This is a genomic window from Pseudomonas sp. LBUM1648, assembly GCF_059716145.1.
Genome location: NZ_CP166808.1, coordinates 5,878,226 through 5,935,896, shown reverse-complemented (window position 1 = coordinate 5,935,896; position 57,671 = coordinate 5,878,226). Strand labels below are relative to the sequence as shown.

General features: G+C 58.9%; 47 protein-coding genes and 1 tRNA gene (1 of these 48 cut by a window edge). 17 read left to right on the top strand and 31 right to left on the bottom strand.

Translation table 11 applies throughout. The features are described 5' to 3' along the window. Positions 1–93: 93 nt before the first annotated feature. Positions 94–2,271 carry a malate synthase G gene (locus ACA043_RS26980; RefSeq protein ID WP_497658218.1) on the bottom strand — a complete coding sequence of 726 codons (2,178 nt, stop codon included), beginning with the start codon at positions 2,269–2,271 and terminating at the stop codon, positions 94–96. A 639-nt stretch (positions 2,272–2,910) separates the two neighbouring features. On the opposite strand from ACA043_RS26980, the gene ACA043_RS26975 reads away from it, so the two are divergent. Further along, the gene (locus tag ACA043_RS26975; protein ID WP_187680780.1) at positions 2,911–3,429 is read left to right on the top strand and encodes a glycine cleavage system transcriptional repressor; all 519 of its coding nucleotides are present in this window, start codon (positions 2,911–2,913) and stop codon (positions 3,427–3,429) included. A gap of 222 nt (positions 3,430–3,651) precedes the next feature. Here ACA043_RS26975 and rarD read toward each other — a convergent pair whose 3' ends face one another. After that, the gene (gene rarD / locus ACA043_RS26970; protein ID WP_187680781.1) at positions 3,652–4,539 is read right to left on the bottom strand and encodes an EamA family transporter RarD; all 888 of its coding nucleotides are present in this window, start codon (positions 4,537–4,539) and stop codon (positions 3,652–3,654) included. A gap of 339 nt (positions 4,540–4,878) precedes the next feature. On the opposite strand from rarD, the gene ACA043_RS26965 reads away from it, so the two are divergent. Next, entirely contained in the window at positions 4,879–5,850 is a 972-nt protein-coding gene (locus tag ACA043_RS26965; RefSeq protein WP_497657778.1) for an IS110 family RNA-guided transposase, read from the top strand. 76 nt (positions 5,851–5,926) lie between these two features. On the opposite strand, the gene ACA043_RS26960 is transcribed toward ACA043_RS26965, so the two are convergent. The 4 genes from ACA043_RS26960 to ACA043_RS26945 all read right to left on the bottom strand — a co-directional run bounded on the left by ACA043_RS26960 (position 5,927) and on the right by ACA043_RS26945 (position 10,734). Further along, on the bottom strand, positions 5,927–6,901 hold the full coding sequence (locus ACA043_RS26960; protein ID WP_187680782.1) for a serine/threonine protein kinase: 975 nt from the start codon (positions 6,899–6,901) through the stop codon (positions 5,927–5,929). 166 nt (positions 6,902–7,067) lie between these two features. Further along, positions 7,068–8,969 (bottom strand): PhoX family protein, encoded by a 1,902-nt coding sequence (locus ACA043_RS26955; RefSeq protein WP_497658217.1) that lies wholly within the window; start codon positions 8,967–8,969, stop codon positions 7,068–7,070. A 69-nt stretch (positions 8,970–9,038) separates the two neighbouring features. Then, a complete protein-coding gene (locus ACA043_RS26950; RefSeq protein ID WP_497658216.1) occupies positions 9,039–9,803 on the bottom strand; it encodes a TOBE domain-containing protein in 765 nt (254 codons plus the stop codon). Positions 9,804–9,993: 190 nt separating this feature from the next. Continuing rightward, a complete protein-coding gene (locus ACA043_RS26945; RefSeq protein WP_401268158.1) occupies positions 9,994–10,734 on the bottom strand; it encodes a ComFC family protein in 741 nt (246 codons plus the stop codon). 91 nt (positions 10,735–10,825) lie between these two features. On the opposite strand from ACA043_RS26945, the gene bioB reads away from it, so the two are divergent. From bioB to ACA043_RS26895, 10 genes are all read left to right on the top strand, one after another. Next, entirely contained in the window at positions 10,826–11,881 is a 1,056-nt protein-coding gene (gene bioB, locus ACA043_RS26940; RefSeq protein WP_064388191.1) for a biotin synthase BioB, read from the top strand. Positions 11,882–12,019: 138 nt separating this feature from the next. Next, on the top strand, positions 12,020–13,198 hold the full coding sequence (gene bioF, locus ACA043_RS26935; RefSeq protein WP_497658215.1) for an 8-amino-7-oxononanoate synthase: 1,179 nt from the start codon (positions 12,020–12,022) through the stop codon (positions 13,196–13,198). Then, positions 13,191–13,922 (top strand): alpha/beta fold hydrolase, encoded by a 732-nt coding sequence (locus ACA043_RS26930; RefSeq protein ID WP_497658214.1) that lies wholly within the window; start codon positions 13,191–13,193, stop codon positions 13,920–13,922. Before bioF ends, ACA043_RS26930 begins: the two co-directional genes overlap by 8 nt. Beyond that, positions 13,915–14,727 carry a malonyl-ACP O-methyltransferase BioC gene (bioC, locus tag ACA043_RS26925; protein ID WP_489879381.1) on the top strand — a complete coding sequence of 271 codons (813 nt, stop codon included), beginning with the start codon at positions 13,915–13,917 and terminating at the stop codon, positions 14,725–14,727. The genes ACA043_RS26930 and bioC overlap by 8 nt, the downstream gene beginning before the upstream one ends. Continuing rightward, a complete protein-coding gene (bioD, locus tag ACA043_RS26920) occupies positions 14,724–15,404 on the top strand; it encodes a dethiobiotin synthase (protein ID WP_187680789.1) in 681 nt (226 codons plus the stop codon). The genes bioC and bioD overlap by 4 nt, the downstream gene beginning before the upstream one ends. Positions 15,405–15,512: 108 nt before the next feature. Continuing rightward, entirely contained in the window at positions 15,513–15,809 is a 297-nt protein-coding gene (locus ACA043_RS26915; RefSeq protein WP_489879382.1) for a pyrroloquinoline quinone biosynthesis protein PqqE, read from the top strand. A 277-nt stretch (positions 15,810–16,086) separates the two neighbouring features. Beyond that, positions 16,087–17,892 carry a phenylacyl-CoA dehydrogenase gene (locus ACA043_RS26910; protein ID WP_187680791.1) on the top strand — a complete coding sequence of 602 codons (1,806 nt, stop codon included), beginning with the start codon at positions 16,087–16,089 and terminating at the stop codon, positions 17,890–17,892. A gap of 222 nt (positions 17,893–18,114) precedes the next feature. Then, positions 18,115–19,404 (top strand): GGDEF domain-containing protein, encoded by a 1,290-nt coding sequence (locus ACA043_RS26905; protein WP_187680792.1) that lies wholly within the window; start codon positions 18,115–18,117, stop codon positions 19,402–19,404. Positions 19,405–19,494: 90 nt separating this feature from the next. Continuing rightward, positions 19,495–21,291, top strand: coding sequence for an acyl-CoA dehydrogenase C-terminal domain-containing protein (locus ACA043_RS26900; RefSeq protein WP_497658213.1), 1,797 nt, complete (start codon positions 19,495–19,497; stop codon positions 21,289–21,291). Positions 21,292–21,501: 210 nt separating this feature from the next. Continuing rightward, the gene (locus ACA043_RS26895) at positions 21,502–23,280 is read left to right on the top strand and encodes an acyl-CoA dehydrogenase C-terminal domain-containing protein (protein WP_497615477.1); all 1,779 of its coding nucleotides are present in this window, start codon (positions 21,502–21,504) and stop codon (positions 23,278–23,280) included. Positions 23,281–23,507: 227 nt separating this feature from the next. Here the strand turns inward: ACA043_RS26895 and ACA043_RS26890 are convergent, their stop codons facing one another. Then, complete coding sequence (locus tag ACA043_RS26890) at positions 23,508–24,437, bottom strand: LysR family transcriptional regulator (RefSeq protein ID WP_187680795.1); 930 nt, start codon at positions 24,435–24,437, stop codon at positions 23,508–23,510. A 169-nt stretch (positions 24,438–24,606) separates the two neighbouring features. Here ACA043_RS26890 and ACA043_RS26885 point away from each other — a divergent pair, with 169 nt between their 5' ends. After that, a complete protein-coding gene (locus ACA043_RS26885; RefSeq protein WP_497658212.1) occupies positions 24,607–25,890 on the top strand; it encodes an aspartate aminotransferase family protein in 1,284 nt (427 codons plus the stop codon). Positions 25,891–26,086: 196 nt separating this feature from the next. Further along, positions 26,087–26,245 (top strand): YqaE/Pmp3 family membrane protein, encoded by a 159-nt coding sequence (locus ACA043_RS26880; RefSeq protein ID WP_003228885.1) that lies wholly within the window; start codon positions 26,087–26,089, stop codon positions 26,243–26,245. A 110-nt stretch (positions 26,246–26,355) separates the two neighbouring features. Here ACA043_RS26880 and ACA043_RS26875 read toward each other — a convergent pair whose 3' ends face one another. From ACA043_RS26875 to rpsU, 17 genes are all read right to left on the bottom strand, one after another. Further along, a complete protein-coding gene (locus ACA043_RS26875; protein ID WP_497658211.1) occupies positions 26,356–28,164 on the bottom strand; it encodes a S9 family peptidase in 1,809 nt (602 codons plus the stop codon). Continuing rightward, the gene (gene pqqE / locus ACA043_RS26870; RefSeq protein WP_497658210.1) at positions 28,130–29,302 is read right to left on the bottom strand and encodes a pyrroloquinoline quinone biosynthesis protein PqqE; all 1,173 of its coding nucleotides are present in this window, start codon (positions 29,300–29,302) and stop codon (positions 28,130–28,132) included. Before pqqE ends, ACA043_RS26875 begins: the two co-directional genes overlap by 35 nt. Then, positions 29,274–29,549 (bottom strand): pyrroloquinoline quinone biosynthesis peptide chaperone PqqD, encoded by a 276-nt coding sequence (gene pqqD, locus ACA043_RS26865; protein ID WP_497615474.1) that lies wholly within the window; start codon positions 29,547–29,549, stop codon positions 29,274–29,276. The genes pqqE and pqqD overlap by 29 nt, the downstream gene beginning before the upstream one ends. Further along, on the bottom strand, positions 29,546–30,298 hold the full coding sequence (gene pqqC / locus ACA043_RS26860; protein WP_497615473.1) for a pyrroloquinoline-quinone synthase PqqC: 753 nt from the start codon (positions 30,296–30,298) through the stop codon (positions 29,546–29,548). Before pqqC ends, pqqD begins: the two co-directional genes overlap by 4 nt. Before the next feature lie 135 nt (positions 30,299–30,433). After that, positions 30,434–31,345 (bottom strand): pyrroloquinoline quinone biosynthesis protein PqqB, encoded by a 912-nt coding sequence (gene pqqB, locus ACA043_RS26855; RefSeq protein ID WP_187680851.1) that lies wholly within the window; start codon positions 31,343–31,345, stop codon positions 30,434–30,436. An 81-nt stretch (positions 31,346–31,426) separates the two neighbouring features. Next, positions 31,427–31,501 (bottom strand): pyrroloquinoline quinone precursor peptide PqqA, encoded by a 75-nt coding sequence (gene pqqA, locus ACA043_RS26850; protein WP_003422658.1) that lies wholly within the window; start codon positions 31,499–31,501, stop codon positions 31,427–31,429. Between the two features lie 156 nt (positions 31,502–31,657). Beyond that, complete coding sequence (pqqF, locus tag ACA043_RS26845; RefSeq protein WP_497658209.1) at positions 31,658–34,072, bottom strand: pyrroloquinoline quinone biosynthesis protein PqqF; 2,415 nt, start codon at positions 34,070–34,072, stop codon at positions 31,658–31,660. Between the two features lie 38 nt (positions 34,073–34,110). Beyond that, positions 34,111–34,905 (bottom strand): carbon-nitrogen hydrolase family protein, encoded by a 795-nt coding sequence (locus ACA043_RS26840; RefSeq protein WP_497658208.1) that lies wholly within the window; start codon positions 34,903–34,905, stop codon positions 34,111–34,113. Positions 34,906–34,917: 12 nt separating this feature from the next. Continuing rightward, on the bottom strand, positions 34,918–36,600 hold the full coding sequence (locus ACA043_RS26835; RefSeq protein WP_187680848.1) for a flavin monoamine oxidase family protein: 1,683 nt from the start codon (positions 36,598–36,600) through the stop codon (positions 34,918–34,920). Positions 36,601–36,806: 206 nt separating this feature from the next. Continuing rightward, a complete protein-coding gene (locus ACA043_RS26830) occupies positions 36,807–37,268 on the bottom strand; it encodes an Lrp/AsnC family transcriptional regulator (protein WP_187680847.1) in 462 nt (153 codons plus the stop codon). A 327-nt stretch (positions 37,269–37,595) separates the two neighbouring features. Next, positions 37,596–38,144 (bottom strand): PBECR2 nuclease fold domain-containing protein, encoded by a 549-nt coding sequence (locus ACA043_RS26825; RefSeq protein WP_497658207.1) that lies wholly within the window; start codon positions 38,142–38,144, stop codon positions 37,596–37,598. A gap of 192 nt (positions 38,145–38,336) precedes the next feature. Further along, positions 38,337–38,633 (bottom strand): DUF3077 domain-containing protein, encoded by a 297-nt coding sequence (locus tag ACA043_RS26820; protein ID WP_497658206.1) that lies wholly within the window; start codon positions 38,631–38,633, stop codon positions 38,337–38,339. A 374-nt stretch (positions 38,634–39,007) separates the two neighbouring features. Continuing rightward, positions 39,008–39,084, bottom strand: a tRNA-Ile gene (locus tag ACA043_RS26815). Positions 39,085–39,099: 15 nt separating this feature from the next. Beyond that, the gene (locus ACA043_RS26810; protein WP_497615469.1) at positions 39,100–42,846 is read right to left on the bottom strand and encodes an EAL domain-containing protein; all 3,747 of its coding nucleotides are present in this window, start codon (positions 42,844–42,846) and stop codon (positions 39,100–39,102) included. Between the two features lie 126 nt (positions 42,847–42,972). Further along, on the bottom strand, positions 42,973–44,820 hold the full coding sequence (rpoD, locus tag ACA043_RS26805) for an RNA polymerase sigma factor RpoD (protein ID WP_489879394.1): 1,848 nt from the start codon (positions 44,818–44,820) through the stop codon (positions 42,973–42,975). Positions 44,821–44,887: 67 nt separating this feature from the next. After that, the gene (dnaG, locus tag ACA043_RS26800) at positions 44,888–46,852 is read right to left on the bottom strand and encodes a DNA primase (protein WP_497658205.1); all 1,965 of its coding nucleotides are present in this window, start codon (positions 46,850–46,852) and stop codon (positions 44,888–44,890) included. A gap of 485 nt (positions 46,853–47,337) precedes the next feature. Further along, positions 47,338–47,553 (bottom strand): 30S ribosomal protein S21, encoded by a 216-nt coding sequence (rpsU, locus tag ACA043_RS26795; RefSeq protein ID WP_002551877.1) that lies wholly within the window; start codon positions 47,551–47,553, stop codon positions 47,338–47,340. A gap of 199 nt (positions 47,554–47,752) precedes the next feature. On the opposite strand from rpsU, the gene tsaD reads away from it, so the two are divergent. Next, the gene (gene tsaD, locus ACA043_RS26790) at positions 47,753–48,778 is read left to right on the top strand and encodes a tRNA (adenosine(37)-N6)-threonylcarbamoyltransferase complex transferase subunit TsaD (RefSeq protein ID WP_187680841.1); all 1,026 of its coding nucleotides are present in this window, start codon (positions 47,753–47,755) and stop codon (positions 48,776–48,778) included. A 23-nt stretch (positions 48,779–48,801) separates the two neighbouring features. On the opposite strand, the gene plsY is transcribed toward tsaD, so the two are convergent. Further along, entirely contained in the window at positions 48,802–49,371 is a 570-nt protein-coding gene (plsY, locus tag ACA043_RS26785) for a glycerol-3-phosphate 1-O-acyltransferase PlsY (protein ID WP_187680840.1), read from the bottom strand. A 74-nt stretch (positions 49,372–49,445) separates the two neighbouring features. On the opposite strand from plsY, the gene folB reads away from it, so the two are divergent. Both folB and folK read left to right on the top strand, forming a co-directional pair. Then, entirely contained in the window at positions 49,446–49,802 is a 357-nt protein-coding gene (gene folB, locus ACA043_RS26780) for a dihydroneopterin aldolase (RefSeq protein ID WP_401270118.1), read from the top strand. After that, complete coding sequence (gene folK, locus ACA043_RS26775; protein WP_187680839.1) at positions 49,793–50,308, top strand: 2-amino-4-hydroxy-6-hydroxymethyldihydropteridine diphosphokinase; 516 nt, start codon at positions 49,793–49,795, stop codon at positions 50,306–50,308. The genes folB and folK overlap by 10 nt, the downstream gene beginning before the upstream one ends. A gap of 91 nt (positions 50,309–50,399) precedes the next feature. Here the strand turns inward: folK and ACA043_RS26770 are convergent, their stop codons facing one another. From ACA043_RS26770 to ACA043_RS26745, 6 genes are all read right to left on the bottom strand, one after another. Then, the gene (locus ACA043_RS26770) at positions 50,400–51,623 is read right to left on the bottom strand and encodes a multifunctional CCA addition/repair protein (protein ID WP_187680838.1); all 1,224 of its coding nucleotides are present in this window, start codon (positions 51,621–51,623) and stop codon (positions 50,400–50,402) included. Positions 51,624–51,686: 63 nt separating this feature from the next. After that, positions 51,687–53,249 carry a SpoVR family protein gene (locus ACA043_RS26765; RefSeq protein ID WP_187680837.1) on the bottom strand — a complete coding sequence of 521 codons (1,563 nt, stop codon included), beginning with the start codon at positions 53,247–53,249 and terminating at the stop codon, positions 51,687–51,689. Continuing rightward, entirely contained in the window at positions 53,246–54,517 is a 1,272-nt protein-coding gene (locus tag ACA043_RS26760; protein ID WP_187680836.1) for a YeaH/YhbH family protein, read from the bottom strand. Before ACA043_RS26760 ends, ACA043_RS26765 begins: the two co-directional genes overlap by 4 nt. 119 nt (positions 54,518–54,636) lie before the next feature. Beyond that, on the bottom strand, positions 54,637–56,559 hold the full coding sequence (locus ACA043_RS26755) for a PrkA family serine protein kinase (protein WP_007910115.1): 1,923 nt from the start codon (positions 56,557–56,559) through the stop codon (positions 54,637–54,639). A gap of 294 nt (positions 56,560–56,853) precedes the next feature. Then, positions 56,854–57,183: a thiosulfate sulfurtransferase GlpE gene (gene glpE, locus ACA043_RS26750; RefSeq protein ID WP_187680835.1), complete on the bottom strand. Its 330-nt coding sequence runs from the start codon at positions 57,181–57,183 to the stop codon at positions 56,854–56,856. A gap of 33 nt (positions 57,184–57,216) precedes the next feature. Further along, positions 57,217–57,671, bottom strand: partial view of a symmetrical bis(5'-nucleosyl)-tetraphosphatase gene (locus ACA043_RS26745; RefSeq protein WP_497658204.1) — the 3' portion only. 427 nt of this gene lie beyond the right edge of the window; 455 of the gene's 882 nt are visible here — the last part of the coding sequence; its start codon lies off the right edge, out of view; the stop codon is at positions 57,217–57,219.

Sequence of the window (57,671 nt, the reverse complement as noted above, 5' to 3'; positions counted from 1 at the left end):
TCTAAAGTCCTCCACAAATCCCCCCACACCGCAAAAACAAAAAAGCCCTGATCTTTCGATCAGGGCTTTTTCATGTCCGGCATCTACGCAAATTTACAGGCCGTTGGCAGCCTTGAACTCGCGACGACGACGGTGCAGCACCGGCTCGGTGTAACCGTTCGGCTGTTTGGTGCCTTCGATCACCAGTTCGACCGCCGCCTTGAAGGCGATGTTGCTGTCGAAGTTCGGTGCCAGCGGGCGGTACAGCGCGTCGTTGGCGTTCTGACGATCCACCACCGGCGCCATGCGCTTGAGGCTTTCCATCACTTGCGCTTCAGTCACGATGCCGTGGCGCAGCCAGTTGGCGATGTGCTGGCTGGAGATACGCAGCGTTGCACGGTCTTCCATCAGGCCGACGTCATTGATGTCCGGCACTTTCGAGCAACCCACGCCCTGGTCGATCCAGCGCACCACGTAACCAAGAATGCCCTGGGCGTTGTTGTCCAGTTCGTTCTTGATCTGCTCCGGCGTCCAGTTCGGATTGACTGCCAGCGGGATGGTCAGGATGTCGTCCACCGAAGCGCGGGCACGTTTGGCCAGTTCGGCCTGACGGGCGAACACGTCAACCTTGTGGTAGTGCAACGCGTGCAGCGCGGCGGCGGTCGGCGATGGAACCCAAGCGGTGTTGGCACCGGCCAGTGGATGGGCGATTTTCTGTTCGAGCATCGCGGCCATCAGGTCGGGCATCGCCCACATGCCTTTACCGATTTGCGCACGACCTTGCAGGCCGGTGCTCAGACCGATATCGACGTTCCAGTTCTCATAGGCGCCGATCCACTTCTCGGCCTTCATGTCGGCTTTGCGCACCATCGGGCCGGCTTCCATGGAGGTGTGGATTTCGTCGCCGGTACGGTCGAGGAAACCGGTGTTGATGAACACCACGCGCTCGCTGGCTGCCTTGATGCAGGCCTTGAGGTTGACCGTGGTGCGGCGCTCCTCGTCCATGATCCCGACTTTCAGTGTGTTGCGTTTCAGGCTCAGCACGTCTTCGATGCGGCCGAACAACTCGTTGGTGAACGCCGCTTCTTCCGGGCCGTGCATCTTCGGTTTAACGATGTAGACGGAACCGGTGCGGGTGTTCTTGCGCGAGGTGTTGCCGTTGAGGTTGTGCATGGCCGCGAGGCAAGTGATCAGACCGTCGAGGATGCCTTCCGGCACTTCGTTGCCTTGGCTGTCGAGGATCGCGTCAATGGTCATCAGGTGACCGACGTTGCGCACGAACAACAGCGAGCGACCATGCAGCGTCACTTCACCGCCATCGACTGTGGTGTAGCTGCGATCCGGGTTCATGGTGCGGGTGAAGGTCTTGCCGCCCTTGGCAACTTCTTCCGACAGATCGCCCTTCATCAGGCCGAGCCAGTTACGGTAGATCACCACCTTGTCGTCGGCATCGACGGCGGCGACGGAGTCTTCGCAGTCCATGATGGTGGTCAGCGCCGCTTCCATCAGGACGTCTTTGACGCCGGCTGCGTCGGTCTGGCCGACCGGGGTGCTGGCGTCGATCTGGATTTCGAAATGCAGACCGTTGTGTTTCAGCAGGACTGCGATTGGCGCGTTGGCGTCGCCCTGGAAACCGATCAACTGAGCGTCGTCGCGCAAGCCGCTGTTGCTGCCGCCCTTGAGGGTGACAATCAGTTTGCCGTCAGCAATTTTGTAGCCGGTGGAGTCGACGTGGGAGCCGGCGGCCAGTGGCGCGGCTTCGTCGAGGAAAGCGCGGGCGAAGGCGATGACTTTATCGCCGCGCACCTTGTTGTAGCCTTTGCCTTTTTCCGCGCCACCTTCTTCGCTGATCGCGTCGGTGCCGTAGAGGGCGTCGTACAACGAACCCCAGCGGGCGTTCGAGGCGTTGAGGGCAAAGCGAGCGTTCATCACCGGTACAACAAGTTGCGGGCCGGCGGTACGGGCGATTTCGTCATCGACGTTTTGCGTCGTTGCCTGGAAATCGGCCGCTTCTGGCAGCAGATAACCGATTTCTTGCAGGAAGGCTTTGTAGGCCACGGCGTCGTGTGACTGACCGGCACGGGACTGGTGCCAGCCGTCGATACGGGCCTGGAAGTCATCGCGTTTGGCGAGTAGGGCTTTGTTCTTCGGTGCCAGGTCGTGAATGACCTTGTCGGCACCTTCCCAGAATTTTTCGGCGGTGAGGCCGGTACCGGGAATGGCTTCGTTGTTCACGAAGTCGAACAGGACTTTGGCGACCTGCAGGCCACCGACTTGAACGTGTTCAGTCATTGCTTGCCTCACTCTGCTCAGCTATTTCGCTTTTCAGCTCTTCAATTTGACAATGAAGCCTCTGGCCATTTAAACCACAAACCTTCCGACCAGTACATGCCATTGCTGGCGGCTGGGCTGGGACCAATCAACGGCTTGGGGCCTTGATGACGGGGCTTTCAGGGTTGCGAACATGCCTTGGGCAGACATCGATTCAGCGTTATGTAGTGCGTGACGAGGCATACTACATGATGAGTTGCGCTTGTGAAAATCAGACTAATTACGTCGTTCTGCGACCACATGACGCATTGCGGTCACAGCGCGGAACGGGATGTTCTCAAAAAACCATTGGATTGTTCCAGCTAAATATAAAAAGTTGTACACATAAATGCTGTGGGGCTGCTAAGGGACAGTCCGGGTGTACCCGCTTTTGTGGTGAGGGGATTCATCGGAATGCCGCACCACCCCGATCGGCTGCGCAGCAGTCGTGAAACCTGCCTGCACGGTGTATCTGCCAGAAAGCGGGGGGCGGCTTCGCCACCCATCGGGGATAAATCCCCTCGCCACAGGTATGCGCTCACTTGGAGCATTGCTGCTCAATTCCGGGGCTTGCCTATACTTGCCCTTCGATAACAAAAGTCATGACAAGAGGGCTGCGCCATGGACCATCTCGTACTCACCGTCTTCGCTCCGGACAAGCCCGGGCAGGTCGAGCGCATCGCCCAATGCATCGCCGAACATGGCGGTAACTGGCTGGAAAGCCGCATGTCGCGGATGGCCGGGCAGTTCGCCGGGATTCTTCGAGTGGGCGTACCGGCGGAGGCTTACGACGAATTAGTCGATTCCCTACAAGCGCTGTCGGCTCACGGCATTCGTGTGTTGATCGCTGAGAGCGGGATCGAGCAATCCTGCACTTGGAAACCGATCGCCATGGAGTTGGTGGGCAATGATCGTCCGGGAATTGTTCGCGACATCACTCGGCTGCTGAGCGAGCAGGGCGTCAACCTCGAACGGCTGATAACCGAAGTGCGCCCGGCGCCGATGAGCAGCGAGCCGTTGTTCCACGCCGAAGCGATTCTCGCGGTGCCGTTGACGCTGTCACTGGATGTGCTGCAATCGCGCTTGGAAACTCTGGCCGATGATTTGATGGTGGAACTGGTGTTACGCACAGACGTTTGAGCGGAGTCAGGTTATCCAGTTTAAAGGTGAGCCTGCCTGTGGATAACCTGTAGAGACTGATCGCCAGCCCACGTCGGCCGTGGCTTTGCTTGAGTTGATCAAAAAACCGCCAACATTCAGTGACTTGCGCACAAACGGCGGGGATCACGCTGTGGATAACCTTGGGAAGGAACGATGCAGGCCACGAGAACCGTGGCCTGTGAGGGTTTGTACGTTTTTTGATCAGGTGCGGCGGCGTAAACTTATCCACGCATCGACGCTGTACACGGCCAGACCGGCCCAGATAAACATGAACGCGATCAGCGTGCTCGACGACAAGTGCTCGCCGAACAGCAGCACCGCTTGCAACAACACCAGCGTCGGTGCGATGTATTGCAGGAAGCCGATGGTGGTATAGGGCAGGTGCCGGGTGGCGGCGTTGAAGCACACCAGCGGTACCAAAGTCACAGGGCCGGCCGCGACCAGCCACCAGGCTTGCGACGTTGTCCAGAATTCCGGTTGAGCGCTTGTCGCGGTCTGATTGAACAGCAACCAGGCGATGGCGATAGGCACCAGCATCCAGGTTTCCACCACCAGCCCTGGCAACGCCTTGACCGGCGCCTGCTTGCGGATCAAGCCATAGAAACCGAAGGTCAACGCCAGCACCAGCGACACCCACGGCAGACTGCCGACCTGCCACACCTGCTGCGCCACACCGACCGCCGCCAGCCCTACCGCGAGCCACTGCATACGCCGCAGACGCTCGCCAAGAATCATCATCCCCAGCAACACGTTCACCAGCGGGTTAATGTAGTAACCGAGGCTCGCTTCAAGCATGCGCCCGTTGTTCACCGACCACACATACGTCAGCCAGTTGGCGGCGATCAGCGTGCCGCTCAACGCCAGAATCGCCAGACGCTTGGGGTTGTCGAGCAATTCGCGCAACCAGCCCGGGTGCTTCCAAACCATCAACAGCAGCGCGCCAAACAGCGCCGACCACAGCACTCGATGGATGATGATCTCGACCGCCGGCACTTCGGCGATGGCTTTGAAGTAAATCGGGAACAGGCCCCAGATGATGTAGGCACTCAGACCCAGAATGTACCCGCGACGCGGGTTGGCGGCTTGCATGCAGAATCCTTGCTTAGGCAGCTAACAAAGCAGGGATTGTAAGGAGGTTGTATAGATGTGTCGTGTCAGAAAGGAAAAAGATCGCAGCCTTCGGCAGCTCCTTGTATCTCGACTATCGCTCCGTCAGGAGCGATAGTTCTCGACTGATCATCGAGGGAGGGACTTGGAAGCCGTGCAGCTCCTTAGGCTTTTTGCCTGTGATGTAGATCGTGCTCCAGCCCTCCACACTCACTCGTATAGTTCGAACGGTATCTTGGGCCCGTCTCTGGCGAGAGCCCGCATTCGCAAGGTTGGACAGAGTGCAGTGATGATCGAAAACGGATTAATGGAGAAACGGTCATGTCCAATTTCGTCGGCGTCGATGTCGCTAAAAATACCTTTGATATCGCCACTCACCTGCCAAACGGCAAGCACAAAACCAAGGCCAAACTGGCTAACGACTCAAAAGGTTTCAAAGAGTTTGACGCCTGGCTGAACAAGCAGGTCGAGCCTACAGCTCTGATCGTGATGGAAGCCACCAGCGTTTATCACCTGGAACTTGCCGAGTTCGTCTACAACAAGGGTTACCGGGTCTGCGTCGTCAATCCGGCTACGACCCACGCTTACGCCGACAGCGAGCTGCGCCGGATCAAAACCGACAAAAGCGACGCCAAATTGATCGCTGACTTTGCTCGGGAAAAGGCTGAAAAGCTTCAGCTTTGGGCTCCAGAGCCGCTGAAATATCGTCAGCTAAAGGCGATGGTACGTCGCTTGGATGACCTTCAGGAAATGGAGCAAATGGAGCTCAATCGCCTGGATGTATCCGACGAAAAGGTCAAAGACTCGATCAACTCTGTGCTGCGTCACATCGAGAAAGAGATCGTTGAAACTCACAAATCAATCAAAAAACACATCGACGATGATCCAGACATGCGCCAAATGCGCGACTTGATCGTGACCATCGACGGTATCGGCCAGAAAACCCTTGAGCGGCTGCTGGCCGAGTTGGGCGACCTGCGTAAATATGACGACCCTCGCAAGCTGGTCGCTGCCGCCGGGTTGAACCCAAAGCTGCAGGACTCGGGAAAATTCAAAGGCAGAACAGTGATTTCGAGGATCGGATCGGCTCGCGTTCGGGCGGGTCTATACATGCCTGGGTTGGTTGCACTGAAGCACAACAAGGCAATCATCGCCATGAAGGACCGCTTGAAGGCCAACGGCAAGGCCCCCAAGCAAATCATCTGTGCAGCGATGCGCAAACTCCTACATTTTGTCTACGCCGTTCTTAAATCGGGCCAGCCATTTGACCCGAAAATTGCCCTTGCCCGATGAGGGGCAAGACGGTATCTACAGGGGAAATGTATTCCAGGGTAGGAGCTGCCGAAGGCTGCGATCTTTTGATCTTTAATCAGAAAAGTTTCAGTGGCTCTTCATTCAGTGCCGAAAGCTGCTCACGCAACGCCAGCACCTGATCGCCCCAGTAGCGCTCAGTCCCGAACCACGGAAAGCTGTGCGGGAACGCCGGGTCATCCCAGCGCCGCGCCAGCCAGGCGCTGTAGTGCATCAGGCGCAACGCGCGTAGCGGCTCGATCAGCGCCAGTTCGCGCGGATCGAAATCGTGGAATTCGTTGTAGCCGTCCATCAGTTCCGACAATTGCCCCATGCATTCCTGCCGGTCACCGGCGAGCATCATCCAGATGTCCTGCACCGCCGGGCCCATGCGGCAGTCGTCGAGGTCGACGATGTGGAACATCTCGTCGCGGCACATCATGTTGCCGGGGTGGCAGTCGCCGTGCATACGGATGTTCTGGTGTGGCGTGGCGGCGTACACATCTTCCACGCGCTTGAGCAAGTCACGGGCGACGGACTCGTAGGCCGGCAGCAGGCTTTTGGGGATGAAGTTGCCTTCGAGCAAAGTGGTCAGCGAGGCATGGCCGAAGTTTTTCACGCCCAGCGCTTCGCGGTGTTCGAAGGGCTTGGTCGCGCCGACCGCATGAATGCGCCCGAGCAACTGGCCGAGGCGATACAACTGATCAAGATTGCCCGGCTCCGGCGCCCGACCGCCACGGCGAGGAAACAGGGTAAAGCGGAAGCCGGCGTGCTCGTGCAGGGTTTCGCCGTTGTGGATCAGCGGCGCGACCACCGGGATCTCGACGTCGGCCAGTTCAAAGGTGAACTTGTGTTCTTCGAGGATGGCTTCGTTGGTCCAGCGCTGCGGACGATAGAACTTGGCGATCAGCGGTTCGGAGTCTTCGATGCCGACCTGATAGACGCGGTTTTCGTAGCTGTTGAGCGCCAGAATGCGCGCATCGCTCAGGAACCCGATGCTTTCGACGGCATCGAGTACAAGGTCTGGTGTGAGGGTTTCAAACGGGTGGGCCATGCTGACTCCTGCGCGCAGCAGGCTGCCGCGTCCGGCCCAGCATGGTAGCGCAGATGGCAGTGGGGAAGTTGGTTGGTGTCTTTGCTGACGCCATCGCTGGCAAGCCAGCTCCCACATTTGGAATGCGATCCCCTGTGGGAGCGAGCCTGCTCGCGAAAGCGGTCTATCAGGCGCCGACGATTCCGCCGTCCTCACGGGTAATCGCCATCACCGAAGACCGCGGCTTGCCATTCGGCAAATGCTCAGGGAAGGTCGACCCGCCGTTCTCTCCCGGATGCTGGATCCCGACAAACAACGTCTTCTGATCCGGCGAGAAGCTGATCCCGGTCACTTCACAACCAATCGGCCCGACCAAGAACCGGCGAATCTCCCCGGTCTTTGGATCGGCGCAGAGCATCTGGTTGTTACCCATCCCGGCGAAATCCCCGGCATTGCTCGAATCGCCGTCAGTGAGAATCCACAACCGCCCAGCCTTGTCGAAGCCCAGACCATCGGGGCTGTTGAACATGTTTTGCGGGGTGATATTCGACGAACCAGCCTTCGGCGTGCCGGCATGCACGCCCGGGTTGCCGGCGACCACGAACAAATCCCATGAGAACGTCTTCGACGCATGATCGTCGCGGTCGGTGCGCCAGCGCAGAATCTGCCCATAGACGTTCTTCTCGCGCGGGTTCGGCCCGCCCACCGGTTGGCCGTCCTCGCCGCGTTTGGCGTTGTTGGTCAGGGTGCAATAAACCTGGCCGTCTTTCGGACTGACCACGATCCATTCCGGGCGGTCCATGCGCGTGGCGCCAACGACACTTCCAGCGAGGCGCGCGTGGATCAGCACTTCGGCCTGATCGGCGAAACCGCTGCTGGCGTCGATGCCGTTCTTGCCGTGGGTCAGTTCGATCCACTGGCCCTGGCCTTTCGGGTGGTCGGGATTGCTGTCGCCGTTATCGAACTTCGCCACGTACAGCGTGCCGTGATCGAGGATGTCGCGGTTGGCTTTGGCGTTGCGGTGGTTGATGCGGTCGCGGCTGACGAACTTGTAGATGAACTCGCCACGCTCATCGTCGCCCATGTACACCACGGCGCGGCCGTCGTCGGTTTCGGCCAGAGCAGCGTTTTCATGTTTGAAGCGGCCCAGCGCGGTGCGTTTGACCGGGGTCGATTGCGGATCGAACGGGTCGATCTCGACCACCCAGCCGTGACGGTTGAGTTCGTTAGGGTTTTTGGCCATGTCGAAGCGCGGATCAAACGGATGCCAGTTGATCTCGCGGCTGGCGGCCGAGACGCCGTAGCGTTTCTGCGCCGGGTCGAACTGCTGCTGGGCGTTGCTGCTGCCGAAGCAGTCGGTGAAGTTCTCTTCGCAGGTCAGATACGTGCCCCACGGGGTTTTACCGTTGGCGCAGTTCTGGAACGTACCGAGGACTTTTTTGCCGTGCTTGTCGGCGCTGGTTTTCATCAAGTCATGGCCAGCGGCCGGGCCACCGATGCGCAGCGGCGAATTGCCGTGGATGCGACGGTTGTAGCGTGAGCCCTGGACGAACTGCCACTGACCGTTTCTGCGCTGCACTTCAATCACCGACACGCCTTCGCAGGCCAGCGCCTTGCGCACGTCTTCGGCCGATTGCGGCATGCCGCCGTGCGGGTAGAGGTAGCGGTAGTTGGTGTATTCGTTGTTGATGGCCATCAACGCGCGGTTTCTGTCGTCGGGGAATTCGAACAGGCTCATACCGTCGTTGTTGTCGCCGAACTGCACTTCCTGTGCGGCAGCGGTGCCATTGCCGCTCGGGTCGAAAGCCGGGCCGTTCTTTTGCAACGGCTGGCCCCAACTGATCAACACCGAGGATTTGTAGCCCTTGGGCAGGCTGATGACGTCGGTGGTCGCCGCCGGAATGCTCTCGAAGCCGAGCAAACGGCTGTTGCCGGCGCTGACACCCGCAGCCAGTGCGCTGCGGGTCAGCAGGTTGCCACCGAGAAACATCGCCGCGCCGCACAGCGCGCCGGCGCTGATGAAACCGCGACGGCTGAGGCCGACCATTTTTTCCAGATCAGTGGATTGGTTTTCTTCTAATAGGCTCACATCAGGCTCCCTGCTAGGTTTTGGCAGCTACCTTAATGAGCGTCGATGACGCTTTCGTTGCAGGGCAGATTAAAGCGGTGTGCCGATCAGCATGTTGGACGGCGAAAACTGCACCTGCACCGGTTGTTCGACGGTCAGCCCGCGAGTGCGCAAATCGATCGGCTCGGCCAGCGCGCAGAGAGTGTGGCCGTTGGGCAGGGAGATACGCACTTCGCTGGGGCCGTCTTCAGCGTCGAGAATCGCTTCGATGGTGCCCTTGAGAAGATTGTGTCCGGACGTTGCCGGTTGATCGCTGGCGAGCAATTCGAGCCAGCCGGCCTTGATCAGCGCCACCACTTCGGTGCCGGTTTGTAGCTCCAGATGCAGGGTGCTGTCGTGGGTGATCTGCGCGTCAAGGCACAGGCCCTCGGCCAGTTGCAGGCGAATCAGGTCATTGCGCCCCTGGCTTTCGATCGCCACGACTTTGCCGTGCAACTGGTTGCGCGCGCTTGTGCGCAGCATCAAACGACCGAGCAGATCGAGGTCGCTGGCATCTTCAGCCGCTTCCAGCACTTGGGCCTGCAAGGCTTGCAGCTTTTGATAGAGGCGCAACACCCGCTCGCCTTCGCTGGAGAGTCTGGCGCCGCCGCCGCCCTTGCCGCCGACCGCACGTTCGACCAGCGGTTTCTGCGCGAGGTTGTTCAGCTCATCGATAGCGTCCCACGCCGCTTTGTAACTCAGGCCTGCGCTTTTCGCAGCACGGGTGATCGAGCCCTGTTCGGCGATATGTTGCAACAGGGCAATACGCTGCGGACGGCGGACGATGTGCTGGGACAACAGGGTGGGCAGGGACATGGCGGGGGGCTTTGAACTCGGGTAGTGGAGAAGGAAGTTGGCTGCTTGGAACGCGAGAGTCAAGTCGTGCGCAAATCGCTGTGGGAGCGAGCTTGCTCGCGAAGGCGGTGTGCCATTCAACATTGATCTTGAATGTGCTGGCCTCTTCGCGAGCAAGCTCGCTCCCACAGGTTTTTGTAGTGTCCTTGGGTCAGGTGGCATCACCCGGTTTTGGAGTGCGCGCCAGGCAATACACGTCGACTCTTGCAGCGCCCGCATCCCTTAGCAATCGAGCGAGAGCGCGGGTGGTCGCTCCAGTGGTCAGCACATCATCAATCAACGCCAGATGCCGGCCTTTGACGTCTGCATCCGGCGCCAGGGCGAAGGCACTACGCAGATTTTGCTTGCGCGCCTTGGCATCGAGTTCCTGCTGGGCGTTGGTGTCCTTGATTCTTCGCAGTACGTTTTCCTCGCACGGCAAATCCAACTGCCGGCTCAACCACCGCGCCAACATCGCCGCTTGATTGAACCCACGCTGACGCAGACGTTTGCTGGCCAGTGGCACCGGCAACAACATATCCGGGCGCGGCAAATCTTCATCGAAGCGATATAGCAGGTATTGTCCGAGAACGTCGGCGAGCAGGTGACCAAACGGCCATTTTGCGTTGTGTTTAAAACGCGTAATCAAACTGTCCACCGGGAAGCTATAAAGCCAGGGCACGGCGACCTGTTCGAACGCCGGCGGCTCTAGCAGGCACTCGCCACAGGTCAGGCCCGCTGCGGGAAGTGGCAGGGCGCAGGTCTGACAGTGGTCGCCGAGCCAGGGCAATTCGGTTTCACAGGGGACGCAGATTGGCGTTTCTGCATCTACCGGTTCATCGCACAGCAAACAGGTCTGTACGTTTTTTAAACAGATGTAAACCTGTCCTTCGTATCGTGGTTGACAGCGCATGACTCTTCCTTAAATATGCCGAACATCCGTGTAGCGCCTGTGGGTATTCCGTTTACCCACACGCCAGCCAAGCATAACCAAGGAATTACCCATGAGCGCGAGCACCACCGCCACCCTGCGTCACGATTGGTCATTGGCCGAAGTCAAAGCACTCTTCGTACAGCCATTCAACGACTTGCTGTTTCAGGCACAGACGGTGCACCGCGCCCATTTCAACGCCAACCGCGTTCAGGTTTCCACACTGCTATCGATCAAGACCGGCGCCTGCCCGGAAGACTGCAAATACTGTCCGCAGTCCGGTCACTACAACACTGGCCTGGAAAAAGAAAAGTTGATGGAAGTGCAGAAAGTCCTCGAAGAGGCTGCCCGCGCCAAAGCCATCGGCTCGACCCGTTTCTGCATGGGCGCGGCGTGGAAACATCCGTCGGCCAAAGACATGCCTTACGTGCTGAAGATGGTTGAAGGCGTGAAAGCCATGGGCCTGGAAACCTGCATGACCCTCGGACGTCTCGATCAGGACCAGACCGAAGCGCTGGCCAAGGCCGGTCTTGATTACTACAACCACAACCTCGACACCTCGCCTGAGTTCTACGGCAGCATCATCACCACCCGCACTTACAGCGAGCGCCTGCAAACCCTGGCCTACGTGCGTGAATCGGGGATGAAGATCTGCTCCGGCGGCATCCTCGGCATGGGCGAGTCGCTCGATGACCGCGCCAATCTGCTGATCCAGTTGGCCAACCTGCCGGAGCATCCGGAATCGGTGCCGATCAACATGCTGGTGAAAGTCGCCGGTACGCCGCTGGAAAATGCCGAAGACATCGACCCGTTCGACTTCATCCGCATGCTCGCCGTGGCGCGCATCCTCATGCCGCAATCCCATGTGCGCCTGTCCGCCGGCCGCGAAGCGATGAACGAACAAATGCAAGCCCTGGCGTTTTTCGCCGGTGCCAACTCGATTTTCTACGGCGACAAGTTGCTGACCACCGCCAACCCGCAGGCGGACAAGGACATGCAACTGTTCGCGCGCCTGGGCATTCAACCGGAAGCCCGCGAAGAACATGCCGATGAAGTGCATCAGGCTGCCATCGAGCAGGCGTTGGTGGAGCAGAAGAGCAGCGAGCAGTTCTACAACGCCGCGGTGTGAATTTTTTGATGCGATACAAACCCCTGTAGGAGCTGCCGCAGGCTGCGATCTTTTGATCTGGTTTTAAAAACCAAAGTCAAAAGATCGCAGCCTGCGGCAGCTCCTACAGGAGGATATTTTTCAAATTGTGAGGCCTGCATGTCTTTCGAACTCGCCGCACGCCTTGCTGCCCGCCGTGCCGAAAATCTCTACCGGCAGCGGCCGCTGCTCGAATCCCCCCAAGGACCTGAAGTAGTGGTCGACGGTCAGCCGTTGCTGGCGTTCTGCAATAACGACTACCTGGGCCTGGCCAATCACCCGCAAGTCATCGAAGCCTGGCGCGCCGGAGCCGAACGCTGGGGTGTGGGTGGTGGTGCGTCGCATCTGGTGATCGGCCACAGCGGCCCGCATCACGCCTTGGAAGAAGCGCTGGCCGATCTCACCGGTCGCCCGCGTGCGCTGCTGTTTACCACCGGTTACATGGCCAACCTCGGCGCGGTCACGGCGCTGGTCGGGCAGGGCGACACGGTGCTGGAAGACCGGCTCAATCACGCTTCGTTGCTCGATGCAGGGTTGTTGTCCGGCGCGCGTTTCAATCGTTACCTGCACAACGATGCCGACAGTCTGGCCAAGCGCCTGGAGAAAGCCACCGGCAATACATTAGTGGTCACCGACGGCGTGTTCAGCATGGACGGCGATATTGCCGATTTGCCGGCGCTGGCCCGTGAGGCCAAGGCCAAAGGCGCGTGGCTGATGGTCGACGATGCCCATGGTTTCGGCCCGCTGGGCGCCAATGGCGGTGGCATCGTCGAGCACTTCGGCTTGAGCCAGGACGATGTGCCGGTGCTGGTCGGCACCCTCGGCAAAGCCTTCGGCACGGCCGGCGCGTTTGTCGCCGGCAGTGAAGAGCTGATCGAAAGCCTGATCCAGTTCGCTCGGCCCTACATCTACACCACCAGCCAGCCGCCGGCACTGGCCTGCGCAACGCTGAAAAGCCTTGAGTTGCTGCGCAGCGAACACTGGCGACGCGAGCATTTGCAGACGTTGATCCGCCAGTTCCGCCACGGCGCCGAACAGATCGGTCTGGAGCTGATGGACAGCTTCACGCCGATCCAGCCGATCATGATCGGCGACGCTGGTCGCGCGGTGCGTCTGTCGCAAATGCTGCGTGAGCGTGGGCTGATGGTCACTGCAATCCGTCCGCCTACCGTACCCGCTGGCAGTGCACGACTGCGGGTGACCCTGACCGCTGCCCACAGCGAGGCGCAGGTACAGCTATTGTTGGAAGGACTGGCCGATTGCTTTGCGCAACTGTCATCGGAGCCAAGCCATGCGTGATCGCCTGATTCTGCTGCCCGGCTGGGGCCTCGGTGTTTCGCCGATGGAACCCTTGGCCGCCGCATTGCAAGGCCTCGACGAACACCTGCATGTCGAGATAGAGCGGTTGCCGGAGCTCGACTCCAGTGACCTGCGAGACTGGCTCGATGAGCTCGACGAGCGCATTGCTCAAGACGCGTGGCTCGGCGGTTGGTCGCTGGGTGGCATGCTCGCCTCCGAATTGGCGGCGCGTCGGGGCGATCGGTGCTGCGGTTTGCTGACGCTGGCGAGTAATCCTTCTTTTGTCGCCCACGAACAATGGCCGAGCGCGATGCCCGGCGAGACATTCGATGCGTTTCTTGCCGGATGTACAGCTGATCCCCGGATGACCCTCAAACGATTTTCTTTGCTGTGTGCCCAAGGCGCGCAAGACCCGCGTGGCTTGTCACGGCTGTTACTTGGCGCTGCTCCCAGTGCTGCGCCGGCAACATTGATGGCGGGGCTGGAGCTGCTCGCGCAACTGGACACGCGCGAAGCCCTGCAGGCGTTTCGCGGCCCGCAGTTGCATCTGTTCGCCGGGCAGGACGGATTGGTGCCCGCAGAGGCTGCAGGCGAATTGTTCGCCCTGTTGCCGGATATCGAAATTGGTCTGATCGAACAGGCCAGCCATGCGTTTCTTCTGGAAGACCCCCATGGAGTGGCGGGTGCAATCCAGGCTTTTTTACATGAGTGCGGTGATGACTGATTTGTCCCTTGTTGCGCTGCCCGGTGGCTTGCCTGACAAGCGCCAGGTCGCGGCCTCTTTCTCCCGCGCGGCGGCCAGCTACGACAGTGTCGCCGAGTTGCAACGTGATGTCGGTACACAGTTGCTGCAGCGCTTGCCGATGGATTTTGTACCGGCGCGTTGGCTGGATATGGGTTGCGGCACCGGTTATTTCACTCGCACATTGGCCGAGCATTTTGCCGATGGACAAGGGCTGGCGCTGGATATCGCCGAGGGCATGCTTGACCACGCCCGTCCGTTGGGCGGCGCTGAGCATTTCATCGCCGGTGATGCGGAACGTCTGCCGTTGCAGGATTCGACCTGCGATTTGATCTTCTCCAGCTTGGCGGTGCAGTGGTGTGCGGATTTTGATGCGGTGCTCAGCGAAGCTTTTCGCGTGCTGAAACCGGGCGGTGTTTTCGCGTTTGCTAGTCTTTGTGTTGGAACGTTGTACGAATTGCGTGACAGCTGGCGTCAGGTCGATGGCCTGGTACACGTCAACCGCTTCCGCGAGTTCGCCCGTTATGAACAGTTGTGTGCGGCCAGTGGTTTGCGCACAGTGAGTCTGGAGAAGCAGGCGCATGTGCTGCATTACCCCGATGTGCGCAGTCTGACCCATGAATTGAAGGCATTGGGTGCGCACAATCTGAACCCCGGGCGCCCGGGTGGATTGACCGGGCGGGCGCGGATTCTGGGACTGGTCGAGGCTTACGAGCAATTCCGTCAGGCACAGGGACTGCCGGCGACTTATCAAGTGGTTTATGCCGTGTTGGAGAAACCCGTATGAGCGCAGCCTATTTCATCACCGGAACGGACACCGACGTCGGCAAAACCACCGTCGCTGCTGGATTACTGCACGCGGCGCGCTCGGCAGGCTTGAGTACAGCGGCGGGCAAACCGGTCGCCTCCGGTTGCGAAGTCACGCCTAAAGGATTGCGCAACGCTGATGCGTTGGCGCTGTTGGCCGAGTGCTCATTGCCACTGAGTTATCAACAGGTCAATCCGGTGGCGTTCGAACCGGCGATTGCGCCGCATCTGGCGGCGCGCGAGGCGGGTGTCGCGCTGACGGTGCAATCGTTGTTGGCGCCGATGCGCGAGATTCTGGCGATGAATGCCGATTTCACTTTGATCGAAGGGGCGGGCGGCTGGCGGGTGCCGCTGGCGGATCAGGATAATCTTTCGGATCTGGCCATTGCGCTGAAGCTGCCGGTGATTCTGGTGGTCGGCGTGCGGTTGGGTTGTATCAGTCATGCGCTGCTGACGGCCGAGGCGATTGCCCGGGATGGCCTGCAACTGGCGGGGTGGGTGGCGAATATCATCGATCCGAAGACATCGCGACTGGAGGAAAACCTGGCAACACTGGCCGAGCGGATTCCGGCGCCTTGCCTGGGGCGGGTGCCGAAATTGAAAGCGATGAGCGCTGAGGCCGTGGCTGAACATTTGCAATTGGATCTGCTCGACTAAGCTTTTAACTATGAACAGGCACTGTGCCATTAGTGTTTTTGACGGGTGTTTTTCTGGCGCCTCTGGTTCAATGGCGGCAATTGATCCTTCCCAAGGATGAGAACTGTTATGGAAATCTCCGGTAACACAGCTTTTTATGCGGGTTTGAGCTCCATTCAGACCGGGCAGAATCGTGTCGATCAGGCAGCCAGCCAGATCGCCAATAACACCATCGAACGTTCAGTCACCAGCCAGTCTTCCGAAGTACAGGTTGATCGTCTGCGTGGCGTGGATCGCAGCCAGCAGTCAGATTTGGCCAGTAACATGGCCGAGATGTCTCAGGGCAAGATTCAGGCAGAGCTGGGTGTGAAAGTCGCCAAAGCATCCGATGAAATGCTTGGCACGATTATCGACACCTTCGCCTGATTTTTTAAGCTCCGTGCATGTTAAACGCCGCGCCTTGTCGCGGCGTTTTTCGTTCTAAGTCCTTCTCTCTCAACTAATCTTTATTTATCGCCCCGTGGCTCGTTCGAGCCCATGGCGGTTTGTTGTGTCCGGCGTTTGAAAAATGCGATGACGAACGGCAAAAGATCGACGCTTGACAAGATTTCGGCGTAAACGTATGTTTCAAACAACTGTTTGACCGTCACAACAAATCAACACGGTCGTTCATTCCCGGTTACATCAGCAGAGGTTTATCGCTATGCCTGACTACAAGGCCCCCTTGCGTGATATTCGCTTCGTTCGTGACGAACTGCTCGGCTACGAAGCGCACTATCAGAGCCTCCCGGCTTGCGCAGACGCAACTCCGGACATGGTTGACGCCATTCTCGAAGAAGGCGCCAAGTTTTGTGAGCAGGTACTGGCGCCGCTGAACCGCGTGGGCGACATCGAAGGGTGCACCTGGAGCGAGTCCGGCGTGAAAACCCCGACTGGCTTCAAAGAGGCTTACAAGCAATTCGTTGAAGGCGGCTGGCCAAGCCTTGCCCATGACGTCGAGCACGGCGGTCAAGGTCTGCCTGAGTCGCTGGGTCTGGCGGTCAGCGAAATGGTTGGCGAAGCCAACTGGTCGTGGGGCATGTACCCAGGCCTGTCGCACGGCGCGATGAACACCATTTCCGAGCACGGCACCCCTGAGCAGCAAGAAGCCTATCTGACCAAACTGGTTTCCGGCGAGTGGACCGGCACCATGTGCCTGACCGAACCGCACTGCGGCACCGACCTGGGCATGCTGCGCACCAAGGCCGAACCTCAGGCCGACGGTTCCTACAAAGTTTCCGGCACCAAGATCTTCATCTCGGCCGGTGAACACGACATGGCCGACAACATCGTCCACATCGTACTGGCCCGCCTGCCGGACGCACCGGCTGGCACCAAAGGCATTTCCCTGTTCATCGTTCCAAAGTTCATGCCGAATGCCGATGGTACCGTTGGTGCGCGCAATGCTGTGACCTGCGGTTCGCTGGAACACAAGATGGGCATCCACGGCAACGCTACTTGCGTGATGAACTTCGACGGCGCCACCGGTTACCTGATCGGCCCGGCGAACAAAGGTCTGAACTGCATGTTCACCTTTATGAACACCGCACGTCTGGGCACCGCGCTGCAAGGTCTGGCCCACGCCGAAATCGGCTTCCAGGGCGGCCTGAAATACGCTCGCGATCGTCTGCAAATGCGCTCCCTGACTGGCCCGAAAGCGCCGGACAAAGCCGCTGACCCGATCATCGTGCACCCTGACGTACGCCGCATGCTGTTGACCATGAAGGCATTCGCCGAAGGCAACCGTGCGATGGTGTACTTCACCGCCAAACAGGTCGATATCGTCAAATACGGCGTGGACGAAGAAGAGAAGAAGAAAGCCGACGCACTGCTGGCCTTCATGACTCCAATCGCCAAAGCGTTCATGACCGAAGTCGGTTTCGAAGCCGCCAACCACGGCGTACAGATCTACGGCGGCCACGGCTTCATCGCCGAGTGGGGCATGGAGCAGAACGTCCGCGACAGCCGCATTTCGATGCTGTACGAAGGCACCACCGGCATTCAGGCACTCGACCTGCTTGGCCGTAAGGTGTTGATGACTCAAGGCGAGGCTCTGAAAGGCTTCACCAAGATCGTCCACAAGTTCTGCCAGACCAACGAAGGCAACGAAGCCGTCCAGGAATTCGTTACTCCGCTGGCTGCACTGAACAAAGAATGGGGCGAGCTGACCATGAAGGTCGGTATGGCTGCCATGAAAGATCGCGAAGAAGTCGGCGCGGCCTCCGTGGACTACCTGATGTACTCCGGTTACGCCTGCCTGGCCTACTTCTGGGCCGACATGGCGCGTCTGGCAGCCGAGAAGCTGGCAGAAGGCACTGGCGATGCGGCGTTTTACACCGCCAAGCTGCAAACTGCGCGCTTCTACTTCCAGCGCATCCTGCCGCGTACCCGTACACACGTGGCAACCATGCTGTCAGGCGCCAACAACCTGATGGACATGAAAGAAGAAGACTTCGCACTGGGCTACTAAGTCCCAGGGAGGTTTTCACAGCCGCTGTTCCTTCGGGGACAGCGGCTTTTTCATGCCTGATGAAAAATTGTTTAAGCGATGAAAATTCCCCACTAAAACGCTAAGAAAAGCGGTTTTCCTGCCGTTAAAGAGGCTTCGATGTGACGCACGTCACACCGCATGTGCTTAACTGCTCAAAATGCAGGCACAATGCCATCTTTTGCCGGGTCGGAGTCCTACCCCTTGCCGCGTTCTTCCGCTGTACGTTTCAGCCATTTCATACCTTCACTGCTGTTGTTGCTCGCGGGGTTGGCGGCTGCGTACGTCAAAGACCTCAACGTGTTTTTCACGTCCCTGTTTAACGTACTGCCCACTCTGGTGCTGCTGTTGGGTGGCGCTTACTGCGCGGTTTACCGACGTCAGCGCGAACTGTTTCTGATGCTCACGGTGTACATCGCCTACTTTCTGCTCGATACCCAGACCGACTATTACCGCGACAACGGCAAAGTGCGCGAAGACGCCGCCGTGGTGTTCCATCTCGTCTGTCTGCTGCTGCCGTTGTTATTCGGGTTATTCGCCGCGTGGCAGGAGCGTACCCACCTGTTTCAAGACATGGTCGCCCGGTTTGCCGTGCTGCTGGCGTTCGGCAGCGTGGCGCTGGGGCTTGAGCAAAGTTACCCACAGGCGCTGCTGATGTGGCTTTCGGAGATCCGCTGGCCGGCGCTGCACGGCGCATGGATGAGCCTGATCCAGTTGTCTTATCCCGTTTTTATCTCGGCATTCCTGCTGTTGGCGTGGCAATACTGGCGCAACCCGCGTCCGTTGCACGCGGCGCAATTGGTCGGGTTGCTCGGCGTGTTCTGGATGCTGCCGAAAACCTTCATCCTGCCGTTTACCCTGAACATCATGTGCAGCCAGGTGATGTTGATGATCGCCGCCGCCGTTGCACACGAGGCTTATCAAATGGCCTTCCGCGACGAACTCACCGGTCTGCCGGGACGTCGCGCGCTCAACGAACGCATGCAGCGTCTGGGCCGCAACTATGTGCTGGCGATGAGTGATGTCGATCACTTCAAGAAATTCAACGACACCCACGGCCACGATGTCGGTGACCAGGTGCTGCGTCTGGTCGCCAGCAAACTCTCCAAAATCAGCGGAGGCGGTAGGGCGTATCGCTATGGCGGTGAGGAATTCGCCCTGGTGTTTGCAGGCAAAACCCTTGAGGAGTGCATGCCGCACTTGGAGGTAATCCGCGAGTCGATCGCGTCCTACAACATTCAACTGCGCAACCAGGAAAACCGCCCGCAGGACGATCAGCAAGGTCGTCAGCGTCGCGCAGGCTCCGGCGCTTCCAGCGTTTCGGTCACGGTCAGTATCGGCGTCGCCGAACGGATAGAGCAGCGCAACCCCGAACAAGTCCTCAAGTCCGCGGACGAGGCGCTCTACAGCGCCAAGGGCGCGGGGCGTAACTGCGTGGTGGCGTTCGGGCAAAACCGCCGTGGCGCGGTGCGCATGGACTCCGCCGCAGGTTGAGTGATGACGGCGCATTCAGCGTCTGGACAGTGATTGTGGGGCGTGGTGCCCGGCAGTAGGTTGGAGAAATCTGCTGACGGAGAAGCCACCATGCCCGACTACAAAGCTCCCCTGCGCGACATGCGCTTTCTGATCGACCACGTCTTCGACTTCCACGGCAACTACGCTGCCCTCGGCGCCCACGACGCCAGCCCGGACATGATCAACGCGATCCTCGAAGAGGGCGCCAAGTTTTGTGAGAACGTTCTGGCACCGCTCAATCGTAGCGGTGACGAAGAGGGCTGCCATTTCGACAACGGTGTGGTGACAACGCCTACAGGCTTCAAGCAAGCCTTCGCACAATATGTCGAGGGTGGCTGGCATGGTTTGGCAGCGGATCCGACCTACGGTGGCCAAGGTCTGCCGAGTTCGCTGGGGCTGGTGATCAGCGAAATGGTCGGCTCCAGTAACACCTCCTGGGGCATGTACCCAGGGCTGACCCACGGCGCGATGTCGGCGATCCACGCCCACGGCACCGAAGATCAGAAAATCACTTACCTGAGCAAACTCACGGCCGGTCAATGGACCGGCACCATGTGCCTGACCGAAGCCCATTGCGGCACTGATCTGGGCATCATCAAGACCCGCGCCGTGCCTCAAGCCGACGGCAGTTACGCGATCACCGGCAGCAAGATTTTCATCTCTGCCGGCGAGCACGACATGAGCGACAACATTATCCATCTGGTATTGGCCAAGCTGCCGGACGCGCCGGCGGGCACCAAGGGGATTTCACTGTTCATCGTGCCGAAATACCTCCCGGATGCTGTGGGCGAGGCGGGTGAACGCAACGGCGTTTCCTGTGGTTCGATCGAACACAAGATGGGCATCAAGGCTTCAGCTACTTGCGTGTTGAACTTCGACGGCGCCAAAGGATTTCTGATCGGCGAGCCGAATAAAGGCCTGAACTGCATGTTCACCATGATGAACCACGCGCGGCTCGGCACCGGCATGCAGGGTTTGTGTCTGGGTGAAGCGAGTTTCCAGGGCGCGATCAAATACGCCAACGACCGTTTGCAGATGCGTGCCCTGACCGGTGCCAAAGCCCCGGATAAACCGGCCGACCCAATCATCGTTCACCCCGACGTGCGGCGCATGCTGCTGACCATGAAAGCCTTCAACGAAGGCAACCGCGCGCTGACTTACTTTACCGCTCAACTGCTCGATACCGCGCACCTGAACAGTGATGCCGATGCGCGTCAGGAGGCCGAAGACTTGCTGGCGTTCCTCACGCCGATCTGCAAGGCCTTCATGACCGACACCGGGCTGGAAGTGACCAACCACGGCATGCAGGTGTTCGGCGGGCATGGCTTCATTCGTGAATGGGGCATGGAACAGTTGGTTCGCGATTGTCGGATTGCGCCGATCTACGAAGGCACCAACGGTATTCAGGCGCTTGATCTGCTCGGGCGCAAAGTGCTCGGCAGTCAGGGCAAGCTGCTGCGCGGTTTCACCAAAATCGTCCACAAGTTCTGCGCGGCGAATGCCGGGCATGCGCAACTAGGCAGTTTTGTTACGCAGCTCAACGACCTCAACCAGCAGTGGGGCGACCTGACCATGAAGGTCGGCATGGCGGCGATGAAGAATCCGGACGAAGTCGGTGCCGCATCGGTGGATTACCTGATGTACAGCGGCTACATCATCCTCGGTTATCTGTGGTTGCGCATGGCGCTGGTGGCGCAGGCGCAACTGGAGGCGGGCGAGGGCGATGGGGATTTCTGTCGGGGCAAACTGGCGACGTGCGAGTTTTACTTCAAGCGGTTGCTGCCAAGAACGGCTGCGCACCGTGCGGCGATTGAGGCGGGGAGTGATTGCTTGATGAAGCTGCCGGCCGAAATGTTTGCGCTTTAAGGAAGATCAAAAGATCGCAGCCTGCGGCAGCTCCTACACGGGATCGCGTTTTACCTGTAGGAGCTGGCGAAGGCTGCGATTTTTCTGGTGACTAAAAATAACAAATCAGTCACCGGTTGACCCTATGTGTCGCAAAAGTTGTTGGGGTACACTCGGCCTCAATGAAAACACCCTTCCACGAATACCTGTTTAGATCTTGCGAGGTTTGCCATGGCTGACTACAAAGCGCCGCTGCGCGATATGCGCTTCGTCCTCAATGAAGTGTTCGAAGTCGCCAAACTCTGGGCCGAACTGCCGGCGCTGGCCGAGACTGTCGACGCCGAGACCGTTGAAGCGATTCTCGAAGAGGCCGGCAAGGTCACCAGCAAAAGCATCGCGCCCCTGAGCCGTGCGGCAGACGAAGAAGGTTGCCGCTGGGCCGACGGAGCCGTCACCACGCCGGCCGGTTTCCCACAGGCTTATCAGACTTACGCTGAAGGCGGTTGGGTCGGTGTTGGCGGTGATCCGCAATACGGTGGCATGGGCATGCCCAAAGCCGTTTCGGCCCAGGTCGAAGAAATGGTCAACTCCGCCAGCCTGTCCTTCGGTCTGTACCCGATGCTGACTGCCGGCGCCTGCCTGTCGATCAACGCCCACGCCAGCGAAGAGCTGAAAGCCGCGTACCTGCCGAACATGTACGCCGGCGTCTGGGCCGGTTCCATGTGCCTGACCGAGCCGCACGCCGGCACCGACCTGGGCATTATTCGCACCAAGGCCGAGCCTCAGGCCGATGGTTCCTACAAGGTCAGCGGCACCAAGATCTTCATCACTGGTGGCGAACACGACCTTACGGAAAACATCATTCATCTGGTTTTGGCCAAGCTGCCTGACGCACCGGCCGGCCCGAAAGGTATTTCGCTGTTCCTGGTGCCGAAGTTCATGGTCAATGCCGACGGCAGCCTGGGCGCGCGCAATCCGGCGAATTGCGGTTCTATCGAACACAAGATGGGTATCCAGGCTTCCGCCACCTGCGTGATGAACTTCGACGAAGCCGTCGGTTATCTGGTTGGTGAGCCGAACAAAGGTCTCGCCGCGATGTTCACCATGATGAACTACGAGCGTCTGGGCGTCGGCATTCAGGGCCTGGCCACTGGCGAGCGCTCCTATCAGAACGCCGTCGAATACGCGCGCGACCGTCTGCAAAGCCGTTCGCCAACTGGCGCACAGAACAAAGACAAAGTCGCTGACCCGATCATCGTCCACCCGGACGTGCGGCGCATGCTGCTGACCATGAAGGCCTCGAACGAAGGTGGCCGTGCGTTCTCCACTTACGTGGCGATGCAACTCGACACCGCCAAGTTCAGCGAAGACGCGACCACGCGTAAGCGTGCTGAAGATCTGGTCGCCTTGCTGACGCCGGTGGCCAAGGCGTTCCTGACCGATCTGGGTCTGGAAACCACCGTCCACGGCCAGCAGATTTTCGGCGGCCACGGTTACATCCGCGAGTGGGGCCAAGAGCAATTGGTGCGTGACGTGCGCATCACGCAGATCTATGAGGGCACCAACGGTATTCAGGCGCTGGACTTGGTGGGGCGCAAGATCGTCGGCAGCGGCGGCGCGTACTATCAACTGTTCGCCGACGAGATCCGCCACTTCACCGCTACGGCGAGTGCTGATCTGGGTGAATTCACCAAGCCGCTGAACGACGCTGTCGATACCCTCGACGAGTTGACGGCGTGGCTGCTGGATCGGGCGAAAAACAATCCGAACGAAATCGGCGCAGCCTCGGTCGAATATTTGCAAGCGTTTGGTTACACCGCTTATGCCTACATGTGGGCACTGATGGCCAAAGCCGCGTTCGGCAAGGAATCGCAGGAAGATTTCTATGCCAGCAAGCTCGGCACCGCGCGCTTCTATTTCGCCCGTCTGCTGCCGCGCATTCACTCGTTGAGCGCGTCGGTGAAGGCTGGTAGCGAGTCGTTGTTCCTTCTGGATGCAGCGCAATTCTGATGCGATGACGTGATGTAAGCATTCGCTTACATCACGTGCTGCTGTTCTCCCATATGCGCGGATTGGATCCACGGCTAATCTACATTTCATGGACGTCGCGCAGGAAGCGCAAAGCAACAACAGGGACACGTAGGATTCTGCCAGGGTGGCGGAGTGAAATGGATGTCAGGGAAACAGTCTGCAAAGCCCCGCTTCGGCGGGGTTTTCTTTTGTTTGCAGAAAAGTTTTCAGGCCCGGGAATCCAGCGGCGGCGCGCCCTTGAGCGGTTTCTCTTCGCGCCCCATCACTTCTTCCAGCAATGTCCGCAGCAACGCCAAAGACGCCTGCTGACGTTGTACGTCGCGACACACCAAGCCCACCTTCAGCGGTACCCGTGGTTCGCTCAACGGTTTCCAGAGCAAATCCTCATCGTCGTATTCTTTTTGCGATTGGCCGGGCAGCACTGTTGCCAGTTTGGTGTGCGGCAAACTGTCGAGAATCCCCACCATATTGTTCAGCTCTGCCTGCACCTGCGGGCGCCGACCGAGGCTGGTCAATTGAGCCTGCCAGATCTGGCGAATCTGAAACTCTTCTCCGAGCAGCAACATCGGCAATTCGGCAGCCTGTCGGATCGAGACTTTCTTGAATTCACGCAACGGATGATCCGCCGGGATGACCAGCGTGAGCTCATCTTCATACAGCAGCACACCATGCAGCCCGGGCTGACGCGGCGGCAGATAGCTGATGCCGATATCCAGTGAGCCATTGAGCAGGCGCCGCTCGATCTCCAGTCCTGTCAGTTCATAGATCTGCACAACCAGATGCGGTTGCGCCTTGCGCACCCGCTCAAGCATTTGCGGGACGAGGCTGGTGTGCACCGTTTGCAGCACACCGATTGCCAACGTGCGCAGTGCCTGGCCCTTGAAGTTGCCCAACGCCTCCCGGGCCCGTTGCAAACCATCGAGCAAAGGCAACGCGTGGTTGTACAACGTATGGGCGGCGAGGGTCGGCAGAAGGCGTTTGCTGCTGCGTTCGAACAGAGTGACATCGAGGTTCTGTTCGAGCTGGCGGATCTGCTGCGAGAGTGCCGGTTGCGAGATCGACAGGCGTTCGGCGGCCCGCCCGACATGACCTTCTTCGTAGACCGCGACGAAATAACGCAGTTGTTTGAAATCCATAAGTAATGCTTATCGAAAATGCTGGGAAATCGAAATGGCCCGGAGCCGTCAGTGAGCCTAGTCTAACCGCATTCACAAGGCTTACAGGGCCAGAGAGCGCGATGAATAGCGTTTGCTTCGACAGTGTTTGCATAGGCAGTTCAAAAAACCTCAATGGAGGTTTTTTCCAATGAATCTGTTCAGTTTGCGCCGCCCGGTGCCGAGTCTGGAGGACCTCGCTTTCGAGGCCGATCAGCCTGCTGCTGGTGACAGCCTGAACGCCGAGCGGCTGATGCCCAGCGTCGAGCGGCCGCAGCAGGTCTTCGTCCGTGGGCAGGGCTCCTGGCTGTGGGACAGCAACGACCGCGCTTATCTCGACTTCTCCCAGGCCGGCGGCGCCAATAGTCTCGGTCACAGCCCTTCGGCGCTGGTCAAAGCCATCGCCAGTCAGGCCCAGGCGCTGATCAATCCGGGTTTCAATCTGCACAATCGCGGCATGCTCAGCCTCGCCGAACGCCTGTGTGCGAGCACCTCCAGCGATCAGGCTTATCTGCTCAACAGCGGCAGCGAAGCCTGTGAAGCGGCGATCAAACTGGCGCGCAAGTGGGGTCAACTGCATCGCGGCGGCGCCTCGCGGATCATCGTTGCGAAGCAGGGCTGCCACGGCCGTAGTCTGGCGACGATCTCGGCGTCGGACAGTGCGAACCTGCCCAACCGCTTCGCGCCGTTGTTGCCTGGCTTCGATCTGGTGCCGTTCAACGATTTGCCGGCAATGCATGCTGCAGTGGATGCGCAAACCGTAGCGATCATGCTTGAACCGATCCAGAGCGATGCCGGCGTCATTCCCGCCACCGAGCATTACCTCAAAGGCGTCGAGCGTTTGTGCCGTGAGCTGGGCATCCTGTTGATCCTCGACGAAGTGCAGACCGGCATCGGGCGATGCGGCACCTTGCTCGCGGAACAGTCCTACGGTGTACACGCCGATATCGTCGTGCTCGGCAAAGGTCTCGGAGGTGGCGTGCCATTGGCGGCGCTGCTGGCGCGAGGCAAGGCGTGTTGTTTCGACGCCGGCGAACTGGGTGGCACCCATCACGGCAATGCGCTGATGACAGCTGCAGGGTTGGTGGTGCTCGACAGCGTGCAGGACCGGACTTTTCTCGAACAGGTTAGAGAAAACGGCCAGCACCTGTGCGAAGGTCTGGCGCGATTGGCCCACCGCTATGGCCACGGTGAACTGCGCGGTCAAGGCCTGTTCTGGGGACTGAGCCTGTCAGACGACTCTGCAGCTGCTGTCATCAATGCCGCACTGCACGAAGGCCTGCTGCTCAACGCCCCGCAAGCCAACTGCCTGCGTTTCACCCCGGCACTCACCGTCAGCAAAACCAATATCGATGAAATGCTCCTGCGTCTGGCCCGCGCCTTTTCCCGCGTGCGCACTGCGCAACTGCAATGCCGTAAAGGGATTGCCGTCTGATCCGAAACGTCCCACCCGAATTGAAGAACCGTCTCGCGGTATAACGCACGCCCCACGCCTGATTCTTTTGGCGTGGGGCGTTTTTTTGTGTGGGGTAGTGGCGAACAAATGGCGATAGCACTGAACCCTGACGAACGGCAAATGTCGATTAGCTTGTATGGCTCAAGCGAGCCAACCCCCAATCAGGAGCTGACCCATGGATTTCATTCGTATCATCATCGCCATTCTGTTGCCGCCACTGGGTGTGTTTCTGCAGGTCGGGTTCGGCGGGGCGTTTTGGCTGAACATTCTGCTGACGTTGTGTGGCTACATTCCGGGGATCGTGCATGCGGTGTACATCATCGCCAAGCGCTGAGTCCTGCAGCGCCAGGTAGGTTGCCTTCGCGAGCAGGCTCGCTCCCACACTGGATCTGTGTCGTTCACAAATCCCCTGTGGGAGCGAGCCTGCTCGCGAACGGGACACCGCTAATTCTGTGTCAACGTTAGCCCCATCACCCGCCGATAAAACAACCACTCCTGTTCCAGCGCATGCGCCTGATTCACCGCGCGGCGGAAGCCGTGGCGTTCATCGGCGTAGTAATGCGCCTCGACCGGAATGCCGTTCTGCTCCAGCGCCGTGACCATGTCGCGGGTCTGTTGCGGTACGACGACGGCATCCAGTTCACCCTGAAAGAAAATCACCGGCACGCGAATATTGCTCGCGTGCAATAGCGGAGTGCGGGCGGCGTAACGTTCGGCGTCTTGCTCGGGATCGCCGATCAGCCAGTCGAGGTAGTCGCCTTCAAACTTGTGCGTGGCTCGAGCAAGGGCTACCGGATCGCTGACGCCATAAAGGCTGGCGCCCGCACGAAACACCTGATGGAACGCCAGGGCGCACAGCGTCGTGTAACCGCCCGCGCTGCCGCCCCGAATAAATGCGCGATCACCATCGACCATGCCACGCTCTGCGAGATACGCCACCACCGCGCAGGCATCTTCGACGTCGACGTCACCCCAGCTCAAATGCAACGCCTGTCGATAGTCGCGGCCATAACCGCTGCTGCCGCGATAGTTGAGGTCGGCCACGGCGAAGCCGCGTTGCGTCCAGTACTGGATGCGCGGGTCGAGCAGCGGGTAACAGGCTGAAGTCGGGCCGCCATGAATGAACACCACCAGCGGCGGTTTCGCCTCGCCGCTCATGGCCGGATAAAAGAACCCGTGGGCCTCGCCCGCAACGCTGGGGTAACGCAGGGTTTGCGGGCGGCTGATGCGTTCGGCGGGCAACGGTGCAACACCGCCGGCCAGCACTTTGACTGCGCGGGATACGCGATCAATGGCGATCACCGCTGAAGGACTGATCGGCGACGCGGCGATGCAATAGATGAATTGCTGATCCAGTGCCAGATGACGAAAGCGGCTGTAGTCGCCGGTAAAGTCTTCGCCGTCGAGCGCCAAACGCCCAAAACCACCCTCGCTCCAACTGGCCAGGTAAGACTCACCAACGGGCAGCCAGGTGCAACCGCCTAGCTGCCAAGGCGCGGGTGCATGATCGGCTTCAGCACTTGGCAAAGGCTGAAGGCCATTCGATGTATCAATCCACGGTTGCCAGAATCCGCCACGATCGGTCAGACAATACAAACGGCCTTCAGCATCGAAACGCGGCTGTTGAATGGACTCCTCAAATTGTTCGCCCGCCACGCAACGGGGCGCCGAAAAATCACCTTCGGCCACCATCAACCGGGTCGACGTCCAGGGCTGATGCGGGCGGCTCCACTCGATCCACGCCAGACGCTGGCCATCAGGACTTACCGTCGGTGCGGCGTAAAAGTCCGCCCCTTCGGCCAGCAGATGACGCTTGCCGTCAGCCAGATCAATCGCCACCAGCCGATGCGTGTCGTGTTGTTCCTCAACCGCCAACACCTGGCCATCGGCAAAATGCAGATCGCCATAACGGCACTCGCCCGACGTCAGCGCCTCAGGCTCGCCATCCAGCGTTTGCCGATACAGTTGCTGATCCGCCTCGCCGACGAAAACTACCCCGTCAGGCGTCAGACAAAACGCGCCACCGCCATATTCGTACACCCGACTGCGCACGCTGAAACCGGCCGGCGTCAGACATTTCGCCACGCCGTCACGCCAGTGCCAGATCCGGCACGCGGCATCTTCGGGACGATATTCATTCCAGAACAAACCGTTGGCACCGAGCTGCAGTTCGGCGAAATCCATCCCGGCGGCGACGGCTTGAGCGGCGCTGAAAGGCTCAGCCTTTAGCGATGAGGCGTGAGTTTCGTTCATTACGGAAGGCCAGTTGTTCGATGGTTTGAGTAGCGTGTTCGGCTTCCTCGCGGGCCTTGAGAATCACGCCGTGCTGTTCGGATTTGCTGCACACCGGGTCAGCGTTGCTCGCGTCCCCCGTGAGCATGAACGCCTGGCAGCGACAGCCGCCGAAGTCCTTTTCTTTCTCGTCGCAGGAGCGGCAAGGCTCGGGCATCCAGTCGTAACCGCGAAAGCGGTTGAAGCCGAACGAGTCGTACCAGATGTGCTGCATGCTGTGGTCGCGCACGTTGGGAAATTGCACGGGCAGCTGTCGGGCGCCATGACAGGGCAGGGCAGTGCCGTCCGGGGTGACTGTCAGAAAGATGCTGCCCCAGCCGTTCATGCAGGCTTTCGGGCGTTCTTCGTAGTAGTCCGGGGTGACGAAAATCAGCTTGCACGGATGCCCTTCGGCTTCCAGTTTGGCGCGGTATTCGTTGGTGATACGTTCGGCGCGCACCAGTTGTTCCTTGGTCGGCAACAGACCGACTCGGTTGAGCTGCGCCCAGCCGTAGAACTGGCAGGTGGCGAGTTCGACGAAATCTGCCTCGAGCGCAATGCACAGCTCGATGATGCGGTCGATCTTGTCGATGTTGTGCCGATGAGTGACGAAGTTCAGCACCATCGGATAGCCATGGGCCTTTACCGCGCGAGCCATTTCCAGCTTCTGCGCGAAAGCCTTTTTCGAGCCGGCGAGCAGGTTGTTCACTTGCTCGTCACTGGCTTGGAAACTGATCTGGATGTGATCGAGACCCGCCTTCTTGAAGTCACTGATTTTCTGCTCGGTGAGGCCGATGCCCGAGGTGATCAGGTTGGTGTAAAACCCGAGCTTGCGCGCCTCGCCGATCAGTTCAGCGAGATCCTGGCGCACCAGCGGCTCACCACCGGAAAAGCCCAGTTGCGCCGCGCCCATCTCCCGCGCCTCGCGGAATACCTTGATCCACTGCTCGGTGCTCAGCTCTTTGCCCTGCTCGGCAAAATCCAGCGGATTGGAGCAGTACGGGCATTGCAGCGGGCAGCGGTAGGTCAGCTCGGCGAGCAACCACAGCGGCAGGCCGACCTCAGGCTTGGGCGGCACTTTTTCCGATGAATCAGGCAAGTTCGATCCAGTGCTGCGCACGGGCAACCTCCATGAATTGCTCGATGTCTTCACCGAGTTCAGGCACGCCGGGGAACTGTTTGTCGAGTTCGGCAATGATCGCCGCGACATCGCGCTCACCGTCGATCAAACCGCCGATCAGCGCAGCGCTTTCGTTTAGTTTGATCATGCCTTCGGGGTACAGCAGCACGTGGCCTTTTTGCGCCGGTTCGTACTGGTAACGGTAGCCGGTACGCCAGGTCGGGGACTTGCTGCGATCGAAACTCATAAGGTGATTCCTTTATGCCAGACCCGTTGTTCGGTCACGCTGTGATACGGAGGGCGGTTCAGCTCGTAGGCCATGCTCATGGCGTCGAGCATGCTCCAAAGGATGTCCAGTTTGAACTGGAGAATTTCCAGCATGCGCTCCTGGCCATCGCGCGTCTTGTAGTGCTCCAGCGTGATCGCCAAGCCATGCTCGACATCGCGGCGCGCCTGACCGAGGCGGGTGCGGAAATATTCGTAACCGGCCGGGTCGATCCACGGGTAATGCTGCGGCCAGCTATCGAGGCGCGACTGGTGGATCTGCGGCGCGAACAGTTCGGTCAACGAGCTGCTGGCAGCTTCCTGCCAACTGGCGCGGCGGGCGAAGTTGACGTAGGCATCGACGGCGAAGCGTACGCCGGGCAGCACCAGTTCCTGGGAGCGCAATTGATCCGGGTCGAGGCCGACCGCTTGACCCAGGCGCAGCCAGGCTTCGATGCCGCCGTCTTCACCCGGGGCGCCGTCGTGGTCGAGCAAGCGCTGAATCCACTCGCGACGGATTTCGCGATCCGGGCAGTTGGCGAGGATCGCCGCGTCTTTCAGGGGAATGTTCACCTGATAGTAGAAGCGGTTGGCGACCCAGCCCTGAATCTGTTCGCGGGTGGCGCGGCCCTGATACATCGCCACGTGGTACGGGTGATGGATGTGGTAGTAGGCGCCTTTGGCGCGCAGGGCCGCTTCGAATTCGGCGGGGGACATCGGTTGGTCGGTCATTGCGGTTCTCCGGGGAACAACCGTTGGAATCACTTGTGTCTATTCGGACGTCATCGCTGGCGAGCCAGCTCCCACAGTTTTTGTGTACGCCACAGAACCCTGTGGGAGCTGGCTTGCCAGGGATGAGGCCATCAGCTACAGCACAATACTCATGCCGTCATACGCCACTTCAACATCACGCCGCGCCAGTTCTGCGCGCTCCGGCGAATCCTCGTCGAGAATCGGGTTGGTGTTGTTGATGTGGATAAGCACCTTGCGTTGCTCGGGAAGCTGTTCCAGCACTTCGAGCATGCCACCAGGGCCGTTCTGCGCCAGATGGCCCATCTCGCGACCGGTGCGGGTGCCGACGCCACGGCGCTGCATTTCATCGTCGTCCCACATTGTGCCGTCCACCAGCACGCAATCGCTGCCGGCCATGATTTCCAGCAGTGGCGCGTCAACCTTGCCCAGCCCCGGCGCATAGAACAGCTTGCCGCCGGTCTTCAGGTCTTCGACGATCAGGCCGATGTTGTCGCCCGGGTGCGGATCGAAGCGGTGCGGCGAATACGGCGGCGCGGCACTGCGCAATGGCAGGGGAGTGAAACGCAGGTTCGGGCACGCAGCGACGGTGAAGCTTTGATCGAGTTCGATACGGTTCCAGTCCAGCCCACCGTTCCAGTGTTTGAGCATGGTGAACAGCGGGAAACCGGTGCTCAGGTCTTCGTGAACCATGTCCGTGCACCAGACCTGATGCGGGCAGCCTTCGCGCAGGCTGAGCAGGCCCGTGGTGTGGTCGATCTGGCTATCCATCAGGATGATCGCGCTGATACCGGTATCGCGCAGCGCACGGCCCGGTTGCATCGGAGCGAAGTTCTGCAGTTGCGCGCGGATGTCTGGCGAGGCGTTGCACAGCACCCAGTTCACGCCGTCATCGGAAATCGCGATGGACGATTGAGTGCGGGCCTTGGCATTCAGGCTGCCGTCGCGAAAACCGGCGCAATTGACGCAGTTGCAATTCCACTGCGGAAAACCGCCACCGGCGGCCGAACCCAGAATCTGGACGAACATGAACGCTCCATCATTTCAACGCTGAAAATAAAACGCCCCGGCGAGCCGAGGCGTTGCACTGCAAGTCTGCGTGGGCAGAACTCAGCGGCTGGCGAAGTACATGGTGACTTCGAAGCCGATACGCAGGTCGGTGTAAGCCGGTTTTGTCCAGGACATAGGGTGTCTCCTTCGGGTGGGTGGGATAGCGCTGTCCATAGGTATAGTCCACGGCAGCGCAGGGATGTTCCAAATAGTTAGGCGGCTATGTTACTCAAAATTTCAACACGATTGCCTGTGAATCTTTGAGAAAGCTCCTTGCAGCCTGAGTAATGATCAGTTTGCCGCTTGCCATGGTTCGCCGGGCATAGCGTCGCTGGCAAGGCAGAGCCAGCCACCTTCGGCGTTGTTTAAGCGCTGTGCGGCTGCCAGCAATGCCGGACGATCCAGTTGGCCAATCGCGGCGAACAATTGCGGCAGATAATCCGACGAATGGTCCGCGAGTCTGGCCTGCCACAGCAGTTCGGCGGAGTCTTTGGTCGACAGATTTGTGTCATTGAACTGATCGATTAGCGATTGGTGTTGTTGGCTGAGACTGGCGTCATCCAGGGTTTCAATCAGCGCCGGAATGCCTTGGAGGAATTGCTGAATTTGCCCGAGCAATGCTTCCGGTGTGGCTGTTGGCGATTGCACGCCGAACAGCAACCCGGTCTGCCCGTGCATTTGCCGCACACCACTGAACACCGCGTAACCCAACTGCAATTCGACGCGCAGGCGCTGATAGAACGGCGTCTGGCACAGTTGCGCCAGCAGGCGCCATGCAGCTTCGTCGGCGATTTCGCGGCTGGCGGTCGGGCAGAACAGCAGCAGCGAGTGTTCGCTGGACGCGGTGTCGATGTGGCTCCACAGGTGTTGGCCGTTGATGGTCGACGGAGCAGGCAATTGATTATCAGGGATGCCAGGAATACGGCTCAGGGCCAGCCCCATGGCAGATTGGGTTTGCGCGCTGAGGCCTAGCGCCAGGCCATCCCAGCGGGAAGTTGTCCACAGATGTTTGGCATCGGCGCAAGTTGGCGTTGAGGCCAAACAATGTACCGGCAGCGCCTTGAGCAACTGGCGGATCGGCATCAACGGCGTTTCTGGCTCGCCTCGCACGGCATCGGCGTCAATTTGCGTCAGACATTTCAGCGCGTGCTCCAGGACGATGGGCATCGGCTCTTGCAGGCCGGTGAGTTTCAGCAGCCATTGATTGCCGGTTGTGCCGAGCGACAACTCGACCCCGGCCTGACGTGCGTCGTCCTGAGTTTCCCGAAGGCTGCGATGCAGTTGCGCTTGCAGGTCAGCATTGGCTGCTGCCTCCAATTGCCAGCGCAGATAAATCGCGCCTTCATCACCGTTGTCCGGCAATGCCTGACTGAACTGCATGGGCGAGTGTTCGCGACGGCCGCGCGAACGATCCTGAGCAAACGTGCGCAACCCACGGTGGGCGCTGGTCTGGCCACGGATCAATCCGGCGTTGGCCAGTGGTTCATTCGCACGCAAGAACGGATTGGCTTCAGGCAGGCGCCAGTGGCTGCTGAAGTTATCCACAGTGCCGATTTCACCAAGGATTTGCTTGAGGGCCGACACGCCGGCGTCGGTCAGGCCACTTTCGAGCCGTTCGATATCGATACGCGCCAGCTGCAACGCGCCGCTGACTTGCTGCTGACGCTGAAGCAGGGCTGCGTATTCCTTACGCAGCGGCGCCCAATCCTGCCGTGCAAAGAAACTCAGCCAATCGCGCACTTGTTCGCCAATCGCGCTCAACGATCCGGCAGGCGCGCTGAACTGCAGATGCAACAAGGCTTGCCGGGAGAAGTGATACAGCGGCGCTGCTTTCAAGCTGTCGGCCAGATTTCCGGCCTGTAAGTACGCGAGCAAACCACCCGGTTTGGCGCTGTTGAGCCAATGACAGAGAAACGCCATTGCCTCGGCAGAGGCGTCGGGCAACGCGTCGAAGGCAAACAACAGATTGCAGTACTGCTCGCCGACCTGTTGATAACTTTTCACCGCCAATGGCGAGGTGGCTGCCTGCGGCGTTTTATCCCCAACCGGCAGCATCGCAGCAAATTGCTCTGCCAAGCTGCGCAACTCTTCAACACGCTGCGGCCCAACCAGGCTCAGGGTCATTTGCGCGGTGCGATAGAAGCGCTGATGGAAATCTGTCAGCGCCAGCTGAAACGACGGTTGCTCGACTTGCAGCGTGTCGCGGTTCCCAGCGTGAAAACCGCGCAACGGATGTTCCGCCGACAATCCCTCGTACAACGCAAACTGCCGCTGAGCCGTCGGATCTTGCGACCAGGCGACGAATTCCGCCTGCAACACTTCCCGTTCCCGCAACTGATCGTCCGGATTCATACGCGGGTTGGCGAGCATGTCCGACAGACGTTCAAGCCCTGCACCGAAAGACTGCGTCGGCAACTCAAAGAAAAAGTCCGTGGTGCGCTCCCGAGTGCTGGCATTCACCTGCCCGCCATGACGCTGCACGTAGGCCATCAGCCCTTCATTCGCAGGAAAACGCTCAGTACCGAGAAACAGCAAATGCTCGAGGAAGTGCGCCAGCCCCGGCCACGCCAACGGCACATCATGGCTGCCAGCGGCCACCCGTAAGGCGGCGGCGCTGCGCTTGAGTTCCGGTACATGACGCAGGGTCACGCGCAAGCCATTGGCCAGGGTTTCAGTGTGGGGACGAGGGTGGGTCGGCGCGGGCATGGGCACTTCCAGAACAGTGAAGTGCCAATGCTAGCGGATTAGCGCTTGTTCAGCGCGCCGTAAAGCTCGGGGCGACGGTCGCTGAGGTAGCGATTAGCTGCACGGGAGTCGACCATCAACTGCCGATCGAGCTCGCCGACGATCAGCGCTTCATCCAGTCCGGCCTGAGCAATACGGCTGCCGTCCGGCGCAGCGATACTGCTTTGCCCGCAATAGTGGATATCGCCTTCATGGCCGCAGTAGTTGGCGTAGGCCACGTAGCATTGGTTTTCGAAGGCGCGGGAACGGACGGTCACGTCTGCGACGAAATCGAACGGGATCATGTTCGCCGTCGGCACCAGAATCAGCTCGGCGCCTGCCAGGGCCAGACGTCGGGTGTTTTCCGGGAATTCCAGGTCGTAGCAGATCAGGAATCCGAGCTTCCAGCCATTGAGTTCAACCACGGGGAATGCGTCTTCGCCGGGGCTGAACATCGACCTATCCAGATCGCCGAACAGATGCGTCTTGCGGTAATTGCACAGGCGTTCGCCGTGGGCGTCGATCAACTGCACGGCGTTGTAGATCTGCCCGTCAGCAGTACGCTCGGGGTATCCGTAAACAATCGCCAGGCCGGCAGCCTTGGCGATCCGGCCGATCTGCTGTGCCCATTCACCGTTGTAAACCTCGGCCAAAGTGCTGACCGCCTCGGCGCCGATGTTGTAGCCGGTCATGAACATTTCCGGCAGCACCAGCAGGTCGGCGCCCTTGGCCTCCATCGCCAACTGATGCAGGCGTTGCAGGTTGGCGGCGGGGTCCAGTGGCAGCGGCGGACATTGGTAAAGGGCTACACGCATCAGGGATTCCTCTTACTCGGGCAGGGCGATAGGGCCGATGTCTTTGAACACATCACCCGGGCCCGGGTTCTCTTTATGTGTAGAACCGCCGAAATGTTTCATGATCCCCCACACCGCGTTGAGCGACGTCTGCACCGCGCCTTCAACCCATGCAGGGGTCCACGACACGTCGTCGCCGGCGATGAAAATTCCGCGTTGCTCAGCGGGCATGTCGTCCTGCATGAAGTGCGCGTACATCCGCTGGTTGTAGCGATAGTGGCCGGGCAAGGCGCCCTTGAACGCACCGAGGAAGTGCGGATCGGCTTCCCACGAGACGGTGATCGGATCGCCGATGATGCGTGCGGCGATGTCGACTTTCGGGTAGATCTTTTTCAACGCGTTCAACGCCAGTTCCACGCGTTTTTCCACCGGGTGCGGGAGCATCTTCAACGCATCGCTCATCCACGAGTATGACAGGCAGATCACCCCCGGCTTGTCGTCGCCGTTGTCGAACAGATAGGTGCCACGGGTCAGGCGATCGGTGAGGGTCATGCTCATCAGGTCGCGGCCGGTTTCCGGGTCCTTGTCCTTCCAGAACGGCCGGTCGACCATCACGAAAGTTTTCGACGATTGCATGTAGCGAGTACGGTCCAGCGCCATCCACATCTTTTGCGAGAACAGGGTTTCGTCGCATTCGATCTGCGTGGTCAGCAGCCAGCTCTGGCAAGTGGTCAGCACGGCGGCGTATTCGCGGGTGTCACCGTTGTTGTCGGTGACGGCGAAGCGGCCATCGGGGGCGTGGGCGATTTTCTTCACCCCGGAGCGCGGCGCGCCACGGTGCAGGGATTTCAGGCTGGTGCCTTCTGGCCAGTGCACGCAGCGTTCCGGCACATGACGCCAAATGCCTTGCGGCACTTGTTCCACGCCGCCGACCACCAGGTGCTGATGATCGTCGCAGTTGGTCATCACTACGCGGAAGATTTCCAGCATTGAGTTGGGGAAGTCAGAGTCCCAGCCGCCGGTGCCGAACCCCACCTGACCGAACACTTCGCGGTGATGGAACGACAGTTTGGCGAAGGCTTTGGAAGTGGCGACGAAATCGTAGAACGTGCGGTCGTCCCACAGCGGCACGAGGGTGTTCCACAGCTCTTTCAGGCGCGGTACATCGCGATCGCGGATGGCTTGCTGGATATCCGCGAACTGCGAGCCAGCTTCCAGTGCGTCTGCCCAGGCGTCAGCCACTTCCTGAAACAGTGCAGGAAGATCCGCCAGTTTCTGTGCGTAATGGGTTTTGCCTTCCAGATCGATCACGGTGCTGCCGGAGGCCGGCGTCAACGGGTTGGGGAAGGGCTTGGTTTCGAGTCCGAGTTTGTCGACGTAGTGATAAAACGCGGTGGACGATACCGGGAAACGCATGCCGCCGAGTTCAGCGACGATACCGTCTGTGCCGTTGAATGCCTGGGAACGCAGACGGCCACCGAGTTTGGAAGCCTCGTACACCACCGGTTTCAAGCCAAGCTTCATCAGTTCGTAGGCGGCGACAAGTCCGGCAATGCCTGCGCCGACAATCGCCACTTCGGCACCATGATTATGTTCAGGAATGCTGCCGAGACCGGCCGGGTGTTCGATCCAGTCGTCAAAGCCGAACGGGAAGTCCGGGCCAAAAATGGTGATTGGCTTCTTACCGTCTGCAGGATGGCGATTGTTCTTGTTCATGGCTGACCTTGCTGGCGACCCGACGCGGAATACGCGTCTGAGTATAGGAAAAGATGCCAGCCATTCTAGGGAGCGTAGAACACGTTAATAAGACGCAAAGTGTCGTCGTTTTGCCATTATTTTGATCAAAGTGACGATTCATGGCTTCATTTCGATCACTGTAGGAGCCAGCCTGCTGGCGATGAGGCCCTCTCAGCCACGTGTGATCAAACCGGCTGCCCCCGATCAATCTTGCTGCTCAGGATGATCGAAGTCGTCGTCTTCTCCACCCCATCCACACTCCCGATCTGATCCAGCAACTGATCCAGTTGCTCTGGCGAATCGGTACGTAACCACGCCACATAGTCAAACTCGCCACTCACCGCACACAACTGCTGCACCTGCGCCATCGCACTCAAGCGGCGCAACACCTCTTTGCCAGAACGCGGCTGCACCTTGATCCCGACATACGCCTGCAACCCGCCATCAACCACGCGTTGCCCCAAACGCACGCCATAACCGGTGATCACTTTGGCCTTTTCCAGCCGTGCAAGCCGCGACGTCACGGTGGTGCGGGCGATGCCCAACTGCCGGGCGAGCATGGCCACGCTTTCGCGGGCGTTGATTTGCAGGGCGGCGATCAACTGGCGGTCGATTTCGTCAAGCGCGGGTGGGCGGATGTCTGGCAAGGGGTGCTCCATGGGGCGCGGGTCTCAGACTTGGCATGTTACAGGCTCAACCAGTGAATCGCTTGCGAGCGGATAATCGAATGGTTTTGTAACCCTCAAGAATTTTTTCGCCCGCTCCAAATGCCTTGAATACATGCAATCCAAAAATGGGTTGACTTGCCAGGTGTCTTTATCAAAAATACCGACAAGAGCGCGAAATCTGCTGCCTTGCAGGGCTTTAGCAGACGTAGGTACCTCAGCGATGCTGCAACATCGGTGTAAGGTGAGACCTCTTCATCCCATTTCCTGAGGATGCCAATATCAGGATTCAAATACTCAAGGGCAGCCTCATAGCTGCCCTTTTTCTTTGTCTTCAAGAACGTATCGCTTGTATAAAAGTTTGCCTTGGCGATGCTTGTTCATTGCTCTGGCCGGCGCATGCATGAAGTTCCAGAGAACATGTCCGTTTCTGACATCGACCACGACGAGCATGTCATTTTTTGCCGCGTAGGCGTTGATGAATGCCAACCGATATTCGCCGTTATCGTAAAGAATTCGCCAAACTTCGAAAGGTCCAGTTAGCGTATCGATAGCATGTCGGACATACCGCTCTCGAGAGTCTGGGCGTTTTTCGACAATATGAGCGAGCTTGTCTCTCCTGACCGCAATGTTTCCGATGGGTGTGAGGATGGTGATAGCCAGTAATGCCTCGTCGACGAAACCAAAGTAAGCCAAGAGAATTTTCAGGGCTCCGTCTGCGTCTTCAGCTCTTTTTATCTCATCGATTGCGGCTGAGCGAAGCTCCCTGGCCAGCGTTCGCAGATCGGGTAAAGCAAGGTCGATCCATGTCTGCTGGCCAGCCGCTTCCTTTATCAGTGGCGCTGCAGTCACAATCATGAAAGTAATCCCGGGCGAATAACGGCGTCCGGAGGTTACTTCTTCGGATTAAAAACCAACAAGGTAGAAAACTGAATGAAAACATAGCTTCGGAAAACTCCTACAGACCCCGGGGTTATCTTCCGAAAATATACCCACAGCAAGAGTGAATCGACGACGAGCAAACTCGAAAAAGCTACGCGGATACTCGGCTTATTTCGATGAAGCTTGTTTTGGATAGCTAATGACCTTCACCACATCATCAATTACCGCTTTGCTCATCGCCGCGAGGAAATAAGCACCCCAGGCATAACGGTCGGTTTTTTTGTCGTAAGCGGCGTCCTCAGCGAAGGCTTTGACCAGAAACAGCAGGTCGGAGGCTTGGGATAAAGCATCGCCAATCGGGACGCCGGCGCTGACATGGAAGAGGGGTTGGTTGGAGCAGTAGATGAAGGGGGTGAGGCCGATGGTTTTCAGGTCTGAAGGGTGGGGCAATTTTGTTTCAGTCATAGTCTTACTCCTGGTATGAGGAGCCGCCACCATCTCTTCCATTGATATGGGTGACAGCTGTGCGCAGGTTGGAAACCGGGAAACCGAACCAATGAAACCGGCACGTCCGAGGACGTCCCACGCACAGCCGCCATAACTTTGATCACAAGTCTGGATGCTGTCGGTTTCGATTTCATCGGGTTTCCAAGCCCGGCCGCTGATGAGCAGCGACGTCTTGAGAGTATCCCGTCAAAGAAAAGCCCAACAGGCTCCAAACCGCCTCAAACCACAGCTTCAGAACTTGCCTACAGCCTTCGCGGAAGTCGTCCTGCGAAGTCAAACCGTACCAAACCATCACCCAAGAAAAAGCCGCGCATTTAGCGCGGCTTTCAATTTGGTGGGCCCACACGGACTTGAACCGTGGACCAAAGGATTATGAGTCCTCTGCTCTAACCAACTGAGCTATAGGCCCTCAGTAGGCCGCGGATTATAGCGACGGTTTCTCGGCTGTGCTATCCGAAAAATCCGATACGGCAATACGCAGAAACGTTGCGGCGAACTCTTCCGGCGGAAGCGGCAGGCTGACGATGTAGCCCTGGATCTGTTCGCAGCCTTCGGCGGCAAGGAATTGTTGTTGCGCCTGGGTCTCCACGCCTTCGGCGATCACGGTGAATTGCATGCTCCGGCCCAGGGCGATGATGGCGCGGACAATCGCCGCGTCGTGGGGGTCGTCGGGCAGTCCGCGGACGAAAGACTGGTCGATTTTGAGGATGTCCAGCGGCAGGCGTTTGAGGTAACTGAGTGAGGAATAGCCAGTGCCGAAGTCGTCGATGGCCAGTTGCACACCGAGGTGTTTGAGCTGGTGCAACACCGCCAGGGCCTCTTCGGCCTGACTCATGATGAAATTCTCGGTAATTTCCAGTTGCAGTAAATCCGGCCTGAGGCGGTTTTCCTTGAGCAGTTGCTCGATGCGCCCGAGCAGATTCGGCTGGCGCAGTTGGGCGCCGGCGAGGTTGACCGACAGCGGCCCGAGGCTTTCGTAGATCTGGTTCCATTCGAACATCTGTCGGCAGGCGGTCTCCAGCACCCAATCGCCGATCTGCAGAATCATTCCGTTTTCTTCGGCCAGTGGGATGAAGTGCTCCGGCGGCACATCGCCAAATGTCGGATGACGCCAGCGTATCAGAGCTTCGGCGCCGACCAGGCTGTGGTCGTCGAGGCTTATTTTCGGTTGGTAGTAGAGGCGCAACTCGTCACGTTCGATGGCCCGGCGGAGCTCGTGCTCCAGTGCCACGCGTTCGCTGGCCTGGGCGGTGAGGTCGCGGGTGTAACTCTCGACGCGGTTGCGGCCCTTGGCTTTGGAGCGATACATCGCCGCATCGGCGTTTTTCACCAAGGTGGCCACGTCACAACCGTCGCGCGGGTACAGGCTGGTGCCGATGCTCGCGCTGATGAAAAACTCGTGCTCGCCAGCCTGGAACGGTGCGCCGAAACAGTTGAGCAGTTTTAGTGCGATGTTGTCGGCATCGCTGGCTTGCTGCAGGCCGGGCAGCAGAATAATGAATTCGTCGCCGCCCAGTCGGGCGACGGTGTCGATGTCACGCAACTGTTCTTTCAGGCGCACGGCGATGCCTTTGAGCAGCAGGTCGCCAACCGGATGGCCGAGGCTGTCGTTGATGTGCTTGAAGCGATCGAGGTCGAGAAACAGCACTGCGCCCTGACCGCCATTCTCCTGCTGACCGTTCAGTGCCATCAGCAAGCGGCTTTCGAACAACGTGCGGTTCGGCAGGCCGGTGAGCGGGTCGTGGTGAGCCTGATAGTCGAGTTTGGCCTGTGCGTGTTTGAGGCTGGAGATGTCGGCGAACACCGCGACAAAGTGGGTGATGAATTTGTCGCGGTTGCGCACGGCACTGATGGTCAGCCAACTCGGGTACAGCTCGCCGTTCTTGCGCCGGTTGGAAATTTCGCCTTGCCAGTGGCCTTCGTCGGTCAGTTGGTGCCACATCGCGGCATAAAATGCGCTGTCGTGCAGCCCCGAGGCGAGCAGGCGCGGGGTGTGGCCGAGGGCTTCGCTTTCGCTGTAACCGGTGATTTCAGTGAAGGCCCGATTGACCGCGCTGATGTGCTGCTGGGTATCGGTGATCAACACGCCTTCGGCGGTGCTCTCGAATACGGTCGCGGCCTGTTGCAGCTTTTCCTGCATCAGGTGGCGTTCGGTGATGTCGCGGGCGATGGTCAGCATGCAGTCTTCTTCGCCGATCGGCAGCGGGCGGCTGGATACTTCGCAGAGCCGAATCTGCCCGTCGCTGCGGCGGATATGGCAGGTGAAATCGCGGACGAAACCATCGCGGTGCAACAGGTCGAGCATCTGTTTGCGTTCGTTGAGGTTGACCCAGATCCCCAGATCGAGCGTCGAACGATCCACTGACATGGCGCTATTGAACCCGGTGATGCGGCTGAAACCTTCGTTGACCTCCAGCAATAAGCCGTCGTTCTGGCGCGACAGCAGCAAGCCGTCCGGCGAGGCATGAAATGCCTTGGCGAATTTCTCTTCCGAGGTTTGCAGTTGCTGTTGGGTTTCTTTGAGCTGGGTGATGTCGCGCACGACCACGACCAACGCTGGCGTGGTGTCGAGGTCGAACGGTTCGGCGGAAATCAGGCCGGTGAACACTTGGCCATTATTGCGACGAAAGGGCATCTCCAGGTTGCGGATGCTGCCGGCCTGCAAACGCTGCAACAGCCCCGGACCCACGCCGGGTATGCCCCAGATATTCAGGTCGGTGGCGGTCTGGCCGATGACGTCTTCGGCTTTGAGGCCGATCTGTTCTTCAAAGGCTTTGTTGACCTCCAGCAGACAGCCGTCGGACAAGCGCGCGATCACCAGGATGTCCGGACATTGCTGGAATACCGACGCGAACTTCTGCTCCGACAGTCGCAGCGCTTCTTCGGTGCGCTTGGTTTCGCTGATGTCGATCATCAACCCGCGCATCACCGGTTCGTGACCGTGTTCGATCAGGCTGACGATGTCTCGCACCCACAGGCAGCGACCATCTGCGGTGATCACCCGGTAATCGAGGCTGTGATCGCGCCCGGCCAGCACTTCGTGATCGCAGAAGCTCTGGGCGCGGGTCAGATCCGCCGGGTGAATGATGTTGCGCCAGAAGCCCGGAATCAGCCAATGCGACAGTGGATAACCGAGCAGGTCCTCTGCGTGCGGCGACACATAGCTGTAAGTGAAGTCACTCATCCGCGCTTCCCACGCGATGGCGGACAGGCTCTCCACGAGGCCCCGATAGTGGTACTCGCTGCTGCGCAGTTCCTGTTCGAGGTCGATGCGTCGCGCAATCTCTGAGCTCAGGCGCCGGTTGATGCGGATCACCACGGCCAGCACGATCATCAGTAGCAGCAGGCCGGGCAGGCCATAAACAAGCAGATCATTCCAGAATGTCCGATGGTCGAGGACGTTGCCGACCCAGTGTTCTTGAATACTGCTGATTTCAGCAGGGGTCATGTCTGCCAGAACTTTGTCCAGAATGCCCACCAGCATCTTGTTATCGCGCGGTACGGCCATCGCCAGTTGATAGCGATACGGGGTTTCGCCGCTGACGTAGAGGCCGTCGAGCTTGAGTTGGCGAAGGCTCCAGACGCTAGAGGCGAGGTCGCCGACCACCGCGTCCACTTCGTCGGTCGCCAGTGCCTGCAAGGCTGAGCTGACGTTGGGCATGGCGACCAGATTCAGGTCAGGGTGGTGGGTACGCAGGAGTTCATGGGGCGCGTAGTTTTCGACCACGGCGATCTTCAGGCCGTACAGATCGTCAAGTTTGCGCGGTTGCGCGCCACCGATGTGCGCGAGGATGACGATCGGGAAGTCGAGGTAGGGCCGGGTAAACGACAGGTAGGTCTGGCGCTCGGGTGTGGACATGATCCCCGGCAGCAAGTCGATCTTGCCCTGTTTGACCTGCTCCAGTACCACCGTCCAACTCACTGGCTCGATGGGCGTAAGTTTGATCGCCAGTCGCTGGCGTATCACGTCGATATAGTCAGCCGCCAGGCCCTGATAGCGGGCCTGGTCGTCGCGAAACTCGAAGGGCGGCCACGACGCATCTACACCCAGTTTCAAGTCCGGGTGAGCCGCCAGCCAGCTACGTTCTTCATCGGTCAGAGTCAGCGCGTCAGCCGTTGCGGTCCAGATCATCAGTGACAGCAAAAAAAGCACGGACGCCAGTCTGGGCATAACGCTCTCGTTATGGCACGGGGGTGATTGTTTCGAGTGTAGACGGGGTATGCGGGGGAGGGGTGGTGCGAGGAATTTAATCTGCCATATAAACAAAACCCCCGGCCTGGGCCGGGGGTTCTGGTATCACTCGTCGAGGAAGGAGCGCAGATGCTCGCTTCGCGTCGGATGGCGCAGCTTGCGCAGCGCCTTGGCTTCGATCTGACGGATCCGCTCACGCGTTACGTCAAACTGTTTGCCCACTTCTTCGAGCGTATGGTCGGTGTTCATGTCGATACCGAAACGCATGCGCAGTACCTTGGCTTCACGGGCAGTGAGGCCGGACAGGACTTCGCGAGTCGCTTCTTTCAGACTCTCAACAGTGGCGACATCGATTGGCGACTGCATGGTCGAGTCTTCGATGAAGTCACCCAGATGGGAGTCTTCGTCATCACCGATCGGGGTTTCCATGGAGATCGGCTCTTTAGCGATCTTCAATACCTTACGGATCTTGTCCTCAGGCATTTCCATGCGTTCGCCCAGCTCTTCCGGGGTCGGTTCGCGACCCATTTCCTGCAACATCTGCCGGGAAATGCGGTTGAGCTTGTTGATCGTCTCGATCATGTGCACCGGAATACGGATGGTGCGGGCCTGGTCGGCGATCGAGCGAGTGATCGCCTGACGGATCCACCAGGTGGCATAAGTCGAGAACTTGTAACCACGACGGTATTCGAACTTGTCCACCGCTTTCATCAGACCGATGTTGCCTTCCTGGATCAGATCGAGGAATTGCAGGCCGCGGTTGGTGTACTTCTTGGCGATCGAGATCACCAGACGCAAGTTCGCTTCAACCATCTCTTTCTTCGCGCGGCGGGCCTTGGCCTCACCGATCGACATGCGACGGTTGATGTCCTTGATCTCAGCGATGGTCAAACCGGTTTCGGTTTCCAGTGCCGTCAGCTTCTGCTGGCAACGGATGATATCCGGCTGAACACGGCCAATGGCTTCGGCGTACTTGCTCTTGCCTTTGGCCAGAGCGTCGGACCAGCTTTCGTCGACTTCGTTGCCCGGGAACTGACGCAGGAAATCGGCGCGTGGCATACGTGCATCACGTACGCACAGTTGCATGATCGCGCGCTCTTGCTGACGCAGACGATCCAGGGCACTGCGAACACGCTCGACCAGGCCTTCGAATTGCTTCGGTACCAGTTTGATCGGCATGAACAGCTCGGCCAGAGCCAGCAACTCGGCAATCGCTGCCTTGTTGCTGCGGCCGTGCTTTTTCAGCGCCTTGCGGGTGATTTCCATCTGATCGGACACAGCGCCGAAACGCTGAGCAGCGATGACCGGATCCGGACCGCTTTCGGCTTCTTCTTCGTCATCGTCAGAAGCGTCAGCCTCCTCGTCGTCGGATTCCTCAGCCTTTGCAGCTTTTGGATCGATCGGCGGCGGCACTTCTGCCGCAGGCGGCGCAATGCCGTCGTCCGGGTCGATATAACCGCTCAGGACGTCGGACAGGCGACCACCTTCGGTGGTGACGCGAGTGTACTCGGAGAGAATGTGGTCAACCGTGCCAGGGAAGTGCGCGATTGCGCTCATCACTTCACGGATGCCCTCTTCGATACGCTTGGCGATTTCGATTTCGCCTTCACGAGTCAGAAGCTCGACCGTACCCATTTCACGCATGTACATGCGCACAGGGTCAGTGGTGCGACCGATATCGGTCTCCACCGCTGCCAGCGCGGCTGCTGCTTCTTCCGCAGCGGCCTCGTCGGTATCGGCGTCGGCCAACATAAGGGCGTCCGCATCCGGAGCACTCTCGTGTACGGGGATCCCCATGTCGTTAATCATGCGGATGATGTCTTCCACCTGCTCAGGATCTGAAATATCCTCGGGCAGGTGGTCGTTGACCTCGGCGTAAGTCAGATACTTCTGCTCACGACCCAGTTTGATCAACTCAATAATACGAGACTGCTGTTGCGCTTTTCCGGACATAACACCCTATCCACTGAAGGTCTTGGCGGGCAAAAAACAAGCCGAGGATTATACCTGAGCTATGACCTCACGCGCCAGTTGAGGTCGGGTTTGATGCGGAAACATTGCGACTTAGAAGGTCGCGCAGTTGATTTTTCTCTTCAATACTCAGTTCGCTTTGACGCGCTTTCCTGAGCAACTGTTCCAGATTTCGCTCGCGTTGGCGGGCTGACAAGCTAGTAATGGTGTCGAAAAACTGTTGTTCAAGGTTATCTCCATCAATCAGCCATTCCTTTTCTGCCAGCGCCTTGAGCAATCGGCCCTGTTCAGTGCCGTGCCATCGCGCGATCAGTTGAAATGAGTTTAGCTTGGGATTCTTCTGTACGGCTTCGAGCAGCGCTACCAGCAGCTGCGCGTTGGTCTGATTTTCGTCCGCTATGTGCCCGGCGTCTTCGACGCGCTCGGCCAATTGCGGGTGATGAAGCAGTGTGCGCAGTGCCGTCAGGGTTGGCGACTCGACGCCAATCGGCGTCCGCGGGCGTTGCTGATCGCGATCGCCGCCACGCTTGCCGTTCTTGTCCCAGGGTTTCTTGTCCCATTTCTTGCCGCCGGCGCCGGGTTTCTTCGGCGTCCATTCCTGCTGCGGCACGTACAAATCCTGTGACTGCGGCTGATGGTAGTCGCTGTAGTCCGGCATTGCGTCGTAATCAATGCCCGGATCGTAGGCGGGCGGTGCTTCCTGCGGCGCGTTTTGTGCGAGCTGGCTGACGGTTTCACTGCTCAGGCCGGTGATTTCGGTCAGGCGCTGACGCATCAGAATGCGCAGATTGGCCCCTGGCACTTTGTCGATCAACGGTGCGGCGAGGGTGGCCATGTGGGCCTTGCCTTCGAGCGAGCGCGGGTCGGCTTCTTCGGTCAGTTGCTGGAAGAAATAATCTGCCAGCGGCTGCGCATGCTGATTGATTCGGGCCTTGAACGCATCGGTGCCTTCGGCGCGAACCAGGGTGTCCGGGTCTTCGCCTTCAGGCAGAAACAGGAATCGCGCACGGCGCCCGTCTTGCAGGCATGGAAGTGTTGCCTCCAGCGCGCGCCATGCGGCGTTGCGGCCAGCCTGGTCGCCGTCGAAGCAGAACAATACGTTCGGAACGACGCGGAAAAGACGTTTCAAATGTTCTTCGCTGGTCGCGGTACCCAGCGTCGCGACGGCATTGCGCAAGCCCTGTTGGGCGAGGGCGATGACGTCCATGTAACCCTCGACGACGATGATTTCGTCGAGGTTTCGGTTGTTCTTGCGCGCTTCATAGAGGCCGTAAAGTTCCTGGCCTTTATGGAAAACCGGAGTTTCCGGCGAGTTCAGGTACTTCGGCTTGTCATCGCCCAGCACGCGGCCACCGAAAGCGATGATGCGCCCGCGCGTGTCGCGGATCGGGAACATCACGCGATCGCGGAAGCGGTCATAGCGTTTGCCGGTTTCGGCGTTCTCGATCAGCAAGCCGGCGTCGACCATGGCCTTCTGTTGCAAAGTGTCGCTGCTTAAGTGTTTGAACAGGTTGTCCCAGCCGGGTGGCGCAAAGCCGAGGCCGAAATCCCGAGCGATCTCGCCAGTCAGGCCGCGGCCCTTGAGGTAATCCACCGCAGCTTTGCGCGATGGGTGGCTCTTGAGTGCCTGCCGATAAAAGTCGGCGGCTGCAGTGAGCAAAGGGTATAGCGGCGAATCGGTCGGTTGTCGCGGTTTGTGCGCGCGGCCGCTTTCTTCGCGGGGGATTTCCATGCCGGCGGCTTTCGCCAGATCTTCGACTGCCTGGGGGAAGTCCAGGTTGTCGTGGTCCATGAGGAAGCCGAGGGCATTACCGCCAGCGCCGCAACCGAAGCAGTAATAGAACTGCTTGTCGGGGCTGACGCTGAAAGACGGGGTTTTCTCTTTGTGAAACGGGCAGCAGGCGGTGTAGTTTTTGCCTGCTTTTTTTAGCTGCACACGCGAGCTGACCACGTCGACGATGTCGGTGCGGTTCAGGAGGTCGTCAATAAAGCTCTGGGGAATCAGCCCGGCCATCGCGTTCTCGTCGTCTGCGCTGTAATGAGTCCGATGCGAAGGGCGGCCGGACGCGGGTCGTTGTTTGAAGCACGCAAAATGTGCGGCTCGACCGGTGTCGTCTGCGTAATCGCTGTCGGGAAGTGTATCTGCCGAAAATCCACTGACGTTAGTACCAATCAGCCTTCGACTATTTGAAAGTGTTGCGCTGAATCCGCTGACGGCCGGTTAATGGCCTCGGATAGCTCAATAAAGCGGGCACGCATGCAGGTGCCTTGGGCTGATCGTCGTGAGAGGAATCAGTGGGTGTGCTCGTCAGTAGCCTTTAAAGGCTCGTCAGAAAAGACGTGCACCGCTGGCAAAAGAGCCAGGTCTGACGCGTGAAGCAGATTTGTCTTGGTCGCATGTGCGGCTTTGACGGTGAAGCATCAAGCGTTTTACGCAAATGCCATTAGCCCGGCTGAGAGCCGGGCTTAGGCAAGAAGCTTGCTACGAACGTCTGTGTATTAGTACAGACGAACGGCGCGGCGCTGTTCGCGCTGAACTTTCTTGGCGTGACGCTTAACAGCGGCTGCTGCTTTACGCTTACGCTCAGAAGTTGGCTTCTCGTAAAATTCGCGGCTACGAACTTCAGCCAGTACACCGGCTTTTTCGCAGGAGCGCTTGAAACGACGCAGAGCTACGTCGAAGGGTTCGTTCTCTTTAACTTTGACGGCTGGCATCCAGAGCTACCTTCATTCATTACCGGGGTCAACATCCTCGCGGCAAAAGAGCACTTGAAGACGTCGGTTTTTAAGGGTTGCGGATGTTAACCCCTCATCGCTCGGAATGCAAAGCCTCTGATCGAAAACCGCTGGCCGGGGCATCACGCGGCGACTATTATGCGCGCCTTCGAAGTCAGCCTAAACAAGGCGCAAACCCATGCTAGTACTGGGATTAGAAACCTCCTGCGACGAAACCGGCGTCGCATTATACGACAGTGAACGCGGCCTGCTGGCCGACGCACTGTTCAGTCAGATCGACCTGCATCGCGTGTATGGCGGTGTGGTGCCTGAGCTGGCCTCGCGTGACCACGTCAAGCGCATGCTGCCCTTGATTCGTCAGGTGTTGGCCGAGGCTGACCGTGTGCCGACCGAGATCGATGCGATCGCTTATACCGCGGGTCCTGGCCTGGTTGGCGCTCTGCTGGTTGGTGCTTCCTGTGCTCAGGCGCTGGCGTTTGCCTGGGGCATTCCGGCACTCGGCGTGCATCATATGGAAGGTCATTTGTTGGCACCTATGCTGGAGCCAAAACCACCGGAATTCCCGTTCGTCGCTTTGTTGGTCTCCGGCGGTCATACGCAGCTTGTTCAGGTCGATGGCATCGGCCAATACACCTTGCTTGGCGAGACGCTCGACGATGCTGCCGGCGAAGCGTTCGACAAAACCGCGAAGATGATGGGCCTCAATTACCCAGGCGGACCGGAAATTGCCAAGCTGGCGGAGAAGGGTGCTGCAGGACGTTTTACTTTTCCGCGTCCGATGTGTGATCGCCCTGGGCTGGATTTCAGCTTCAGCGGTCTGAAAACCTTCGCCCTCAACACCTGGCAGCAGTGCGTCAGCGCCGGGGACGACAGCGAGCAAGCCCGTTGCGACATCGCGCTGGCGTTCCAGCAGGCCGTGGTGGAGACTTTGACCATCAAGTGCAAGCGTGCCCTGAAACAGGCGGGCATGAAGCGTCTGGTCATCGCGGGTGGCGTCAGCGCAAACAAGGCTTTGCGTGTTTCGCTGGAGAAAATGCTCGGCGACATGAAGGGCGATGTGTTTTACGCCCGTCCCGAGTTCTGCACCGACAATGGCGCGATGATCGCGTTTGCCGGTTGCCAGCGTTTGCAGGCCGGTCAGCAGGAAAGTCTGGCGATCAGCGTGCAGGCGCGCTGGCCGATGGAGCAGTTGTCGGCGTTGTAATGGGCAGTGCGGAAGGCCGGCATTTAAAAATGCCGTTCGCGCCCGGCAAACAGGTCGCGTAGATTGCCGCGGTGGCGCCAGACGATCAGTAGCGTCAAGGCGCTCATCGGCAGCAAAGCCTTTGGCTCTTGCCAGGCGAGCAGCGGCAGGGTCAGTGGCGTGGCGATCAGCGCCGCCAGTGAGCTGGTACGGGTCAGGTAAAACGTTAGCAGCCATGCGCACACCGCTAACAGCGCAGCCGGCGGATACAGGCCCAGCAGCATGCCGGCGGCAGTGGCGACGCCTTTGCCGCCGCGAAAGCGGAAGTACAGCGGGAACAGGTGACCGATCACGGCGCATACGCCTATCCAGGCCTGATCCTGCAGCGAAAGGCCGACAGCCGATGCGATCAGCACCGGCAGCAAGCCTTTGCACAGATCACCCAGCAGGGTCAGGATCGCGAGTTTGCGGCCGGCCAGGCGCAGCATGTTGGTAGCTCCGGCATTACCCGAGCCACTCATTCGCGGATCCGGGTTTCCGGTCAGGCGGCTGAGCAAAATGGCGAAGGACAGCGAGCCGAGCAGGTAGGCGAGAGTCGCCAGTAACCAAAACATGCTAACTATTCCGGGCGAGGACGCCCTGATTCTAACGGCGCATTGCGCCCTTGTCGTGCAGCGGAGAAAAGTGCTTGGACAGAGTGTTTATCGAGGGCCTGGAAGTTGACACCGTGATCGGTGCCTACGACTGGGAGCGCGGCATCCGACAGTGCCTGCGTCTTGATCTGAGCTTCGCCTGGGACAATCGCCCGGCCGCCGCCGGTGACGACCTGACCCTGGCGCTCGATTACGCCAGCGTTTCCACGCGCATCCAGGCCTTTGCCGAGCAGGCGCAGTATCAACTGGTCGAGACTTTCGCCGAGCGCCTGGTCGAAGTGCTGATGACTGAATTCAACATCACCTGGGTGCGTTTGAAGCTGACCAAGCCCGGCGCCGTGCCGGCTGCCAAGGGTGGTGTGGGCGTGGAGATCGAGCGCGGATGTCGCTGACTCAGGTGTATCTCGGGCTTGGTAGCAATATCGAGCGTGAAACCCATTTGTGCGCCGGTCTTGATGCATTGGCGACGTTTCTGGTGGATATCCGTTGTTCGGCGGTGTTCGAAAGCCAGCCGGTGGGGATCAAGAGTGGGCCGTTCTTCAACTTTGTGGTGTCGGCGTATACCGACCTGCCGTTGATGGAGCTGGATCGGCGCTTGAAATTCATCGAGGCGGATAACGGTCGCTATGCGCCGGATCGCAAGGGGTTGCCGCTGGACATCGACGTGCTGCTGTACGGCGATCTGGTGGGAAACTTCGACGGATTGGTCCTGCCGCGAGCCGAAATTCTGAAAAATGCTTTTGTGTTGTGGCCGCTGTCGCTGATTGCGCCGGATCGGGTGCATCCCGGTGTGGGAAAAAGCTTCGCCACGCTGTGGGCGGAGGCGCAGATTGATCAGGTGTTGGCGCCGGTGGGGTTTGAGTGGCGAGGGGAGCAGCTCACACCTCTGAATCTTTAAAAGCAAAAGATCGCAGCCTTCGGCAGCTCCTAAACAGGGATTCCCGTTTCCATGTAGGCGCTGCCATAGGCTGCGGTCTTTTGATCTTGCTTCAAGCGTTTTCTTTGTAAGCCTTCAACGCCTTGAGCCGTTCACGTTTGAGCGCTTCGCCCAGATCCGGGCCTTTGAATCCCTTCTCCAGCAATGGCTGCACCGGTACGCCGCGCGCAGCATTCGCCGCGCCGCGCAAATAATCCGCCTGTGGATAACTTCTCTGCTCCAGACCTTTGCGCCCGCGTGCATCCATCTCGCACGCGGCAATAAATTCCTCAAAGCGCTGGGGCCGGCGATACACATCAAAGCTCTGCAACAATTCCAGCAACGTCGAAGCCTTCAACTCCAGGGCGCGGTGGCCATGGGTGTGATATTGGCAAACCAGTAGCGCCAATTCCTGACAGTCCTTCGGCGCCTTGAAACGCTCGTTGACCGCTTTGATCAGCTTCAGTCCCTTATGCTCATGGGCAATGTGTCGCGGCCATTCCTCTTCTGGCGTCAGCCCCTTGCCGAGATCATGCAGCAGGCACGCCCAGCGAACGGTCAGTGGTTGTTTGTACAGCGCTGATTGCTCCAGCACGCTGAGGGTGTGGATGCCGCTGTCGATTTCTGGATGATGGATTTCCGGTTGAGGCACGCCGAACAGAGCGTCGACTTCCGGCATCAGTACTTTCAGCGCGCCGCAATCACGCAGTACCTGAATGAACACCTGAGGCTGATCCTCCATCAACGCGCGGGAGATTTCTTTCCAGCTGCGCTCAGCCGTCAAAGCTTCCAGTTCGCCGGACTCACTGAGTTGGCGCATCAGTTCCAGTGTCTCTGGTGCGACGGTAAAACCGAGCCCTGCATAGCGAGCGGCAAAGCGGGCAACACGCAATACTCGGAGGGGATCTTCGGCGAATGCCGGGGATACGTGACGCAGAACCCGATCCTCAAGATCGCGCTGGCCATGATAAGGATCGGTCAGATTGTGCTGATCGTCCTCGGCCATGGCGTTGATGGTCAGGTCGCGGCGGATCAGGTCTTCTTCAAGCGTAACCTCGGGGCTGGCGTGAAACGTGAAACCGCCGTAGCCGCGACCGCTTTTGCGCTCGGTGCGGGCGAGGGCGTATTCCTCGCCACTTTTCGGATGAAGAAATACCGGGAAGTCCGCACCCACCGGACGAAACCCCTTGGCAAGCATCTCGTCAGCAGTAGCGCCTACTACCACCCAGTCGATATCAGTGACCGGTTTGCCCAGCAAGCGATCACGCACCGCGCCGCCGACCTTATAAATCTGCATAAAAAACCTCCGTTGGCCCGACAGGATAACCCTTGCGTCGGACTTTCGGAGGCCAGAACCGGATCAAAGATGAATGACGGCCAAATCGAGCCGACCGTAATCCCCTTCGCTGTGTTCACTGCGTGGCGGTACGTGATGGGTTTTCATGATCTGGTCGCCTTGCAGGGTTTCCAGATGAATGTCGAAGCCCCACAAGCGATGTAAGTGTTTCAGGACTTCTTCGGTGGAGTCGCCCAATGGTTTGCGATCGTGTTGCTGGTGACGCAGGGTCAATGAGCGGTCGCCGCGACGGTCGATGCTGTAGATCTGCACGTTGGGTTCGCGATTGCCGAGGTTGTACTGCGCTGCCAGGGTTTCGCGGATGATTCGGTAGCCGGTTTCGTCATGGATCGCCGGTACCAGCAGATCATCCTTTTGATCGTCATCGAGGATGCTGAACAGTTTCAGGTCGCGGATCACCTTTGGTGACAGGTACTGCAGGATGAAGCTCTCGTCCTTGAAGCTGCTCATGGCGAACTTGATGCTCGACAGCCAGTCGGTCCCGGCGATTTCCGGGAACCAGTGACGGTCTTCCTCGGTGGGCTCTTCGCACATGCGCCGGATGTCGCGGTACATGGCAAAGCCGAGCGCGTAGGGGTTGATGCCGCTGTAGTAGGGGCTGTCGAAACCAGGCTGGAACACCACGCTGGTATGGGACGTCAGGAATTCCATCATGAAACCGTCGGTGACCAGGCCTTCGTCGTACAGGTCATTCATCAGCGTGTAGTGCCAGAACGTCGCCCAGCCTTCGTTCATCACCTGGGTCTGGCGCTGTGGATAAAAATACTGGGCGATCTTGCGCACAATCCGCACGATTTCCCGCTGCCACGGCTCGAGCAATGGCGCGTGCTTCTCGATGAAGTACAGGATGTTTTCCTGCGGCTCGGCCGGGAAGCGCGCATTGTCCTTGTCGCTGTATTTGTCTGCGCCTTTTGGAATGGTGCGCCACAGGTCGTTGATCTGCTTCTGCAGATGTTCTTCGCGATCTTTCTGCCGCCGCCGTTCCTCCTCGGCGGAAATCGGGTAGGGGCGTTTATAGCGGTCGACACCGTAGTTCATCAACGCATGGCAGGAGTCGAGCAAATCCTCGACTGCATCGATGCCGTGGCGCTCCTCGCATTGCATGATGTACTGCTTGGCGAACACCAGATAATCGATGATCGAACTGGCGTCGGTCCAGGTGCGAAACAGGTAATTGCCCTTGAAGAAGCTGTTGTGACCGTAGCACGCGTGGGCCACCACCAGCGCCTGCATGCAGATGGTGTTCTCTTCCATCAGATAGGCGATGCAGGGGTCCGAGTTGATCACGATCTCGTACGCCAGCCCCATTTGTCCGCGGCTGTAGGATTTCTCGGTGCTGAGGAAGTGTTTGCCGTAGGACCAGTGGTGGTAGCCCAGCGGCATGCCCACCGAGGCGTAAGCGTCCATCATTTGCTCGGCGGTGATGACTTCAATCTGGTTGGGGTAGGTATCCAGCGCATAGCCGGCCGCGATACGGGCGATTTCGCGGTCGTAGGTCTGGATCAGCTCGAACGTCCATTCGGAGCCGGTGGAAATGGGTTGGCGTTTCTGCTCTTTGGCGGTCATGTCACTAACCTGCGCTGGAAGAGTTCACGGAAGACCGGATAGATATCCCCGGCCGAGACCAATTGCTGCTGGGCAAACGTGTCGGAAAAGGCTTCGGCGATGCGTTCGTATTCGTACCAGAGGGCTTGGTGTTCGCGCGGGGTGATCTCCACGTAAGTGTAGTACTGCACAAACGGCATGATCTGGTTGATGAGGATGTCGCGGCAGATTGGCGAGTCGTCGTTCCAGTTGTCGCCGTCGGAAGCCTGAGCCGCATAGATGTTCCACTCGTTGCTGGGATAACGCTCGGCCATGATCTCCTGCATCAGTTTCAGGGCGCTGGAAACGATGGTCCCGCCGGTTTCCCGTGAATAGAAAAACTCTTCTTCGTCCACTTCCCGGGCGCTGGTGTGGTGACGGATGAACACCACGTCGATCTTGTCGTAGTTCCGCTTCAGGAACAGGTACAGCAGGATGAAAAAGCGCTTGGCAATGTCCTTGGTCGCCTGGGTCATGGAGCCTGAGACGTCCATCAGGCAGAACATCACTGCTTTGGAACTTGGATTGGGCTGCTTGATCAGCAGGTTGTATTTCAAGTCGAAGGTATCGAGGAAGGGTACGCGATGAATGCGCGCGCTGAGTTTTTCGATCTCTGCCTCGAGTTCCTGAATATCGCCGAAGTTGTCAGGCTCTTCACGCTTGATGCGCGCCAGTTCTTCTTTGGCTTCACGCAGTTTCGCGCGGCTGCTGCCCGACAGGGCGATACGCCGTGCGTGGGCTGAGCGCAGGGTGCGGATGATGTTGATGCGCGAAGGGTTGCCTTCGTTGCTGATCCCCGCGCGCACGGTTTTGAAGGTGTCGGTGCCGCTCAGGTTGCGTTTCACCAGGTTCGGCAGTTCGAGGTCTTCGAACATGAATTCCAGAAATTCTTCCTGGGTGATCTGGAAGACAAACTCATCCATGCCTTCACCGGAGTTGCCGGCCTTGCCCGGTCCGCGTCCGCCGCCGCCTCCCGGTGGGCGGGCGATGTGTTCGCCGGCAGTGAATTCCTTGTTGCCAGGATGAACCACGGTCTGCTTGCCGCCACGGCCGTGGTGAAGCACCGGTTCGTCGATGTCGCGACCGGGAATGCTGATCTGTTCGCCGTGTTCCATATCCGTGATGGAGCGCCGGCTGACCGCCTCTTCGACAGCCTTCTTGATGTGGTCACGGTAACGCCGCAGGAAACGCTGGCGGTTCACCGTGCTCTTGTTCTTGCCATTGAGACGTCGGTCGATCACATAGCTCATACGTGGCCCTCCGGGCAGCTTCAAGTTGTGAGCTGCAAGCTGCAAGTAGACGCCATTGCCCGAACGTCAGGCTCATGCGCTTTTTTCTTGCAGCTCGCAGCTGTTAGCTTGCAGCTGCTTCACTGCGATTTCCGGACCCGTAGGTACCATTCGGACAGAAGCCTTACCTGTTTGTCGGTGTAGCCGCGTTCGACCATTCGTGTAACGAAGTCGTTGTGCTTCTGCTGATCCTCTTTGCTCGCCTTGGCGTTGAAGCTGATGACCGGCAGCAGATCTTCGGTGTTCGAGAACATTTTCTTCTCGATGACCACCCGCAGTTTTTCATAGCTGAGCCAGGTCGGGTTCTTGCCGTTGTTGTTGGCCCGGGCGCGCAGTACGAAGTTGACGATCTCGTTGCGGAAGTCCTTCGGATTGCTGATGCCGGCCGGTTTTTCGATTTTCTCCAGTTCTTCGTTCAGCGCGACGCGGTTGAGGATTTCGCCGGTTTCCGGATCGCGGTACTCCTGATCCTGAATCCAGAAATCCGCGTACAGCACATAGCGGTCGAAGATGTTCTGGCCGTACTCGCTGTAAGACTCCAGGTACGCGGTCTGGATCTCCTTGCCAATGAATTCGATATAACGCGGTGCCAAGTATTCCTTCAGGTAGCGCAGATAACGTTCTCGGGTTTCAGCCTGGAACTGTTCCTGCTCGATCTGCTGCTCCAGGACATAGAGCAAGTGCACCGGGTTGGCGGCGATTTCATGTGGATCAAAGTTGAATACTTTGGAGAGGATCTTGAACGCGAAGCGGGTCGACAGGCCGTTCATGCCTTCATCCACACCTGCCGAGTCGCGGTATTCCTGAATCGACTTGGCTTTAGGGTCGGTGTCCTTGAGGTTCTCACCGTCGTATACGCGCATCTTCGAATAGATATTGGAGTTTTCCGGCTCCTTGAGGCGCGACAACACGGTGAACTGCGCGAGCATCTTCAAGGTATCTGGCGCGCAGTGGGCCTTGGCCAGGGAGCTGTTGAACAGCAGTTTGTCGTAGATCTTCACTTCATCGCTGACCCGCAGGCAGTACGGCACCTTGACGATGTAGATCCGGTCGATGAAGGCCTCGTTGTTCTTGTTGTTACGGAAGGTGTGCCATTCCGATTCGTTGGAGTGCGCCAGCAGAATACCGGTGAACGGAATCGCGCCTAGACCTTCGGTACTGTTGTAGTTGCCTTCCTGGGTTGCGGTCAGCAATGGGTGCAGCACCTTGATCGGTGCCTTGAACATTTCGACGAATTCCATCAGGCCCTGGTTGGCCCGGCACAGCGCACCGGAATAGCTGTAGGCATCGGCGTCGTTCTGTGGGTATTCCTCGAGTTTGCGGATGTCGACCTTGCCGACCAGTGCGGAGATGTCCTGGTTGTTCTCGTCACCTGGCTCAGTCTTGGCCACGGCGATCTGATTTAGGATCGACGGATACAGTTTGACCACGCGAAACTGACTGATGTCGCCACCGAATTCGGCCAGGCGCTTGGTCGCCCATGGCGACATGATGGTGTTCAGGTAGCGCCGTGGAATGCCGAAGTCTTCCTCAAGGATCGCGCCATCTTCGGTGGCATTGAACAGACCCAATGGCGACTCGAATACCGGCGAACCTTTGATCGCGTAGAAAGGGACTTTCTCGATCAGTTGTTTCAGCTTCTCGGCCAGGGACGATTTACCACCGCCGACGGGGCCGAGCAGATAGAGGATTTGTTTCTTCTCTTCCAGGCCTTGGGCGGCGTGGCGGAAATACGAGACGATCTGGTCGATGCATTCTTCCATCCCGTGGAAGTCTTCAAAGGCCGGATAGCGACGGATCACCTTGTTGGAGAAGATGCGCGACAGCCTGGAGTTGGTCGAGGTGTCGAGCAGTTCCGGTTCGCCGATGGCCAGCAATAGACGCTCGGCGGCGGAAACATAAGCGCTGCGGTCTTTCTTGCACAGCTCCAGGTACTCTTGCAGCGAGAGTTCTTCCTGGCGTGTAGATTCGAAGCGTTGTTGGAAGTGGCTAAAGATACTCATGACGTCACCTCGCTCGATACGTGGAGCCGACGCCGGATCACTCAGTCGATGCTGGCAAGCAGCCGCTGTGGCCACTTGTTTACCCCCCAGAACACTTTCGCGGTCGACAACCTTGAAAGTCACTCCCGATGACCCGTGCGCCGGTGTACCGGCTCTCCCCTGATTTGGATGGCCTGGGCTTAAGGATAGTTGGGAATTCGGGAGGTAAAGGCGAGATACGTAATTAGTTGTGGCAGACCGTTCGTCTGCCGTGCGCAGGCCCACGGAAGCCGGGGCCTGCGCATGACAAAAAAATTATTCGGAGGTGCCTTGCGCAGTTTCCGAAGGGTAAGTCGTACGCCAGAGCTCGAAGCCGCCATCCATGCTGTAGACGTCGGAGAAGCCCTGACTGATCAGGTAGGCTGCGGCACTTTGGCTGGAGTTGCCGTGATAGCAGACTACGACAGTCGGTGCGTCGAGGTCAGCGGCACGGATGAAATCCGAGATGGAAACGTTATCCAGATGCCTGGAGCCGGCGATATGCAGTGCGGCGTAGGTTTGCGGGTCACGTACATCGACCACCACGGCGCCTTGCTCGCGCAGGGCCTGGGCCTGTTCCGGGGGGATTCGTTTGAATTCGCTCATGGCGGGTTCCTGTAGCTCGGCTGAAAGCACAGTCTAACGCAGGGCGTTGACCGGCAAAGTTTCGGGGGTAGGTGGTGCGACTGTCGGTGCTAAGCCACCGTGCTCATCGCATTTGCACGACACGCGTTCGCCGCTGTCGACGTTCATCAGGGTCAGGCTGCCGCCCCAGACACAACCGGTGTCCAGCGCCGAAATGCCAGGCTCATGGATATTGCCTTCCAGAGCAGCCCAATGGCCAAAGATGATCCGCAGGCCCCGGGTCTTGCGCTCCTTGTGCTGGAACCAGGGTTTGTAGCCGGGCGGCGCAGTATCGAGGCCTTCTTTGCTTTTGAGGTCGAGCTTGCCCTCGGCGGTGCAGAAACGCATGCGGGTGAAATAGTTGGTGATGACTCGCAGACGGGAGACGCCTTTAAGGTCGTTGTCCCATTTCGACGGCTCATTGCCATACATCCCGTCAAGGAAGGCGGGAAGCAGGTTTTCATCGCGCA

Bases quoted from the DNA above. Each gene is read 5' to 3' on its own strand.
- ACA043_RS26980 (WP_497658218.1), bottom strand. From the start codon at position 2,271: ATGACTGAACACGTTCAAGTCGGTGGCCTGCAGGTCGCCAAAGTCCTG.
- ACA043_RS26975 (WP_187680780.1), top strand. From the start codon at position 2,911: ATGGACCATCTCGTACTCACCGTCTTCGCTCCGGACAAGCCCGGGCAG.
- rarD (WP_187680781.1), bottom strand. From the start codon at position 4,539: ATGCAAGCCGCCAACCCGCGTCGCGGGTACATTCTGGGTCTGAGTGCC.
- ACA043_RS26965 (WP_497657778.1), top strand. From the start codon at position 4,879: ATGTCCAATTTCGTCGGCGTCGATGTCGCTAAAAATACCTTTGATATC.
- ACA043_RS26960 (WP_187680782.1), bottom strand. From the start codon at position 6,901: ATGGCCCACCCGTTTGAAACCCTCACACCAGACCTTGTACTCGATGCC.
- ACA043_RS26950 (WP_497658216.1), bottom strand. From the start codon at position 9,803: ATGTCCCTGCCCACCCTGTTGTCCCAGCACATCGTCCGCCGTCCGCAG.
- ACA043_RS26945 (WP_401268158.1), bottom strand. From the start codon at position 10,734: ATGCGCTGTCAACCACGATACGAAGGACAGGTTTACATCTGTTTAAAA.
- bioB (WP_064388191.1), top strand. From the start codon at position 10,826: ATGAGCGCGAGCACCACCGCCACCCTGCGTCACGATTGGTCATTGGCC.
- bioF (WP_497658215.1), top strand. From the start codon at position 12,020: ATGTCTTTCGAACTCGCCGCACGCCTTGCTGCCCGCCGTGCCGAAAAT.
- ACA043_RS26930 (WP_497658214.1), top strand. From the start codon at position 13,191: ATGCGTGATCGCCTGATTCTGCTGCCCGGCTGGGGCCTCGGTGTTTCG.
- bioC (WP_489879381.1), top strand. From the start codon at position 13,915: ATGACTGATTTGTCCCTTGTTGCGCTGCCCGGTGGCTTGCCTGACAAG.
- bioD (WP_187680789.1), top strand. From the start codon at position 14,724: ATGAGCGCAGCCTATTTCATCACCGGAACGGACACCGACGTCGGCAAA.
- ACA043_RS26915 (WP_489879382.1), top strand. From the start codon at position 15,513: ATGGAAATCTCCGGTAACACAGCTTTTTATGCGGGTTTGAGCTCCATT.
- ACA043_RS26910 (WP_187680791.1), top strand. From the start codon at position 16,087: ATGCCTGACTACAAGGCCCCCTTGCGTGATATTCGCTTCGTTCGTGAC.
- ACA043_RS26900 (WP_497658213.1), top strand. From the start codon at position 19,495: ATGCCCGACTACAAAGCTCCCCTGCGCGACATGCGCTTTCTGATCGAC.
- ACA043_RS26895 (WP_497615477.1), top strand. From the start codon at position 21,502: ATGGCTGACTACAAAGCGCCGCTGCGCGATATGCGCTTCGTCCTCAAT.
- ACA043_RS26890 (WP_187680795.1), bottom strand. From the start codon at position 24,437: ATGGATTTCAAACAACTGCGTTATTTCGTCGCGGTCTACGAAGAAGGT.
- ACA043_RS26885 (WP_497658212.1), top strand. From the start codon at position 24,607: ATGAATCTGTTCAGTTTGCGCCGCCCGGTGCCGAGTCTGGAGGACCTC.
- ACA043_RS26880 (WP_003228885.1), top strand. From the start codon at position 26,087: ATGGATTTCATTCGTATCATCATCGCCATTCTGTTGCCGCCACTGGGT.
- ACA043_RS26875 (WP_497658211.1), bottom strand. From the start codon at position 28,164: ATGAACGAAACTCACGCCTCATCGCTAAAGGCTGAGCCTTTCAGCGCC.
- pqqD (WP_497615474.1), bottom strand. From the start codon at position 29,549: ATGAGTTTCGATCGCAGCAAGTCCCCGACCTGGCGTACCGGCTACCGT.
- pqqC (WP_497615473.1), bottom strand. From the start codon at position 30,298: ATGACCGACCAACCGATGTCCCCCGCCGAATTCGAAGCGGCCCTGCGC.
- pqqB (WP_187680851.1), bottom strand. From the start codon at position 31,345: ATGTTCGTCCAGATTCTGGGTTCGGCCGCCGGTGGCGGTTTTCCGCAG.
- pqqF (WP_497658209.1), bottom strand. From the start codon at position 34,072: ATGCCCGCGCCGACCCACCCTCGTCCCCACACTGAAACCCTGGCCAAT.
- ACA043_RS26840 (WP_497658208.1), bottom strand. From the start codon at position 34,905: ATGCGTGTAGCCCTTTACCAATGTCCGCCGCTGCCACTGGACCCCGCC.
- ACA043_RS26835 (WP_187680848.1), bottom strand. From the start codon at position 36,600: ATGAACAAGAACAATCGCCATCCTGCAGACGGTAAGAAGCCAATCACC.
- ACA043_RS26825 (WP_497658207.1), bottom strand. From the start codon at position 38,144: ATGATTGTGACTGCAGCGCCACTGATAAAGGAAGCGGCTGGCCAGCAG.
- ACA043_RS26820 (WP_497658206.1), bottom strand. From the start codon at position 38,633: ATGACTGAAACAAAATTGCCCCACCCTTCAGACCTGAAAACCATCGGC.
- ACA043_RS26810 (WP_497615469.1), bottom strand. From the start codon at position 42,846: ATGCCCAGACTGGCGTCCGTGCTTTTTTTGCTGTCACTGATGATCTGG.
- rpoD (WP_489879394.1), bottom strand. From the start codon at position 44,820: ATGTCCGGAAAAGCGCAACAGCAGTCTCGTATTATTGAGTTGATCAAA.
- dnaG (WP_497658205.1), bottom strand. From the start codon at position 46,852: ATGGCCGGGCTGATTCCCCAGAGCTTTATTGACGACCTCCTGAACCGC.
- rpsU (WP_002551877.1), bottom strand. From the start codon at position 47,553: ATGCCAGCCGTCAAAGTTAAAGAGAACGAACCCTTCGACGTAGCTCTG.
- tsaD (WP_187680841.1), top strand. From the start codon at position 47,753: ATGCTAGTACTGGGATTAGAAACCTCCTGCGACGAAACCGGCGTCGCA.
- plsY (WP_187680840.1), bottom strand. From the start codon at position 49,371: ATGTTTTGGTTACTGGCGACTCTCGCCTACCTGCTCGGCTCGCTGTCC.
- folK (WP_187680839.1), top strand. From the start codon at position 49,793: ATGTCGCTGACTCAGGTGTATCTCGGGCTTGGTAGCAATATCGAGCGT.
- ACA043_RS26770 (WP_187680838.1), bottom strand. From the start codon at position 51,623: ATGCAGATTTATAAGGTCGGCGGCGCGGTGCGTGATCGCTTGCTGGGC.
- ACA043_RS26765 (WP_187680837.1), bottom strand. From the start codon at position 53,249: ATGACCGCCAAAGAGCAGAAACGCCAACCCATTTCCACCGGCTCCGAA.
- ACA043_RS26760 (WP_187680836.1), bottom strand. From the start codon at position 54,517: ATGAGCTATGTGATCGACCGACGTCTCAATGGCAAGAACAAGAGCACG.
- ACA043_RS26755 (WP_007910115.1), bottom strand. From the start codon at position 56,559: ATGAGTATCTTTAGCCACTTCCAACAACGCTTCGAATCTACACGCCAG.
- glpE (WP_187680835.1), bottom strand. From the start codon at position 57,183: ATGAGCGAATTCAAACGAATCCCCCCGGAACAGGCCCAGGCCCTGCGC.